This window comes from Kosakonia sp. 1610 (assembly GCF_050435845.1).
Taxonomy (GTDB): domain Bacteria; phylum Pseudomonadota; class Gammaproteobacteria; order Enterobacterales; family Enterobacteriaceae; genus Kosakonia; species Kosakonia cowanii.
Genome location: NZ_JBNDKZ010000011.1, coordinates 57,062 through 110,861 on the forward strand (window position 1 = coordinate 57,062; position 53,800 = coordinate 110,861).

At 48.1% G+C, this 53,800-nt stretch carries 52 protein-coding genes, 1 tRNA gene and 4 pseudogenes (1 of these 57 only partly in view); 38 read left to right on the forward strand and 19 right to left on the reverse strand.

Annotated features, from left to right (window positions below; all coding sequences use genetic code 11):
- The 6 genes in view from ABIC80_RS21245 to ABIC80_RS21270 are tightly spaced (at most 23 nt apart) and all read left to right on the forward strand, a layout consistent with a single transcriptional unit that may run on beyond the window.
- Positions 1–989 carry the 3' portion of an ABC transporter ATP-binding protein gene (locus tag ABIC80_RS21245; protein WP_023479460.1) on the forward strand. Its footprint begins 25 nt before the window's first position, so 989 of the gene's 1,014 nt are visible here — the last part of the coding sequence; the start codon falls outside the window, past its left edge; the stop codon is at positions 987–989.
- Entirely contained in the window at positions 986–2,053 is a 1,068-nt protein-coding gene (locus tag ABIC80_RS21250) for an ABC transporter ATP-binding protein (RefSeq protein WP_023479459.1), read from the forward strand. The genes ABIC80_RS21245 and ABIC80_RS21250 overlap by 4 nt, the downstream gene beginning before the upstream one ends.
- An 11-nt stretch (positions 2,054–2,064) precedes the next feature.
- On the forward strand, positions 2,065–3,579 hold the full coding sequence (locus tag ABIC80_RS21255; protein ID WP_429178483.1) for an ABC transporter substrate-binding protein: 1,515 nt from the start codon (positions 2,065–2,067) through the stop codon (positions 3,577–3,579).
- Positions 3,580–3,602: 23 nt separating this feature from the next.
- Positions 3,603–4,547, forward strand: coding sequence for an ABC transporter permease (locus ABIC80_RS21260; RefSeq protein ID WP_023479449.1), 945 nt, complete (start codon positions 3,603–3,605; stop codon positions 4,545–4,547).
- Entirely contained in the window at positions 4,547–5,422 is an 876-nt protein-coding gene (locus ABIC80_RS21265) for an ABC transporter permease (protein WP_200135565.1), read from the forward strand. The genes ABIC80_RS21260 and ABIC80_RS21265 overlap by 1 nt, the downstream gene beginning before the upstream one ends.
- Positions 5,423–5,431: 9 nt before the next feature.
- Entirely contained in the window at positions 5,432–7,033 is a 1,602-nt protein-coding gene (locus ABIC80_RS21270; RefSeq protein ID WP_429178484.1) for a gamma-glutamyltransferase family protein, read from the forward strand.
- Between the two features lie 622 nt (positions 7,034–7,655).
- On the opposite strand, the gene ABIC80_RS21275 is transcribed toward ABIC80_RS21270, so the two are convergent.
- On the reverse strand, positions 7,656–8,426 hold the full coding sequence (locus ABIC80_RS21275) for an amidohydrolase (protein WP_200580892.1): 771 nt from the start codon (positions 8,424–8,426) through the stop codon (positions 7,656–7,658).
- Between the two features lie 109 nt (positions 8,427–8,535).
- The gene (gene fadE, locus ABIC80_RS21280; protein WP_312605400.1) at positions 8,536–10,983 is read right to left on the reverse strand and encodes an acyl-CoA dehydrogenase FadE; all 2,448 of its coding nucleotides are present in this window, start codon (positions 10,981–10,983) and stop codon (positions 8,536–8,538) included.
- 237 nt (positions 10,984–11,220) lie between these two features.
- Between fadE and lpcA the strand changes: the two genes are divergently transcribed.
- Both lpcA and ABIC80_RS21290 read left to right on the forward strand, forming a co-directional pair.
- Positions 11,221–11,802: a D-sedoheptulose 7-phosphate isomerase gene (gene lpcA, locus ABIC80_RS21285; protein ID WP_023479022.1), complete on the forward strand. Its 582-nt coding sequence runs from the start codon at positions 11,221–11,223 to the stop codon at positions 11,800–11,802.
- A gap of 140 nt (positions 11,803–11,942) precedes the next feature.
- A complete protein-coding gene (locus ABIC80_RS21290) occupies positions 11,943–12,710 on the forward strand; it encodes a class II glutamine amidotransferase (RefSeq protein ID WP_023478998.1) in 768 nt (255 codons plus the stop codon).
- Here ABIC80_RS21290 and dpaA read toward each other — a convergent pair.
- The gene (gene dpaA / locus ABIC80_RS21295) at positions 12,681–13,418 is read right to left on the reverse strand and encodes a peptidoglycan meso-diaminopimelic acid protein amidase (RefSeq protein ID WP_023479016.1); all 738 of its coding nucleotides are present in this window, start codon (positions 13,416–13,418) and stop codon (positions 12,681–12,683) included. The two genes, ABIC80_RS21290 and dpaA, sit on opposite strands and share 30 nt — an antisense overlap.
- A 350-nt stretch (positions 13,419–13,768) precedes the next feature.
- Between dpaA and dinB the strand changes: the two genes are divergently transcribed.
- From dinB to prfH, 3 genes are all read left to right on the forward strand, one after another.
- Positions 13,769–14,824: a DNA polymerase IV gene (gene dinB / locus ABIC80_RS21300; protein WP_429178485.1), complete on the forward strand. Its 1,056-nt coding sequence runs from the start codon at positions 13,769–13,771 to the stop codon at positions 14,822–14,824.
- A gap of 207 nt (positions 14,825–15,031) precedes the next feature.
- Positions 15,032–16,171 (forward strand): RNA ligase RtcB family protein, encoded by a 1,140-nt coding sequence (locus ABIC80_RS21305; protein WP_429178486.1) that lies wholly within the window; start codon positions 15,032–15,034, stop codon positions 16,169–16,171.
- A complete protein-coding gene (gene prfH / locus ABIC80_RS21310; RefSeq protein WP_139965588.1) occupies positions 16,168–16,782 on the forward strand; it encodes a peptide chain release factor H in 615 nt (204 codons plus the stop codon). Before ABIC80_RS21305 ends, prfH begins: the two co-directional genes overlap by 4 nt.
- Before the next feature lie 41 nt (positions 16,783–16,823).
- Here prfH and pepD read toward each other — a convergent pair whose 3' ends face one another.
- Complete coding sequence (gene pepD, locus ABIC80_RS21315; RefSeq protein ID WP_263753190.1) at positions 16,824–18,281, reverse strand: cytosol nonspecific dipeptidase; 1,458 nt, start codon at positions 18,279–18,281, stop codon at positions 16,824–16,826.
- Between the two features lie 256 nt (positions 18,282–18,537).
- Here pepD and gpt point away from each other — a divergent pair, with 256 nt between their 5' ends.
- The 3 genes from gpt to crl all read left to right on the forward strand — a co-directional run bounded on the left by gpt (position 18,538) and on the right by crl (position 20,797).
- A complete protein-coding gene (gene gpt / locus ABIC80_RS21320; protein ID WP_023478997.1) occupies positions 18,538–18,996 on the forward strand; it encodes a xanthine phosphoribosyltransferase in 459 nt (152 codons plus the stop codon).
- Positions 18,997–19,096: 100 nt separating this feature from the next.
- The gene (gene frsA / locus ABIC80_RS21325; protein ID WP_242389984.1) at positions 19,097–20,341 is read left to right on the forward strand and encodes an esterase FrsA; all 1,245 of its coding nucleotides are present in this window, start codon (positions 19,097–19,099) and stop codon (positions 20,339–20,341) included.
- Positions 20,342–20,398: 57 nt separating this feature from the next.
- Positions 20,399–20,797: a sigma factor-binding protein Crl gene (gene crl, locus ABIC80_RS21330; protein ID WP_023479000.1), complete on the forward strand. Its 399-nt coding sequence runs from the start codon at positions 20,399–20,401 to the stop codon at positions 20,795–20,797.
- 134 nt (positions 20,798–20,931) lie between these two features.
- Here crl and phoE read toward each other — a convergent pair whose 3' ends face one another.
- On the reverse strand, positions 20,932–22,005 hold the full coding sequence (gene phoE, locus ABIC80_RS21335; protein WP_042715969.1) for a phosphoporin PhoE: 1,074 nt from the start codon (positions 22,003–22,005) through the stop codon (positions 20,932–20,934).
- Between the two features lie 294 nt (positions 22,006–22,299).
- Here phoE and proB point away from each other — a divergent pair, with 294 nt between their 5' ends.
- The 9 genes from proB to ABIC80_RS21380 all read left to right on the forward strand — a co-directional run bounded on the left by proB (position 22,300) and on the right by ABIC80_RS21380 (position 29,408).
- Positions 22,300–23,403: a glutamate 5-kinase gene (proB, locus tag ABIC80_RS21340; protein WP_023479003.1), complete on the forward strand. Its 1,104-nt coding sequence runs from the start codon at positions 22,300–22,302 to the stop codon at positions 23,401–23,403.
- Positions 23,404–23,414: 11 nt separating this feature from the next.
- Positions 23,415–24,668, forward strand: a complete 1,254-nt coding sequence (gene proA, locus ABIC80_RS21345) for a glutamate-5-semialdehyde dehydrogenase (protein ID WP_429178487.1) — start codon at positions 23,415–23,417, stop codon at positions 24,666–24,668.
- A 111-nt stretch (positions 24,669–24,779) separates the two neighbouring features.
- Positions 24,780–24,855 (forward strand) — tRNA-Thr (locus tag ABIC80_RS21350).
- A 175-nt stretch (positions 24,856–25,030) separates the two neighbouring features.
- Positions 25,031–26,245, forward strand: a complete 1,215-nt coding sequence (locus ABIC80_RS21355) for a tyrosine-type recombinase/integrase (protein ID WP_429178488.1) — start codon at positions 25,031–25,033, stop codon at positions 26,243–26,245.
- 326 nt (positions 26,246–26,571) lie between these two features.
- Entirely contained in the window at positions 26,572–26,772 is a 201-nt protein-coding gene (locus tag ABIC80_RS21360; protein WP_049594956.1) for a helix-turn-helix transcriptional regulator, read from the forward strand.
- A gap of 150 nt (positions 26,773–26,922) precedes the next feature.
- Positions 26,923–27,207: a hypothetical protein gene (locus tag ABIC80_RS21365; RefSeq protein ID WP_019105355.1), complete on the forward strand. Its 285-nt coding sequence runs from the start codon at positions 26,923–26,925 to the stop codon at positions 27,205–27,207.
- A gap of 71 nt (positions 27,208–27,278) precedes the next feature.
- Complete coding sequence (locus ABIC80_RS21370) at positions 27,279–27,581, forward strand: hypothetical protein (RefSeq protein ID WP_199977731.1); 303 nt, start codon at positions 27,279–27,281, stop codon at positions 27,579–27,581.
- Between the two features lie 69 nt (positions 27,582–27,650).
- Positions 27,651–27,890, forward strand: a complete 240-nt coding sequence (locus ABIC80_RS21375) for a DNA-binding protein (RefSeq protein WP_199977733.1) — start codon at positions 27,651–27,653, stop codon at positions 27,888–27,890.
- A gap of 750 nt (positions 27,891–28,640) precedes the next feature.
- A complete protein-coding gene (locus ABIC80_RS21380) occupies positions 28,641–29,408 on the forward strand; it encodes a hypothetical protein (protein ID WP_199977756.1) in 768 nt (255 codons plus the stop codon).
- 39 nt (positions 29,409–29,447) lie between these two features.
- On the opposite strand, the gene ABIC80_RS21385 is transcribed toward ABIC80_RS21380, so the two are convergent.
- From ABIC80_RS21385 to ABIC80_RS21395, 3 genes and pseudogenes are all read right to left on the reverse strand, one after another.
- Positions 29,448–30,401, reverse strand: a complete 954-nt coding sequence (locus tag ABIC80_RS21385; protein WP_199977735.1) for a retron St85 family RNA-directed DNA polymerase — start codon at positions 30,399–30,401, stop codon at positions 29,448–29,450.
- Between the two features lie 12 nt (positions 30,402–30,413).
- Positions 30,414–31,385, reverse strand: coding sequence for a retron St85 family effector protein (locus ABIC80_RS21390; protein ID WP_199977737.1), 972 nt, complete (start codon positions 31,383–31,385; stop codon positions 30,414–30,416).
- Between the two features lie 320 nt (positions 31,386–31,705).
- Positions 31,706–32,083: pseudogene (locus ABIC80_RS21395) on the reverse strand (hypothetical protein).
- A 631-nt stretch (positions 32,084–32,714) separates the two neighbouring features.
- Here ABIC80_RS21395 and ABIC80_RS21400 point away from each other — a divergent pair.
- The 3 genes from ABIC80_RS21400 (at position 32,715) to ABIC80_RS21410 (ending at position 34,368) form a co-directional block, all read left to right on the forward strand.
- Entirely contained in the window at positions 32,715–33,269 is a 555-nt protein-coding gene (locus ABIC80_RS21400) for a lipoprotein (RefSeq protein WP_429178489.1), read from the forward strand.
- 16 nt (positions 33,270–33,285) lie between these two features.
- Complete coding sequence (locus ABIC80_RS21405) at positions 33,286–33,936, forward strand: hypothetical protein (RefSeq protein WP_429178490.1); 651 nt, start codon at positions 33,286–33,288, stop codon at positions 33,934–33,936.
- Between the two features lie 171 nt (positions 33,937–34,107).
- On the forward strand, positions 34,108–34,368 hold the full coding sequence (locus ABIC80_RS21410) for a hypothetical protein (protein WP_047045501.1): 261 nt from the start codon (positions 34,108–34,110) through the stop codon (positions 34,366–34,368).
- A gap of 277 nt (positions 34,369–34,645) precedes the next feature.
- Here ABIC80_RS21410 and ABIC80_RS21415 read toward each other — a convergent pair whose 3' ends face one another.
- Positions 34,646–35,530 carry a TIR domain-containing protein gene (locus ABIC80_RS21415; protein ID WP_429178491.1) on the reverse strand — a complete coding sequence of 295 codons (885 nt, stop codon included), beginning with the start codon at positions 35,528–35,530 and terminating at the stop codon, positions 34,646–34,648.
- 540 nt (positions 35,531–36,070) lie between these two features.
- Between ABIC80_RS21415 and ABIC80_RS21420 the strand changes: the two genes are divergently transcribed.
- From ABIC80_RS21420 to ABIC80_RS21435, 4 genes are all read left to right on the forward strand, one after another.
- Entirely contained in the window at positions 36,071–36,286 is a 216-nt protein-coding gene (locus ABIC80_RS21420; RefSeq protein WP_000655890.1) for a hypothetical protein, read from the forward strand.
- Positions 36,287–36,375: 89 nt separating this feature from the next.
- Positions 36,376–36,657 carry a helix-turn-helix domain-containing protein gene (locus ABIC80_RS21425; protein ID WP_110294420.1) on the forward strand — a complete coding sequence of 94 codons (282 nt, stop codon included), beginning with the start codon at positions 36,376–36,378 and terminating at the stop codon, positions 36,655–36,657.
- Positions 36,650–37,756: a reverse transcriptase family protein gene (locus tag ABIC80_RS21430; RefSeq protein ID WP_429178492.1), complete on the forward strand. Its 1,107-nt coding sequence runs from the start codon at positions 36,650–36,652 to the stop codon at positions 37,754–37,756. Before ABIC80_RS21425 ends, ABIC80_RS21430 begins: the two co-directional genes overlap by 8 nt.
- Positions 37,757–38,116: 360 nt before the next feature.
- Entirely contained in the window at positions 38,117–39,043 is a 927-nt protein-coding gene (locus ABIC80_RS21435; protein WP_429178493.1) for a protein NO VEIN domain-containing protein, read from the forward strand.
- A gap of 58 nt (positions 39,044–39,101) precedes the next feature.
- On the opposite strand, the gene mobQ is transcribed toward ABIC80_RS21435, so the two are convergent.
- A complete protein-coding gene (gene mobQ / locus ABIC80_RS21440) occupies positions 39,102–40,547 on the reverse strand; it encodes a MobQ family relaxase (RefSeq protein ID WP_429178494.1) in 1,446 nt (481 codons plus the stop codon).
- Positions 40,548–41,310: 763 nt separating this feature from the next.
- Between mobQ and ABIC80_RS21445 the strand changes: the two genes are divergently transcribed.
- The 4 genes from ABIC80_RS21445 to ABIC80_RS21460 all read left to right on the forward strand — a co-directional run bounded on the left by ABIC80_RS21445 (position 41,311) and on the right by ABIC80_RS21460 (position 42,961).
- Positions 41,311–41,616 (forward strand): hypothetical protein, encoded by a 306-nt coding sequence (locus ABIC80_RS21445; protein WP_429178495.1) that lies wholly within the window; start codon positions 41,311–41,313, stop codon positions 41,614–41,616.
- A 321-nt stretch (positions 41,617–41,937) separates the two neighbouring features.
- Positions 41,938–42,195, forward strand: coding sequence for a hypothetical protein (locus ABIC80_RS21450; protein ID WP_429178496.1), 258 nt, complete (start codon positions 41,938–41,940; stop codon positions 42,193–42,195).
- Complete coding sequence (locus ABIC80_RS21455) at positions 42,192–42,476, forward strand: conjugal transfer protein TraD (protein WP_143839987.1); 285 nt, start codon at positions 42,192–42,194, stop codon at positions 42,474–42,476. Before ABIC80_RS21450 ends, ABIC80_RS21455 begins: the two co-directional genes overlap by 4 nt.
- Positions 42,477–42,595: 119 nt before the next feature.
- Positions 42,596–42,961 (forward strand): hypothetical protein, encoded by a 366-nt coding sequence (locus ABIC80_RS21460; protein WP_429178497.1) that lies wholly within the window; start codon positions 42,596–42,598, stop codon positions 42,959–42,961.
- Here ABIC80_RS21460 and ABIC80_RS21465 read toward each other — a convergent pair.
- The gene (locus ABIC80_RS21465; protein WP_429178498.1) at positions 42,956–43,504 is read right to left on the reverse strand and encodes a hypothetical protein; all 549 of its coding nucleotides are present in this window, start codon (positions 43,502–43,504) and stop codon (positions 42,956–42,958) included. The genes ABIC80_RS21460 and ABIC80_RS21465 overlap by 6 nt on opposite strands.
- A gap of 81 nt (positions 43,505–43,585) precedes the next feature.
- Complete coding sequence (locus ABIC80_RS21470; RefSeq protein WP_429178499.1) at positions 43,586–43,987, reverse strand: H-NS family nucleoid-associated regulatory protein; 402 nt, start codon at positions 43,985–43,987, stop codon at positions 43,586–43,588.
- Between the two features lie 224 nt (positions 43,988–44,211).
- Here ABIC80_RS21470 and ABIC80_RS21475 point away from each other — a divergent pair, with 224 nt between their 5' ends.
- Positions 44,212–44,481 carry a hypothetical protein gene (locus ABIC80_RS21475; RefSeq protein WP_429178500.1) on the forward strand — a complete coding sequence of 90 codons (270 nt, stop codon included), beginning with the start codon at positions 44,212–44,214 and terminating at the stop codon, positions 44,479–44,481.
- Positions 44,482–44,862: 381 nt separating this feature from the next.
- On the opposite strand, the gene ABIC80_RS21480 is transcribed toward ABIC80_RS21475, so the two are convergent.
- From ABIC80_RS21480 to ABIC80_RS21490, 3 genes are all read right to left on the reverse strand, one after another.
- Complete coding sequence (locus ABIC80_RS21480) at positions 44,863–45,465, reverse strand: hypothetical protein (protein ID WP_429178501.1); 603 nt, start codon at positions 45,463–45,465, stop codon at positions 44,863–44,865.
- A 197-nt stretch (positions 45,466–45,662) separates the two neighbouring features.
- Entirely contained in the window at positions 45,663–46,079 is a 417-nt protein-coding gene (locus tag ABIC80_RS21485; RefSeq protein ID WP_429178502.1) for a hypothetical protein, read from the reverse strand.
- Positions 46,076–46,900 (reverse strand): hypothetical protein, encoded by an 825-nt coding sequence (locus ABIC80_RS21490; protein WP_429178503.1) that lies wholly within the window; start codon positions 46,898–46,900, stop codon positions 46,076–46,078. Before ABIC80_RS21490 ends, ABIC80_RS21485 begins: the two co-directional genes overlap by 4 nt.
- Positions 46,901–47,248: 348 nt before the next feature.
- On the opposite strand from ABIC80_RS21490, the pseudogene ABIC80_RS21495 reads away from it, so the two are divergent.
- Together ABIC80_RS21495 and ABIC80_RS21500 are read left to right on the forward strand one after the other, a co-directional pair.
- Positions 47,249–47,474, forward strand: a pseudogene (locus ABIC80_RS21495) (type II toxin-antitoxin system YafO family toxin); the annotation flags it as partial.
- A gap of 289 nt (positions 47,475–47,763) precedes the next feature.
- A pseudogene (locus ABIC80_RS21500) lies at positions 47,764–48,971 on the forward strand (tyrosine-type recombinase/integrase).
- A 185-nt stretch (positions 48,972–49,156) separates the two neighbouring features.
- On the opposite strand, the gene ABIC80_RS21505 reads toward ABIC80_RS21500, so the two are convergent.
- Genes ABIC80_RS21505 through ABIC80_RS21520 form a run of 4 tightly spaced genes read right to left on the reverse strand, consistent with a single transcriptional unit; the run spans position 49,157 to position 53,100 of the window.
- Positions 49,157–49,429, reverse strand: a complete 273-nt coding sequence (locus ABIC80_RS21505) for a YkgJ family cysteine cluster protein (RefSeq protein WP_061353835.1) — start codon at positions 49,427–49,429, stop codon at positions 49,157–49,159.
- Positions 49,426–50,997 carry a cobalamin adenosyltransferase gene (locus ABIC80_RS21510; protein WP_429178504.1) on the reverse strand — a complete coding sequence of 524 codons (1,572 nt, stop codon included), beginning with the start codon at positions 50,995–50,997 and terminating at the stop codon, positions 49,426–49,428. The genes ABIC80_RS21505 and ABIC80_RS21510 overlap by 4 nt, the downstream gene beginning before the upstream one ends.
- A 46-nt stretch (positions 50,998–51,043) precedes the next feature.
- A complete protein-coding gene (locus tag ABIC80_RS21515; protein ID WP_429178505.1) occupies positions 51,044–52,141 on the reverse strand; it encodes a chemotaxis protein in 1,098 nt (365 codons plus the stop codon).
- 38 nt (positions 52,142–52,179) lie between these two features.
- Entirely contained in the window at positions 52,180–53,100 is a 921-nt protein-coding gene (locus ABIC80_RS21520; protein WP_429178506.1) for a helix-turn-helix transcriptional regulator, read from the reverse strand.
- A gap of 507 nt (positions 53,101–53,607) precedes the next feature.
- On the opposite strand from ABIC80_RS21520, the pseudogene ABIC80_RS21525 reads away from it, so the two are divergent.
- A pseudogene (locus tag ABIC80_RS21525) lies at positions 53,608–53,800 on the forward strand (transposase); the annotation flags it as partial.

A 53,800-nucleotide genomic window follows, 5' to 3' on the forward strand; every position in this document is an offset into this window, starting at 1 on the left:
CCGCGCCGGTGCTGCGGATAACCAACCTGAAGGTGCAGTTTGCCGGATCGCCGGTCAGCGTATTAGATGGCATTTCTCTGAGCGTAAAACGCGGTGAGACGCTGGCGCTGGTGGGTGAATCGGGCTGCGGGAAAAGTATTACCTCGCTGGCGTTAATGGGGCTGCTGCCCACCAGCGCGCAGATTGTCAGCGGCGAGATGCACTTTCGCGACCAGGATCTGCGCCAGCTCGCCCCGCGTGACTATGCCGACCTGCGCGGCAACGCGCTGGCGATGATTTTTCAGGAGCCGATGACCTCCCTTAACCCGGCATTCACGTTAGGCGATCAGCTCAGTGAAGCGGTGATGCGCCACCAGAACGTCTCGCGCAGCGAGGCGATGGCGGCGGCGCTACAAATACTCGAAAAAGTGCAGATCCCCGCCCCGGAGATGCGCCTTAAAGCCTATCCGCACCAGCTCTCCGGCGGTATGCGCCAGCGCGTGATGATCGCCATGGCGCTGATTAATAACCCCCGGCTGCTGATTGCCGACGAACCGACCACTGCGCTCGATGTCACCATTCAGGCGCAGATCCTCGCCCTGCTCAACACCCTGAAGGCCGAGACCGGCACGGCAGTGTTGATGATCACCCACGATCTTGGCGTGGTGGCAGAAGTGGCGCAGCAGGTGGCGGTGATGTACGCCGGTCAGGTGGTGGAGCAGGGGAGCGTCGAGGCGATTTTTGCCGATCCGCAGCACCCTTACACCATCGGCCTGATGGGCTCGATTCCGTCCCTCGGCGCACGCAAAGGCCCGCTCTCCACCATTCCAGGTGCGGTGCCGCTGCCGGAAGCGATGCCGAAAGGGTGCCGCTTCGCCACCCGTTGTCCCTTTGCGCAGACGCGCTGCCATCAGGAAAAACCGACCTTACAGCCGCAGGGGCATGGTCACCTGGTGGCCTGTTTCCGCGCGCCCCTTGAACAGCATATCGCGCTGGGAGAAACCGCATGAGCACACCGATTCTTGAAGCCCACGATCTCAGCAAACGCTTTGCCGGGCCGTCGCGCCTCTTTGCGCCAAAACGGTATGTCACCGCCGTCGATCGCGTCTCGCTGACGGTTTACCCCGGCGAAACGCTGGCGATTGTCGGCGAGTCCGGCTCCGGTAAATCGACCCTCGGCCGCCTGTTGCTGCGCCTGCTCGCCGCCTCCGAAGGCGAGGTGTATTACCAGGGCGAGGCGATCACCCATGCCAGCGGCGCGCGCGTTAACCAGCTGCGCCGCGAACTGCAAATTATCTTTCAGGACCCCTTTGCCTCCCTCAACCCGCGCATGACCGTTGAGCAGATCGTCGGCGAGCCGCTGTGGCTGCACCAGAAGATGGGCAAAAGCGATCGCCAGCTACGCGTAGCGGAACTGCTCTCTACCGTCGGGCTGCCCGCCGCCTGGGCGCGCCGTTACCCCCACGAGTTCTCCGGCGGCCAGCGCCAGCGTATCGGCATTGCCCGCGCGCTGGCCTCGGGGCCGAAACTGCTGCTCGGCGATGAGCCGGTGTCGGCGCTCGATGTCTCGGTGCAGGCGCAGGTGGTCAACCTGCTGGAGAACCTCAAGCAGCAGTTTGGCCTGACGATGATTATTGTCGCCCACGGTCTGGCGGTGATCCGCCATATGAGCGACCGGGTGGCGGTGATGTATCTCGGGCAGATTGTCGAGATGGCAACGGTCGAAGAGATTTTCGATGCCCCGCTGCACCCCTACACCCAGGCGCTGATCGCCTCCGCGCCGCAGACGCAGCCAGGCCTTGAGCGGCAAACGCCGCTGTTGCAGGGCGATCTGCCTAACCCGGCCAATCCGCCGCAGGGTTGCCGTTTTCACACCCGCTGCCCCTATGTCAGCGATGAGTGCCGCCAGCTTGAGCCGATTAACCAGCTGCTCGACGGCGGTCGCCAGGTGGCCTGCCATCGCTGGCAGGAGATTAACCGCGATCGCAGCGTTATCCAGATTGCTCCACCTTCCGCCGCCTTCCTGCGCCGCCGCGCGCTGTTTGAACAGGCAGCCTCTCACTCGTCCCGTTAAAGGAAACAATAATGATTGTGCGAAATTCTCTGTTGACCATTCTGGGAAGCGTTATGTTGCTGGGCGCGGCGCTGCCGACCCACGCTGAAAGTGTGCTGAAAGTGGGCCTCGGCGCCGATCCCGATATGCTCGATCCGCATCTGGCGCGCACCTACTACGGGCGTTTTGTCTTTGCCTCGCTCTGCGATCGGCTGGTGGATGTCGACGCCAACCTGAAGGTGGTGCCGGGCCTCGCCACGGCGTGGACATGGAGCGAAGATGGCAAAACCCTGACCATGACTCTGCGCGAAGGGGTCACCTTCCACGATGGCGAGAAGTTTGACGCCGCGGCGGCAAAATATAGCCTCGATCGCGCCCTGACGCTGCCAGGCTCACTGCGCAAAAGCGAACTCTCCTCGGTGGAGTCTGTTGAAGTGACCGGACCGATGCAGATCGCTCTGCACCTGAAAACGCCGGACTCCGCGCTGCTGATGCAGCTCACCGACCGCGCCGGGGCGATGCTGGCACCGGAAGCGGCGAAGAAAGCCAATTTCGCCGCGCACCCGGTCTGCTCTGGCCCCTATAAATTCGACAGCCGCGTCGCGCAGGATCGCATTGTGCTGACCCGCTTCGATAACTACTGGAACAAAGGCGCGTACCACTTCGACAAAGTGGTCTATCTGCCAATCCCGGATGCCTCCGTGCGGCTGGCGAACCTGCGTGCGGGCGATCTCGATCTGACGGAAGGCGTTGCCGCCAGCGACGTGAAAACCGTGCAGAGCGACAGCAAGCTGCAACTGGCGAAGGTGACCGGCCTCGGTTATCAGGGCATTACGTTTAATATCAATAACGGCAAAGTACCGGCCAACGATCCGTTTAAAGATGCGCGTGTGCGCGAAGCCTTCTCGCTGGCTATCGACCGCGAGGCGCTCAACCAGGTGGTATTCGAGGGGCTTTATACCCCGGCAAACCAGGCCTTCTCGCCGGTCAGCCCGTATCACGTCAAGCTACCGGTTGCGCCGCGCGATGTGGAGAAAGCAAAAGCGCTGTTGCAGGCCGCCGGGGTGAAAACGCCGCTGACCGTCTCGCTGCTGGTGCCGAATAACCCAACCTCGCAGCAGGTGGGCCAGGTGCTGCAAGCGATGACCGCCGAAGCGGGCTTTAACATTAACCTGCAGATGACGGAATTCGCCACCCTGCTCGACAGACAGCAGAGCGGTGATTATCAGCTCAGCTTCTCCGGCTGGTCCGGCCGCCCGGATCCTGATGGCAGCATCTTTGGCTTTGTACACAGCAAAGGCGCACTCAACGATGGCCGCTACAGCAATGCTCAGGTCGATACATGGCTGACCGAGGCGCGGACGCAGAACGATCCCGCCACCCGCCAGGCGCTGTATGAAAAAGTGGTGAAACAGCTGCAAACGGATATGCCGATTGCCTACCTCTACTTTGAGCCGCGCCTGTTCGGGCTGAACAAAAAAGTGCAGGGCTTTACCCCTTACCCGGACGGCATTGTGCGTCTGGCGGGTCTGAGCTTCGCCAAATAACCCGTCAGCCGTAAGGAGAGACCATGCTGGAACTGATTTGCAAACGCCTGATGCTCGCGGTGCCAACCCTGCTGTTGGTGAGCATGATGGTGTTCGGGTTGCAGAAGCTGCTGCCCGGCGATCCGATCACCGCCATGCTCGGCGAGGAGCGCGATCCGGCGGTGATCGCTCATCTGCGCGCGGAGCTGAACCTGGATGCGCCGATTCCGGTGCAGTATTTCCACTGGTTGACCCGCGCGTTGCAGGGGGATCTGGGCGTCTCCTTACGTACGCAGGAGCCGGTGACCCATCTGATTGCCGCCAAGCTGCCGGTGACGCTGGAGATGTCGCTGCTGGCGATGATCATCGCGCTGCTGGTCGGCATCAGCATGGGCATCCTCGCGGCGGTGAATAAGAACAGCTGGATCGATCACGGCACCAACTTCGTCGCCATCTCGGGGATCTCGGTGCCGCACTTCTGGCTGGGGATTTTGTTAATCCTTATCTTCTCGGTCAATTTGCAGTGGCTGCCCGCTTCCGGCTTTGTGCCCTTTGCGGAAGATCCGCTGCAAAACCTGCGCACGCTGCTGCTGCCGTCGCTGGTGCTCGGCACTGGCCTTGCGGCGACGCTGATGCGCCACACTCGCGCGTCGATGATTGCGGTGCTGAAAGCCGATTACATCCGCACCGCCCGCGCCAAAGGGCTGTTACCGAAAGCGGTGATTATGAAGCACGCTTTTCGTAACGCGCTGGTGCCGGTGATCACCCTGACAACGCTGCTGTTCGGCGAATTACTCGGCGGCGCAGTGCTTACCGAGCAGGTGTTTACCATTCCCGGCTTCGGCAAGATGATTGTCGATTCCGTCTTCAACCGCGACTACGCGGTGGTGCAGGGCGTGGTGCTGGTGGTGGCAATCGGTTTTCTCGCCCTCAACCTGCTGGCCGACGTGCTGTATGTGTTGATCAACCCGAAAATGCGGAGCGAATAATGGCGGAACTCACCTCTGTCGGTGCGGCGGCTACGCTGCCGCGCAATGAAAACCGGGTGCTGAAGAAATTTCTCGCCAACAAAAGCGCGGTGCTTGGCGCAGTGATTGTCGGCATCTTTGTGCTTATCGCGCTGCTGGCACCGTGGATCGCACCCTTTGATCCGGTCAAAGCCGATTTTATGGCGGTGCGTAAAGCCCCCTCGGTGCTCCACTGGTTCGGCACCGATGAGCTGGGGCGCGATATTCTTTCGCGCATGGTATGGGGCGCGCGCACCTCGCTGCTGGCGGGCTGTGTCTCGGTGGTGATCGCCGTAGTGATTGGCGTGCCGCTCGGCCTGCTGGCCGGGTATTTTCAGGGCATGTGGGATGGGGTGATTTCGCGCTTTATTGAAGCGCTGCTCGCCTGCCCGTTTCTGATTATGGCGATTGCCCTCGGCGCGTTTCTCGGCCCAAGCCTGACCAACGCGATGATCGCCATTGGCCTCTCGGCGATGCCGATCTTTGCCCGCCTGACGCGCGGCCAGGTGATCGCCATTCGTAATGAAGAGTATATCGACGGCGCGCGGGCCATCGGCCTGCCGGACCGCTGGATCATCGTGCGCTATGTGCTGCCCAACGTGATGTCGCCGATTCTGGTGCAGGCCACGCTTGCCATCGCCTCGGCGATCATTACCGAAGCGAGCCTCTCGTTTCTCGGCCTCGGGCAGCAGCCGCCATACCCCTCCTGGGGCGCCATGCTTAACACGGCAAAAGGGTTCCTCGAGCAGGCGCCGTGGATGTCGATTTTTCCCGGTGTGGCGATCTTCCTCACCGTGCAGGGATTCAATTTACTCGGCGACGGGCTGCGCGACGCGCTCGATCCGCGCCACGACTAAGGAGTTTGCATGACTAAAGCGATTGATTTTAGCGTCGGTTACGCCTCACGCCGCGCACCGATGATTGGCCAAAACGCGGTGGCAACGTCGCAGCCGCTGGCGGCGCAGGCCGGAATGCGTATGTTGCAGCAGGGCGGTAACGCGGTGGATGCGGCGATTGCCGCGGCAATGGCGCTGACGGTGGTCGAGCCGACCGGCTGCGGTATCGGCAGCGATGCGTTTGCCATCGTCTGGGATGGCAAAGAGCTGCACGGGCTGAACGCCTCTGGCCGCTCGCCTGCCAGCTGGCATGCGGATCTCTTTGCCGGGCTTGAGGCGGTACCGGAGATTGGCTGGGATGCGGTGACGGTGCCCGGCGCGGTCTCCGGCTGGGTGGCGCTGGCAGAGCGCTTCGGCACGCTGCCACTCACCACGCTCGCGCAACCAGCAATTGAGTATGCCCGTAATGGTTTTCCCGTCTCGCCGCTGATTGGCCACCTCTGGCAGCGCGGCTATAACAAGTTGAAAGATCAGCCGGGCTTCAGCGAGTGCTTTGCCCCTGAAGGCCGTGCGCCGAAAATCGGCGAGATCTTCCGTAACCCGGCGCAGGCGCGCACGCTGGAGCTGATTGCCGAGACTAATGGTGAAGCCTTCTATCGCGGCGAGCTGGCGCAGAAGATCGCCGCCTTTGCAAAGCAGCACGGCGCGCACCTGAGCGAAGCGGATCTGGCGAATCATGAAGCCAACTGGGTTTCGCTGCTGTCGCGCGATTTTGCCGGTGGATCGGTGCAGGAGCTGCCGCCGAACGGGCAGGGGATTGCGACGCTGATTGCCCTCGGCATTCTCGAACAGTGCGATATTGGCCGTTACGATCCCGATTCGGTGCAGTCGCTGCACCTGTCGATCGAGGCAATGAAGCTGGCGCTGGCGGATCTCGATCGCTATATCGCCGATGAAGATCACCTTGAGTTCGCCGCTGATCTGCTGCTCAGCGACAGCTACCTGAAAACCCGCGCGGCGCTGATCGACCCCGATAAAGCCTCTGACTTTGTCTACGGTTCGCCGACGCAGAGCGGCACGGTTTATCTCTCCACGGCGGATGCCAGCGGCATGATGGTGTCGTTTATTCAGTCCAACTTTATGGGCTTTGGCTCGGGCGTGGTGGTGCCGGAGACCGGAATCAGCCTGCAAAACCGTGGCTGCGGCTTTGTGCTCGATCCGAAACACCCGAATGCGCTGGCGGGCAGTAAGCGTCCGTTCCACACCATTATTCCCGGCTTTGCGATGGGGGCAGACGGTAAGCCGCTGATGTCCTTTGGCGTGATGGGCGGGCCGATGCAGGCGCAGGGGCATATGCAGATGGCGCTGCGCATTATGCAGCACGGGCAGAACCCACAGGCGGCGATTGACGCCCCGCGCTGGCGCGTGGTGCGCGGGCGGGAGGTGATTGTTGAGTCGACCTTCTCACACAATGTGATCGCTGCGCTGCGCGATCGCGGGCATCAGATTACCGTTGAGGATCCGCAGGCGGGGTACAATTTCGGCGGCGCGCAGGTGATTTACCGGATGCCGGAGGGGCAGTATGTTGCTGCCACCGAGAGCCGCAAAGATGGGCAGGCATTGGTGAGTTAATGGGGCTCCGCTCCCGGGCATTAATACCGCGGCACCGACTGCCGGATGGCGGCATACAAACCAGCGCCGTTCCCGTAGGCCGGATAAGCGTGTAACGCGCCATCCGGCAATGGGCCTGGCATATGGCATGGGTGGAAGGGTTCCGTTCACCATGCGTGGCGGAGTTTCATTAACCTCTTATGCGGTGAACGGGACAAGGGAAGCGGCCGCGCTCCCCTTGTCAATCCCCGCGGCCCCGCGAGGAAATCGGTGCTGCGCACTGCGCTCACCTCCCGCGTGCCTGACTGCGGCCGGCTCGACTCGACTTACTCGTCCCATCCATGGGACTCGCCCCTCCGGGGCCAGCGCAAGCGCTGTTCAAAATTGCTCCCGGCAATTTTGTCCCTGTCTCGGTTCGCCTCTGTCCGCCATCCATGGCGTCCAGACCTTGTCATTCACGCTTCGGTTCGCCGATTTCAGCGGGGGTCAACACCGCCGCTGTAATACCGCAGGTAAAAGCAACGTTGGTGTCGCTTTAGGCTCGTTTTGGTAGGCCGGATAAGGCGTAGCCGCCATCCGGCAATCGGTGCCGCGGAGATATTGCCGGATGGCGCGTAAACGCTTATCCGGCCTACGGGAGGCATCACTCTAAGGTAAAGGGATCGGCGTCCTGCCAGGCGGGGAACTGGGTGCGGTACTCTTTCAGCGCGGTGAGTGACATCTCGGCGTCAATGCGCGTTGCAAGATGCGCGTCGGCGCTGGCGACGATCTCCCCTTGCGGGCTAATCACCCGGCTGTCGCCGCGATAGTGGTGACCATTCCCGTCGCTGCCAACCCGGTTACAGCCTGCTACCCAGGCCTGATTCTCAATCGCGCGGGCCAGCAGCAGCGACTGCCAGTGCAGGGAGCGCGGCGCAGGCCAGTTAGCGACATAGAGCAGCAGATCGTACTCATCGCGGTTACGTGACCAGACCGGAAAACGCAGGTCGTAGCAGACCAGCGGCATAATGCGCCAGCCGCGCCACTCGAATATCACGCGCGCTTCACCCGGCTGATAGTGGTGATGCTCATCCGCCATGCGGAAAAGATGGCGCTTATCGTAAAAATGCACCTCGCCCTGCGGCTCGACCAGCAAAAAGCGGTTCACCGCCCCGCGATCCGTTTGCAGCGCCGCGCTGCCAGCGATCAGCGCATTAGTCTGCCGCGCCTTGTCGCGCATCCAGCTAATCACTTCTTCCTGCGATAACGACCGCGTGGCGGCTTCCATCGCAAAGCCGGTGGTGAACATCTCCGGCAGGACAATCACATCGCGCCCGCTAATCCCTTCCAGTTGCACATCAAAATGGCGCAGGTTCGCCGGGCCATCCATCCACGCCAGCGGTTGTTGTAACAGCGTAATTTTTAATCCAGGCACAATTGCGACTCCCCTTCAGACAGCATCGGCACACTGTAGCACGCTAAAAAACGAAAAAAACCCGCAGGGTTGCGGGTTTTGTCGACGGAGGAGGGGAGCCGTCAGGCGCTTAGGCGGCTTCGGGCTTGCGCAGCTTTTCCGGCGTGTGGATCACCGGTTGTGTCGCCAGCGCATCCGGCTCAAAGTCATCAACGTTGATGGTGCGCAGACGGCTCGCTTCCGCTTTAATCAGCAGCGCCGCTTCATCCTGGTTAATCAGCCCGCTTGCCAGCGCCTGGTTAGCCAGATCGTCCAGGCGGGTAAACGGCAGGTTTTTACCCAGCGATTTACAGATGCGCTGATGAATCGGGTCGGCGGCCATTACATCAACCAGCGCCTCTTCCAGCAGCCCGACCGGGTTGTGCTCGCTCGGAGTCAGGTATTGACCGCGACCGATGCGCGAACGGGTAGCGTTTGGCGTTTGCAGGATCTTCGCCACTTTATGGTCAAGCCTGTCGGACGGCGCACGGTAGTGGCGGCCGGTCGGGAAGATGACAAAGCTCAGCATGCCCGCCACGAGACGGTTCGGGAAGTTCTCCAGCAGGTCGACCATCGCTTGCTCAGCCTGATAGAGCGCATCCTGCACGCCCCAATGCACCAGCGGCAGATCCGCTTCCTGGCGACCTTCATCGTCGTAGCGCTTCAGCACCGCTGAGGCGAGGAACAGCTGGCTTAACACATCACCCAGACGGGCGGAGATGCGTTCGCGGCGTTTCAGGCTGCCGCCGAGCACCGCCATTGAGATATCCGACAGCAGCGCCAGGTTGGCACTCAGGCGGTTCAGGTGCTGGTAGTAACGCTTAGTGGCATCCCCGGTCGGTGAGGCGCTGGTTAAACCGCGCGTCAGGCCGAGCCACAGGCTGCGCATCTCATTACTGCCGACATGGCCGATATGTTTAAACAGCAGCTTATCGAACGCATCCACGTCGTTATTCTGCGCGGCGGCCATCTCTTCCAGCACATACGGATGGCAGCGAATTGCCCCCTGGCCGAAGATCATCATCGTACGGGTGAGGATGTTAGCGCCCTCAACGGTGATGGCGATCGGCGCGCCCTGGTAAGCACGGGCGAGGAAGTTACCTTCGCCGAGCATAATGCCTTTACCGCCGGCAATATCCATCGCATCAATGATTGCCTGCTGACCACGGTGGGTACAGTGATATTTCACAATCGCCGACAGCACCGCCGGTTTTTCGCCGAGCATAATGCCGTAGGTGATCAGCGACGCCGCGGCGTCCATCACATAGGCGTTACCGGCAATACGCGCCAACGGCTCTTCGATACCTTCCATCTTGCCAATCGCCACTTTGAACTGACGGCGAATGTGGGCGTAAGCACCAATGCCCAGCGCGACCGATTTCACGCCGCCCGTTGAATTGGAGGGCAGGGTAATGCCGCGACCAACGGAGAGACACTCCACCAGCATACGCCAGCCCTGACCGGCCATTTTCGGGCCGCCGATGATGTAATCAATCGGTACAAAGATATCTTTCCCGCGCGTCGGGCCGTTCTGGAACGGAACGTTAAGCGGGAAGTGACGACGACCAATCTCCACGCCCGGCGTCGAGGTCGGGATCAGCGCACAGGTAATGCCCAGCTCTTCCGCACCGCCCAGCAGTTTGTCCGGGTCGGAGAGTTTAAACGCCAGGCCAAGCACCGTGGCAATTGGGGCCAGCGTAATGTAGCGCTTGTTCCAGGTGAGACGCATGCCGAGCACCTGCTCGCCCTGCCACTCGCCCATGCAGACCACGCCGGTATCGGGAATGGCACCCGCATCGGAACCCGCTTCCGGGCTGGTCAGCGCAAAGCAGGGGATCTCTTGCCCACGCGCCAGGCGTGGCAGGTAGTGATCTTTCTGCTCCTGCGTGCCGTAGTGTTGCAGCAGTTCGCCCGGGCCTAAGGAGTTAGGCACGCCGACGGTGATCGACAGAATGCCGGAGACGCCGGAGAGTTTTTGCAGCACGCGGGATTGCGCATAAGCAGAGAACTCCAGCCCGCCGTACTCTTTTTTGATGATCATCGCGAAGAAGCGGTGCTCTTTAAGATAAGCCCACAGCTCCGGCGGCAGATCGGCCATCTCATGGGTGATCTGGAAGTCGTTCGCCATGCGGCACGCTTCTTCAACCGGGCCGTCGATAAAGGCCTGCTCTTCTGCGGTCAGGCGCGGCTGCGGGTAGTTGTGCAGCTTTTTCCAGTCCGGGTTACCGCGAAACAGATCGCCTTCCCACCAGGTGGTACCTGCGTCGATGGCCTCTTTTTCCGTGCGCGACATCGGCGGCATCACTTTGCGGAAACCGCGGAAAACCGGCGCGGAAATAAAGGATTTACGCATCGGCGTGAAGTTGAGCGGCAGGAGAATAAGCGCCACCGGCACCAGCATCCAGAGAGACCAGAGGCCCGCCAGCCCAAGGGCTGTGGTCCATGCCAGCAGGATCACGCTGCTGAGCAGCAGATTAACGCGGTGATAGAAGAGCACACCGAGCAGAACGAGCGTTGCGACAATACTCAAAATCATCATAACGAAAAGCTCCCTTCTTGTAGGAGGTCTGACCACTTGTGATGTATTGTTTGTAGTGGATGTCATTTCTTTTAGCAATGTGTTTACAAAATAATTACAACCTGGTTCACATTGTTGAGGCCGTTTTGCGCACGGAAAATGAAAACGGCGGCGGGAGCGGCGGCTTTAGCTTCTCGGCTGAAAGCCTATCCGGTACACTGCGCAGTGTTATTTACATTTATGCTGAAGGATATCCTCATGTACCAGGATCTTATTCGTAACGAACTGAACGAAGCGGCGGAAACGCTGGCGAATTTCTTGAAAGATGAAGCCAATATTCACGCTATTCAGCGCGCGGCGGTGCTGCTGGCCGACAGCTTTAAAGCGGGTGGCAAAGTGTTGTCCTGCGGTAACGGCGGCTCGCACTGCGACGCGATGCACTTTGCGGAGGAGTTAACCGGGCGCTACCGTGAAAACCGTCCTGGCTACCCGGCGATCGCCATCTCTGACGTCAGCCATATCTCCTGCGTCAGCAACGACTTCGGTTACGACTATGTATTCTCCCGCTATGTGGAAGCCGTTGGCCGTGAGGGCGACGTGCTGCTGGGGATCTCCACCTCCGGTAACTCTGGCAACGTGATCAAAGCGATTGCCGCGGCGCGTGAGAAGGGGATGAAAGTGATCACCCTGACCGGTAAAGATGGCGGCAAAATGGCCGGCACCGCGGATATCGAAATTCGCGTTCCGCACTTTGGCTATGCCGATCGCATTCAGGAGATCCATATCAAAGTGATCCATATCCTGATTCAGCTGATCGAAAAAGAGATGGTTAAGGCGTAAAGCAGGCTTTTTATTTGCCCTGTTCAGCCTGGGCAGTGCTCAACGTTCCTGCGTCTGGCGCAGGTCATCGCTGCGCTGCCCGTGTCTGACGGGCGGCAACAATAACGCCTTCTCAGATTGAGGCGGTTGTGGAGGTGACTATGTGCGAACTGCTCGGGATGAGCGCTAATGTGCCGACCGATATCTGCTTTAGTTTTACCGGTCTCGTCCAGCGCGGCGGGGGAACCGGACCGCATAAAGATGGCTGGGGTATCACCTTCTACGAAGGCAAAGGCTGTCGCACCTTCAAAGATCCGCAACCAAGCTACAACTCGCCCGTCGCCAAACTGGTGCAGGAGTACCCGATTAAATCCTGCTCGGTGATTGCCCATATTCGCCAGGCGAACCGCGGCGAAGTGGCGCTGGAGAATACGCATCCCTTTACCCGTGAACTCTGGGGTCGCAACTGGACCTACGCCCACAACGGCCAATTAACGGGGTATAAATCTTTGCAGACCGGCAACTTCCGCCCGGTCGGTGAAACGGACAGCGAAAAAGCGTTCTGCTGGATGCTGCATAAGCTGACGCAGCGCTACCCGCGCACGCCGGGCAATATGGGGGCGGTGTTTAAGTACATTGCGACACTGGCGCTGGAACTGCGTGAGAAGGGCGTGTTCAATATGCTGCTGTCGGACGGGCGCTATGTGATGGCGTTCTGCTCCACCAATCTCTTCTGCATTACCCGGCGCGCGCCGTTTGGCGTCGCGAAGCTGCTGGATCAGGATGTGGAGATCGATTTTCAGCGTGAGACCACACCAAACGATGTGGTCACCGTGATTGCGACGCAGCCGTTAACGGCGAACGAAACCTGGCACAAGATTATGCCAGGCGAGTGGGCGTTATTTTGCCTCGGTGAGCGTATAGTTTGACGCCAGCTGCGGCTGCACGGAGGTCGCCAGCGGCTTGCTGACCACGTAGCGTCCATCCACGACCGCAACAATCGGCGGCTGGTGGGTGGCCGCGAAGTAGTCATACCCTGGCTTCAACTGCTTCCAGAAATCCGCGTAGGTCGAATATTTGTGACGCTGCATATTCGCATCGGTCATGCGGAACGGATAGATATTCACCTGCACGCTCGGCTGGCCAAAAATCAGCGCTGCGGTAACAAACTGGAAGATCTCATCAATGCCGGTATCCGTCATGGCGTAGCAGCCGATGGAGACGCAGGCACCGTGAATCATCAGGTATTTACCTTCATAACCGTGGGCGCGGTCAAAGTTGTTCGGAAAGCCAATATTGATAGCCTTATAGAAACGGCTGTCCGGCTTGAGCTGGCTGCGCTGTACCGAATAGAACCCCTCCGGGCTTTTAAAATCGCCCTGACGGCGTTTAGGCCCAAGGCCGCCGGAGTAGTTGCAGATTTTATAGCTGTCGAGCAGCTGATACTGTTCGCCCATCTTGACGTAGAGATCAAGGGTGCGCTCTTCTTTGAAGATCTGAATATAGACCGGTGACCCCATCAACTGCTGTTTAAAATCTTTGCTTACCGGCTTAGTGGCACTGTTGCTGCCAACCAGGCCAGCAAAGGAGACGCACGGGATCAGAAGCATCGCAATGAACAATGCGATTTTGCGCATACAACGTGTTTCCTTGATAAAACGGATACGACTTTGCCAGAACGGCAAAAGATGCCCAGAATTCGGACAATTCTGTTTTGAGCGCTAACCTTAGCACTCCGACATTTTTTCGCAAGCCCCGAATAGCGGTGATTCCGCGCCCGTCGATCCTGTTGATTGTCTTTTCGCCATCGCACAAAAAGTGTTCTGTTTTGCCTTTCAACCACCTGCGCAATTTGGCGACGGCTATTATGAAAGTAAACGCTGAGAATTAAACAGCAGATTGCCCTCTTTTCGGCGGTTTCTCGGGTGGCTTCTCATTTGCCTGAAACGTGCTGTATACTTATCCAGTGTTCTGTGAGGGTGTACGCATGCGCAAAATCATACATGTCGATATGGACTGCTTTTTCGCGGCGGTAGAGATGCGCGACAACCCGGCCCTGCGCGACATTCCGATTGCCATTGGCGGCAGCCGCGTGCAGCGCGGCGTCATCAGCACCGCCAACTACCCGGCGCGTAAATATGGCGTGCGCAGCGCGATGCCGACCGGGATGGCGCTAAAACTCTGCCCGCACCTCACACTGTTACCCGGCCGTTTCGACGCCTATAAAGAAGCCTCCCGCCAGATCCGCGACATCTTCTCGCGCTACACCTCACTGATTGAACCCCTGTCGCTGGATGAAGCCTATCTTGATGTTACCGACAGTCCGCACTGCCACGGCTCTGCAACGCTGATGGCGCAAGAGATCCGCCAGACCATCTTTAATGAGACGCAGCTTACCGCCTCGGCGGGCATCGCGCCGGTGAAGTTCCTCGCTAAAATCGCCTCCGATCTCAACAAGCCCGACGGGCAATATGTGATCACCCCGGCGGAGGTGCCGACCTTTCTGCGCACGCTGCCGCTGAGCAAAATCCCCGGCGTCGGTAAAGTCTCAGCGGCCAAGCTGGAGACCCTGGGGCTGCGCACCTGCGAAGATGTGCAGAAGAGCGATCTCGCCATGCTGCTTAAGCGGTTTGGCAAGTTTGGCCGCGTGTTGTGGGAGCGCAGCCAGGGGATCGATGAGCGGGAGATCAGCAGCGAGCGGCTGCGAAAATCGGTCGGCGTCGAGCGCACGCTGGTTGAGGATATTCATCAGTGGGAGGAGTGCGAGGCGATTATCGAGCGGCTCTACCCGGAGCTTGAGCGGCGGCTTTCGGTGGTAAAACCGGATCTGCGCATCGCCCGCCAGGGGGTGAAACTGAAGTTCAACGACTTTCAGCAGACCACCCAGGAGCATGTCTGGCCGTGCCTGAATAAAGAAGATCTGCTCGCCACCGCGCGTCAGGCGTGGAATGAGCGACGCGGCGGGCGCGGCGTCCGTCTTGTCGGCCTGCATGTCACGCTGCTCGACCCGCAGCTTGAGCGGCAACTGGTGCTCGGGCTGTAACCCTACCAGAATTTGCGGTGGTAATTTCCCGCCCGCTTCTCTATCATCCCCGGCGTTTATTCATTCCCTGTTAACTGCAAAGGAGGTTCACCATGACACACCATGCCCTGATTTCTCTTTGCAGACCTCTCCAGGCTTAATTTCTCCAAAACTTGCCCCTGGTTTCGTCTGCCAATTCCTTTTATTTCTCTACATATGGATTGGTATATGGGCAACTCTGTTTGTCATATCTCAGACGCGATCTCCTATATTGCGTCGGAAAACCTGTGGATCGAAGGTTCAGCGATCCAACAATTACACACCACTGCGGCACTGCCGGGTATGACGCGCGTCGTCGGCATGCCGGATCTTCACCCCGGCCGCGGCTACCCGATTGGCGCGGCGTTTTTCTCCACCGGGCGTTTCTACCCGGCGCTGGTCGGGAACGATATCGGCTGCGGCATGGCGCTGTGGCAAACCGACCTGGTACGGCGCAAATATAACGCCGATAAGGTCGAAAAACGTCTCAGCGCGCTGGGCGATAGCGCCTCTGCCGACTGGCTGGATGAGGCGGTGCCGGATGCGTGGCAAAACCACCCCTGGCGCGCCGCGCTGGGATCGATTGGCGGCGGCAACCACTTTGCCGAGCTGCAACAGGTCGATAGCGTGACCGATGCGGCGCTGTTTGCGCAAAGCGGCCTCGATGAGCAGCGCCTGCTGTTACTGGCCCACAGCGGTTCACGTGGGCTGGGGCAGCAGATTTTGCGCCGCCACGTCGATGCCTTCTCGCACGCCGGGCTGGTGGAGGGGAGCGACGCGGCTCGCCACTATCTTGCCGAGCACGATGACGCGCTCAACTTTGCCCGCATCAACCGGGCGCTGATTGCGCGGCGCATTCTCGATCATCTCAACGCCGATGGCGAAGCGCTGCTCGATGTGGCGCACAACATCGTCGAAGCCTGCACCGTGGGCGGTGAAGCCGGTTGGCTGCATCGCAAAGGGGCGACGCCGGACGGGCAGGGCCTGGTGGTGATCCCAGGTTCACGCGGCGATCACAGCTGGCTGGTGATGCCGAAAGTGAGCGAGGTGAGCCTCTATTCGCTGGCGCACGGCGCGGGACGCAAATGGATGCGCACCGAGTGCAAAGGGCGCTTGTCCGGGAAGTTCACCCCGGCACAGCTGGCACGCACGCCGCTCGGCAGCCGGGTGATTTGCCGCGATCGTCAGCTGATCTATGAAGAAGCGCCGCAGGCGTATAAGTCGGTTGAGAGCGTGCTTGAGTGCCTGGTCGACGCCGATCTGGTGACACCGGTTGCGCGGTTGCGCCCGGTGTTAACACTGAAAGTGAGCGGAGGGGCGGGCGAATGAGACTGTTGCAACTCTCCTCCGCGCAGGGGCCTGATGAGTGCTGCCTGGCAGTGGGTAAAGCGTTAGCGCGGCTGATGGAAGAGGCTGAGGCGCAAAAGGTGTCGCTGGCGGTGATCGAAACGGAAGCGGCGCGCCAGCCGGGCGCCTACCGCTCGGTGTTGGTCTCACTCGATGGCGAAAATGCGCAGGCGTTGAGTGCGCGCTGGTGCGGCACGGTGCAGTGGATCTGCCCGAGCCCCTATCGCGCCAATCATGCACGGAAGAACTGGTTTATCGGTGTGGCGGAGTTTATTCCGCAGGCGGCCTTGCAGGATAGCGCCATCCGCTTTGAGACGCTGCGCTCATCCGGGCCGGGCGGCCAGCACGTGAATAAAACCGATTCCGCCGTGCGCGCCACGCATATTGCCACCGGTATTAGCGTAAAAGTGCAGTCGGAGCGCAGCCAGCACGCGAATAAGCGGCTGGCGATGCTGCTGATTTCACACCGTCTGGAGCAGGTGCAGGATGACGAGCGCGCGGCGCTTAAGTCGGAACGCAGGCTGTTTCATCATCAGATAGAACGCGGCAACCCGGTGCGCACCTTTAAGGGGCCAGGGTTTAAAGCGCAATAAAAGAAGGAAAATGTCCGCGCCGGGCGGCGCGGACAGCAGGCTTATTTAGCCGGGATAGATTTCAGCAGTTCGGTCAGCAGGGTCCAGTAGTGGCCCACGCTTTCGATATGCACTTGCTCATCCGGCGAGTGCGGGCCGGTAATGGTCGGCCCAATCGACACCATATCCATCTCCGGATAGGGCTTTTTGAACAGACCACACTCCAGACCGGCGTGGATAATCTGAATGTTCGGCATCTTGTTGAACAGACGCTGATAGGTTTCACGCACCAGCGCCATCACCGGCGACTGGGCATCCGGCTGCCAGCCCGGGTAGCCGCCCTTCGGCGCAGTTTTCGCACCGGCCAGCGCACCCAGCGATTCCAGCATGCTTACCACGTAATCTTTACCGCTATCGATCAGCGAGCGGATCAGGCAGATGATCTCAGCGCTGTCATCCTGCAACGTGACCACGCCGACGTTCAGCGAGGTTTCCACCACGCCTTTGGCGACGTCGGAGTTGCGAATCACGCCGTTCGGCGTGGCGTTCAGCAGGCGAACAAAGGCATCGCGCGACTGCGCGGTCAGCGCCGCTTTGTCGCTGCTTACGCTATCGACCAGCACCACCAGATTCTTCTCTTTCGCTTCCAGCTCGTTTTTCAGGATCGCCTGGTACTCATCCGCCAGGGTTTTCAGCTGTGCGGCTTTATCCGCCGGCAGGGCGATCACGGCGAACGCTTCGCGCGGAATGGCGTTACGCAGCGTACCGCCGGTGAAGTCGAGCAGACGCAGATCCAGCCCGGCGGCGTGCGCGGCGAGGAAGCGCGCCAGCAGTTTGTTGGCGTTGCCCAGACCTAAATGGATATCGGCGCCGGAGTGGCCGCCTTTCAGCCCTTTCAGCGTCAGTTTGACGGTTTCAAAACCGGCAGGTACCGCTTCGCGGGTCAGGGGCAGGGTAGTGATGAAATCGATACCGCCCGCGCAGCCCATATAGATCTCACCCTCTTCTTCAGAGTCGGTGTTGATCAGGATATCCGCCTGCAACCAGTTGGGTTGCAGACCGAATGCGCCATCCATGCCCGCTTCTTCAGTCATGGTCAGCAGCACTTCCAGCGGGCCGTGTTGCACGGTGGAGTCTGCCAGCACCGCCAGCGCAGAGGCCATACCGATGCCGTTATCCGCGCCAAGCGTGGTGCCGCGCGCTTTTACCCATTCGCCGTCAACATAGGGGCGAATCGGGTCTTTGGTGAAGTCGTGTTCTGTGTCGTTGTTTTTCTGCGGCACCATATCGAGGTGCGCCTGCAGCACGACCGGCTTGCGGTTTTCCATCCCGGCGGTGGCCGGTTTGCGGATCAGGATATTGCCCACCTGGTCGCGCTCTGCGTGCAGGCCTTGCTCTTTCGCCCAGCCCATAATGTGTTCGGCGAGCTGTTCTTCATGGTAAGACGGGTGCGGAATAGAGCAGATTTTGGCAAAAATATCCCACAGCGGCTGCGGAGATAGTTGAGACAGTTCAGACACGATGAGTCTCCTTAAAAGCGCCTGCGAACAGGTTGCGTGCAGGTCGCGGGTTAGATAAACGAATCGCAAGACCCTCTTGCGAGATGCGGTTGAGAATACCACTTTATGGCGACAGCGCGAGCACGGGATTGGGGAAAAAGCGGCGGCGATGCCGGGTAACACTGGTTTTTAGCGCGTCAGATCTCTATAATCTCGCGCAACCTATTTCCCCCTCGAACACTTTTTAAGCCGTAAAACACAGGCTGGGACACTTCACATGAGCGAAAAATACGTCGTCACCTGGGACATGTTGCAGATTCACGCCCGCAAACTTGCTGCCCGTTTAATGCCTTCAGAACAGTGGAAAGGCATTATCGCCGTAAGCCGTGGCGGTCTGGTTCCAGGCGCGCTGCTGGCGCGTGAACTGGGTATTCGTCATGTCGATACCGTTTGTATCTCCAGCTATGACCACGACAACCAGCGCGAACTGAAAGTACTGAAGCGCGCGGAAGGCGACGGCGAAGGCTTTATCGTGATTGACGATCTGGTGGACACCGGCGGTACCGCCGTGGCGATCCGCGAAATGTACCCGAAAGCACATTTTGTCACTATCTTCGCCAAGCCGGCCGGTCGCCCGCTGGTGAATGATTATGTGATTGATATCCCGCAGGATACCTGGATTGAGCAGCCTTGGGATATGGGCGTAGCCTTCGTTCCGCCAATCAGCGGCCGTTAATCCCCCCTGTTGTACACACGCCCGGTTCTGCCGGGCGTTGTTCTTTTTGGCGCGTCACGGGTTACAATGCCCTCCGGTGAATTTTAAGGAGCTGCGCGCCATGCCCCAGTCAAATCTTAGCGAAACGCTGTTCAAACCCCGCTTTAAATACCCTGAGACCTCGACGCTGGTGCGCCGCTTTAACCCTGGCGTGCAGCCGCCCGTGCAGTCCGCGCTGGATGGCAAAAACGTGCCGCAGTGGTACCGGATGATCAACCGGCTGATGTGGATCTGGCGCGGCATCGACGCGCGCGAGATCCTCGAAGTGCAGGCGCGCATTGTGATGAGCCAGGCCGAGCGCACCGACGCTGAGCTGCTCGATACGGTGGTCGGCTACCGCAACGGCAACTGGATCTACGAATGGTCCGCGCAGGCGATGAGCTGGCAGCAAAAAGCGATGCAGGAGACCGACAGCACGCTGAGCGGCCGCCACTGGTTGCACGCCTCTAACTTATATAGCATCGCGGCCTATCCGCACATCAAGGGCGATAGCCTGGCCGAGCAGGCGCAGGCGCTGGCCAACCGCGCCTATGAAGAGGCCGCGCAGCGCCTGCCGGGCAGCATTAAAGAGCTGGAGTTCGCTATTCCCGGCGGTGCGCCGGTCACCGGCTTTCTGCATATGCCGGAAGGCGAAGGTCCCTTTCCGACGGTGCTGATGTGCGGCGGGCTGGATGGCCTGCAGATCGATTACTACACCCTCTATGAGCGCTATCTGGCCCCGAAAGGCATTGCCATGCTGACGCTCGATATGCCCTCGGTGGGCTTCTCCAGCAAATGGAAGCTGACCCAGGACTCGAGCCTGCTGCATCAGCATGCGCTCCAGGCATTGCCGAACATTCCGTGGATTGACCATACCCGCGTGGCGGCCTTTGGTTTCCGTTTTGGTGCCAACGTGGCGGTGCGGCTGGCCTATCTTGAGGCGTCGCGCCTGAAAGCGGTGGCCTGCCTCGGGCCGGTGGTGCATTCCCTGCTCAGCGAGCCGCTGCGCCAGGGCGATGTGCCGGAGATGTATCTGGACGTGCTCGCCAGCCGCTTAGGCATGCATGACGCTTCCGATGAGGCGCTACGCGTCGAACTTAACCGCTATTCATTAAAAACGCAGGGGTTACTCGGCCGCCGCTGTCCGACGCCGATGCTCTCCGGTTTCTGGCAAAACGATCCCTTCAGCCCGGAGGCAGAGTCGCGTTTAATCACCTCTTCATCAAGCAATGGAAAGCTGCTCGATATCCCGTTTAACCCGGTTTATCGCAATTTTGACGCTGCGCTCAGGAAGATTGTTGACTGGATCAACCATCAGCTCGGTTAATACTTTGAGAAATTCCATTGATTTGGTAAAACAGTTGCATCACAAAAGGAGATCGCAATGACGTTACCAAGTGGACATCCGAGAAGCAGGTTGATTAAAAAGTTTACTGCGCTAGGACCTTATATCCGCGAAGAGCAGTGCGAAGAAAACCGTTTTTTCTTTGATTGCCTGGCAGTTTGCGTGAATGTGAAACCCGCGCCGGAAAAACGCGAGTTTTGGGGATGGTGGATGGAAATGGAAGCGCAGGAGAAGCGCTTTACCTATCGCTACCACTTTGGGCTCTTCGACAAAGAGGGGCACTGGAAACCCACCGCTATCAAAGACCAGGAAGTGGTCGACCGTCTGGAAAAAACGCTGCGCGACTTCCACGAGCGCGCGCGTACGCTCTTAGCCTCCCTTGAGCTGAAGCTTGAACCTGCCGATGACTTCAAAGAGAAGTTAAAACTCCCCGCATAACACCCCCGATAAAAAATGCCCGGCTGCTCTTCGCACGCCGGGCATGAACAGGTATTAACCTGCTTTCTCCCATCAGACGGGAAAAAAATGCCCTCAACCGAGGGCATTTCATATAACGAGGGTCACTACAGAGTTTAGAACTGGTAGGTCACGCCAACGGCAACGATGTCGTCGTCAGCAATGCCCAGTTTGTTGTCGTCTTTGATCTGGTTGATTTTGTAATCGACCATCGCCGAGAAGTTTTTGTTGAAGTAGTAAGTGGCGCCAACGTCGATGTAGTTCACCAGATCTTCGTCGCCGATACCGTTTTCCATATCTTTGCCTTTGGTCAGCACGTAGCCCACGGACGGACGCAGGCCGAAGTCGAACTGGTACTGCGCGACGGCTTCAAAGTTCTGCGCTTTGTTGGCAAAGCCCAGCGAAGAGGAGACCGGCGTCATGTTGTATGAGACGGAGTAGAAGGTCGCCAGGTAAACGTTATTGGCGTCATATTTCACGCCGGTCGCCCAGGCTTCGGCATTCTGACCACGGCCCAGCGCCAGCGCGGTGTTCTGCGCGTTGGTACGGTCAGAGTTGGCGTAAGCACCAATAATCGTGACCGGGCTGCCGCCGAAATCGTAGGCCAGAGAGGTGCCCCAGCCGTCGCCGTTCTGCTTGATGATGCTGTTACGGCCGTTTTCGTTTTTACCCTGGTATTGCAGGGTCATGTCCAGGCCATCCACCATGCCGAAGAAGTCGGTGTTGCGGTAGGTCGCCACGCCAGTGGTGCGCTTGGTCATAAAGTTATCGGTACGGGCCAGCGAGTCGCCGCCGAACTCCGGGAACATATCGGTCACGGAAGCCACGTCGTAGAGCACGCCGAGGTTACGACCGTAATCGATAGAACCAAAATCTTTGATTTTCAGACCGGCAAAGGCCAGACGGGTTTTCTGGCCCGAGGTAGTTTCGTCGTTGTTACCGGCGAATTCAGATTCCCAACGGCCGAAACCGGTCAGCTGGTCGTTAATCTGGGTTTCACCTTTGAAGCCGAAACGCACGTAGGTTTTGTCACCGTCGTTGTTGTTGTCATCACTGAAGTAGTGCATGGCTTTCACTTTGCCGTACACGTCCAGTTTGTTGCCATTCTTGTTATAGACTTCCGCCGCGTGAACAGAAGAAGCCGATGCAACAACGCCCAGTACCATTAATGCCAGAGTGCTCTTTTTCATTTTGAATTCCTGATTGAACTAACGCGCCACTATTCGCTGGGCTCTCGCCCCGTGAAAAACAGGAAGGGTTGTAACGCTCTGAAATGAAACATTTATGACAAAGTAAGAGTAATTTGAAAAAGTTATGTTTTTTTGTGTTTGCCATAAAATTGTCAAACTCTGCCGCTACGCTTGCTGATCCCGCGCAACAAAAAAGTGGTCGATTCACGCTGGCGGTTGGCAAGCGCGCTCACTCCTGTTACAACGTTTGATTACTAATAAACTTCTTATTTTTTCTAAAAACGGCAGAGAATCATGAGTGACAGCCAGACGCTGGTGGTAAAACTCGGCACCAGTGTTTTAACAGGCGGTTCCCGTCGCCTGAACCGCGCCCATATTGTGGAGCTGGTGCGCCAGTGCGCGCAGCAGCACGCCGCCGGGCATCGCATTGTAATCGTTACCTCCGGCGCTATCGCCGCCGGGCGTGAGCACCTGGGCTACCCGGAACTGCCCGCCACCATCGCCTCAAAACAGCTGCTGGCAGCTGTCGGCCAGAGCCGTTTGATTCAGCTCTGGGAGCAGCTCTTCTCCATTTACGGTATTCATATTGGTCAGATGTTGCTGACCCGTGCCGATATGGAAGACCGCGAGCGCTTCCTCAACGCCCGCGACACGCTGCGCGCGCTGCTTGATAACAACATCGTGCCGGTGATTAACGAGAACGACGCCGTGGCGACCACGGAGATTAAAGTTGGCGATAACGATAACCTCTCTGCGCTGGCGGCGATTCTGGCCGGAGCCGATAAGCTGCTTTTGCTGACCGACCAGCAGGGGTTGTTTACCGCCGATCCGCGCAACAACCCGCAGGCCGAGCTGATTAAAGATGTTTACGGCATTGATGACGCGCTGCGCGCTATTGCGGGCGACAGCGTTTCCGGCCTCGGCACCGGCGGCATGGGCACCAAGTTACAGGCTGCCGACGTTGCCTGCCGCGCCGGTATCGAGACGATTATTGCCGCAGGCGGCAAGCCCGGTGTGATTGCCGATGTGGTAAGCGGCACGCCGGTCGGCACACGTTTTCATGCCCAGACTTCGCCGCTGGAGAACCGTAAACGCTGGATCTTCGGCGCACCGCCTGCCGGTGAGATCTCCGTTGATGAAGGGGCGACCGCCGCTATTCTTGAGCGCGGCAGTTCGCTGCTGCCGAAAGGGATTAAAAGCGTGACAGGCAACTTCTCCCGTGGGGAAGTGATCCGCATTTGTAATCTGCAGGGGCGCGATATTGCCCACGGCGTAAGCCGTTATAACAGCGATGCGCTGCGCCGGATTGCCGGCCACCACTCGCAGCAGATTGATGAGATTCTGGGCTATGAGTATGGCCCTGTCGCGGTGCACCGCGACGATATGATCACCCGTTAAGGAGCAGAAGTATGCTGGAACAGATGGGCATCGCGGCGAAAGCTGCGTCGTACAAGCTGGCGTTGCTCACAAGCCAGGAAAAAAACCGCGTGCTGGAGAAGATTGCCGACTATTTAGAGGCGCACTCCGAGGCGATTTTGCTGGCTAACGAGCAGGATCTGCAGGAAGCGCGCGTCAATGGTCTTAGCGAGGCGCTGCTCGACCGCCTGGCACTCAACCCGGCGCGCTTAAAAAGCATTGCAGACGATGTGCGCCAGGTGTGCAAACTTGCCGATCCGGTCGGCCAGGTAATCGATGGCGGCGTGCTGGACAGCGGGCTGCGCATCGAGCGCCGTCGCGTGCCGCTCGGCGTAATCGGCGTGATTTATGAAGCGCGCCCGAACGTTACCGTGGATGTCGCCTCCTTGTGCCTGAAAACCGGCAACGCCGCGATCCTGCGCGGCGGGAAAGAGACCTGGCGCACCAACGCCGCGACGGTAAAAGTGATCCAGCAGGCGCTGGAGGAGTGCGGTTTACCGGCGGGTGCGGTACAGGCGATTGAGAGCCCGGATCGCGCGCTGGTCAACGAGATGCTGCGCATGGATAAGTATATCGACATGCTGATCCCGCGCGGCGGGGCAGGGCTGCATAAGCTCTGCCGCGAGCAGTCGACGATCCCGGTTATCACCGGCGGTATCGGCGTCTGCCATATTCTGGTCGACGAGACGGCAGAGATCGCCCCGGCACTGAAGATTATCGTCAACGCCAAAACCCAGCGCCCGAGCACCTGCAACACTGTCGAGACGCTGCTGGTGCATCAGGGCATTGCCAGCACCTTTTTACCGGCGCTCAGCCAGCAGATGGCGGAGAGCGGCGTAACGCTGCATGCGGACGAGCAGTCGCTCGCCCTGTTGCAAAGCGGCCCGGCGAAGGTTGAAGCGGTAAAGGCGGAGCAGTATGACGATGAGTTTCTGTCGCTGGATCTGAATGTGAAGATCGTCGCCGATCTCGATGATGCGATCGATCATATTCGCCAGCACGGTACGCAGCACTCCGATGCGATCCTTACCCGCACCCTGCGCAACGCCAACCGCTTTATCAACGAGGTCGACTCTTCCGCGGTGTATGTGAACGCCTCAACGCGCTTTACCGACGGCGGCCAGTTTGGCCTCGGCGCGGAAGTAGCGGTCAGCACGCAGAAGCTGCACGCGCGCGGCCCGATGGGTCTCGAAGCACTGACCACCTATAAGTGGATCGGTTTCGGCGACGATACCATTCGTGCGTAAATAAAGTCGGGTGATGCAAAAGTAGCCGTTTGATTCACAGGGGCATTGACGCATCACCCGCTTAGTTTTAACCTTCTAACCCGTGATTCACGCTCGTGAACACCTCGCAGGGCCGATATAGCTCAGTTGGTAGAGCAGCGCATTCGTAATGCGAAGGTCGTAGGTTCGACTCCTATTATCGGCACCATCCTACCTATTTTAACGTCTCCTTAAGTCTACTCAAACACCCTTTAAACCTCTATAATACGTGGTGTTACGGCCCTTATTGTCTCTGCTCGTCTACTCACGTTCACGGAAATCTACGGTAAGTTGGGGGTATCAATGGGGGTATTCGCTGTTCGGTCTAAAGGAGATACCCCCAGATGAAGCTCAATGCCAGACAGGTCGAGACTGCCAAGCCCAAAGAGAAACCCTACAAGATGGCTGATGGTGGTGGCCTCTACTTATTGGTGAAAACCAACGGGTCACGCTATTGGCGTTTAAAGTATCGTATCGATGGAAAGGAAAAGTTATTGGCGCTGGGGGTATATCCCGATGTGTCATTGGCTGATGCCAGAGCAAAACGTGATGAAGCTCGAAAGGGTATCGCTGGGGGTATCGATCCTTTGGAGGCTAAAAAAGAACAAAAAGTTGAGCGTGAAGCGCAGGTCAAAAACACCTTTCAAGAAATTGCGCTCGAATGGCACAGCATGAAAGTGAAGAAATGGTCTGCGGGATATGCCTCTGACATTCTTGAAGCCTTCAAAAAAGACGTCTTCCCGTTCATTGGTCAACGCCCAATCGCAGACATTAAGCCGCTGGAATTGCTGAACGTGCTGAAAAAGATGGAAGACAGGGGAGCGACCGAGAAAGCCAAGAAAGTACGTCAACGCTGCGGCGAAGTGTTTCGCTATGCCATTGTGACAGGCAGGGCTGAGTATAATCCCGCGCCAGATCTCACCAGTGCCATGCAGGGGCATGAATCTACACATTACCCATTCCTGACCACCGAAGAGCTTCCTGCCTTCTTTAAAGCCCTTACGGGCTACTCTGGTAGTGAATTGATGGTGCTGGCAGCAAGATTGCTGATCATTACCGGCCTGAGAACAGGGGAATTGCGCGGTGCGTTATGGTCAGAAATCGATACCAAGAAAGCGCTATGGGAAATTTCTGCTGAACGCATGAAAATGCGTCGTCCCCATATCATCCCGCTCTCTACCCAAGCGTTAGCCATTATCGAACAGATCAGAGCAATGACGGGGCAATTTCCTTTACTGTTTCCGGGACGCAATGATCCAAGTAAGACCATGAGTGAAGCCAGTATCAATCAGGTGTTTAAGCGAATTGGCTATACAGGCCGGGTTACGGGTCATGGTTTCCGTCATACCATGAGCACCGTTCTTCATGAACAGGGCTATAACACCGCATGGATTGAAACCCAACTGGCGCATGTGGATAAGAATGCTATCCGTGGCACCTACAACCATGCGCAATATCTCGATGGCAGACGTGAGATGCTGCAATGGTATGCCGACTACATGGCAAGCCTTGAGAAAGGCGGCAATGTGGTGCAGGGAGCGTTTAATCGACGTGGGTAAGGATAACTGCTGATGAAAGAATGGCTATGTCTTAACGGGCATAGCCCTTTTTTTTGGCTAAAGCAGATAAGAATTAAGTCAGAATTTAAACTGATATTGATTAACTAATTGATTATTATGTAAATTATAAAATACCTTAAAACAGCAAAGTAAATAGCACTTATTGCTAAATCGCTCTACACCCCGCCCAGTGACAGCTCTCCCGCCATTTCATCTGTTATTGTATGAAAAACACTCAATTCAAGTTCAATTCTGATTTTCCGAGGCTTGAACGTCATAAGCGATCTGCAGATACTACATTCATCAAAACAACAACGGAGAAATATATGACAACAAGAAGACTTATTCGCCTGCCGGAAGTGATGAATAAAACAGGATATAGCAAAGCATGGATTTATCGACTTATTAGCAGAGGCGTATTCCCAGAACCGATAAAGATTGGAATAAGAGCCAGAGCTTTTGTTGAAAGTGAAATCGATGAATGGATTGAAAATATTATTCAGTTTTCACGTAAACACGCTGATTAATGAACAATACACTATTAATGCGATGAGGAGGTTTTATGTAAAACGTTAAACGCTGTGTTTTTTACAATATTAAAAAATAAGAAACTAAAATATTTTATGCATTAATAATGCAGGGTATTTTACACTATAAACAAAGAAAAGGAAAAATATATGAATAAGAAAAATAATGGTTTTGATAGGATCGCTACTGAGATGTTTCTACTATCAGCTATGAAAGAGTATTACCGTATCTATTGGGATATAGTCAAAAAAGGGCCCAAAGAAGCATTTAATTTACTTACTGATAATCATCATATGGAAACAGTCTATGACCAAGTAATCGAACGAGCTAAAAAGGGGGTAGCCAAAAATAAGCGCTATCTTATCGATTTCGAAGGGGTGAGAATGGAGGTAATGACGCTGCATACCAAAGCATTAGTGTTAGCCTATATGTAAATCTATTTGGCCCCTTCTTGGGGCTGAAAAAAACTAAATATTAAATAATCATATAAAAGTGAGGGTTGATTATGTCTAAAAATAATAAAGTTAAAAACAAATCTACAAAACTGTTCCTTGATCTTGCTAAAAAATCGTTTGAGGCAAGTTGGATCAGTTTACAAAATGATCACGATGGGGATATAAGAGAGTATATTAGTGATCATGATTTTATGAGTGCAACTATCATGTGCGTGATTATGCATATTAAAGATAACTTTGAGAGTTTAACACAGAAAGAAGGAAATAATGGAAATGTTGACGAGGTTGATCTTAAGGGAATCGCTAATCTGCTGGTGAGGCATTCGTATTTATTTGTTCACAAATCTTTGTAGTTTTCTTTGAATATATATTTGCCTCGTAAGGGGCAGATAAACAACGTTTATTATAACAGGAGAAATCTGATGATTGATGAGTTCCACGTTATGTTTATGTATAAAAAAATCCAAGCTGAAGCCGCTACTACTGATATCAAAACACTGAATCAGCTTTTGAAGAAGTTCCGAAAAGTGGTAGAGGAGCGGCGTGAGGAGTATTATCAGGAGATTGGTGAAAAGAAGGTGCGTAATCTGAGGATGAAAAGGCTCCTCAAGTTGATGGCGCGAGATGGTATTTCACCACAGGAACTATGTGACTGGCAGTAGCCAGTCTACAAGAAATATACTCATTAAGTTCTATCGAAAAATTAGTAAAGTTGGTGTTTGCGAAAGTTTGGTGGCTATTAATATTTAAATTTTACATTTTGTTATTAGCGGCTATCGCCACGATCATTAATGAATAAATCCATCATTAACAGGGGCAAGCCCTGTCCAGCAAAGTGATTGTTGGCGACAATCACCAAGTGCTGCTTTGATAAATGGCTTTTGATCCAATAGGAAAAATATTTGTATATCAGCATTAGGGCGTAGCCGTGCGTCAGCACATGAGCGTTAGCTCATAGATGGTGGGGATTTTCAAAAAAAATTTTTTAGTTAAATAGAAAGGGATACTTAGCAATAAATAATTAGAAACCCCAGATGGCGATCATAAAAATCGCCCGGTTTCTTTTAATCCTCTTAAGTATTATCTCTTACTTCTTGCAAAATTAAGTTAAGACAAAAACGGCCTGCAGCCCTTGGGGAATAAGGCTTGTATTAGAAAACCACGACTGACTATACGGTCAGTATTACTGACTCTATTGTCAGCATCACTGACTGCACGGTGAGCTTTCCTGACTCTGTAGTCAGTTCTGATATCATTTTTACGCTAAAAAATGACAGTGATTTAAATCATCGTCACTGGAAAACTTGCTATTTATAAAATATTTTCGCAAAAAAACATGCAAAAAACTTGATATCTTTTTCATGTATGGTATTTACTTTAATATAAATAAAATAATAAAAGGTGATAATATGATTAAAGAAATGGAAGTTGACTTGGATTTAGGCTTAAACCCTTTTTGCTTTGAGACAGAACTAAAGATTGAGACAAGAAAGAAAAATCTGACTGTTTCAAGGGGAACGGAACTTATCGAAAGAAAAGATGCCAGTCGAAGCTATTTTGCTAATATTGTGCATACACAAGAGGTTGATAAAGAAGAGTTCATCAAACTCTATACCTCACAAATAAAATCCTACTTTGATCTCACGAAAACAGCATACAAAGTATTTTTTATCTTTTTACGTATTTATCAGGATGCGATAGGTAAAGATCATTTCTACCTGAGCTGTAAAAAGGCAATGTCCCTTGCGGAAAAGATAGATCATTTTGTCTTATCGGAATCTATTTTTTACCGGGGGATAAAGGAACTCATCGAGAAACGCATTATTGCTAAAACTAATGAGAAAAACTGGTATTTCATAAATCCTGCGATTGTTTTCAACGGTGATCGTGCTCGCTTTGTTTCAGAGATCAGAAAAAAGAAAGAGAAAATTGACATTGAACAGGTTGAAAGCATTATTGATAGCGGAGGAGACTATACTAAAAATGAAGATAAGCGTAGGTCTATTGAGTCAGTCATTGAAAATGTAAACAACAAAGAAGATATCGATGTATTAATCGCCAGATTACAAGCTAAAAAGTCGCAGGGATTCGCAAAGTGCGAAAGTATAAAAGTAAGCACCTCTTATGAAAACATAAGCTTAGTGCCACCAGAAGAACCACTAGATTGGGATAACATCTAAGGTAAGGCGAGTGACCAGAATTAACTAAAAGATAATCAGTCATTGTTTTTTTTGTAAAACAGAAAAGGAATCTTTACCAAGTTGTTTTAGTTTGTCTTCGCCATTAATTTTTATCAAACTGTAATAATAATCTGGTTCGATGCTTTTAATATGAGACAGCATACCCAATAGATAAGGTATGTCTTTATGATTGATTTTATTATTTGAATATAAATGAAATAATGCTCTTATTTTTTTTCGTAAAAACCTTCCTACTCCTAGATCACCAGTATTCGAAATAACAACACCTGTTATGCGACGAGACCTTCCTTTACCTATGAACTTTGTTTTACTTGTGTTGATTATTAGCTCTGGTTTTTTTTGAATAGACACTAAATTAATAACAAAATTCTTTACATCATTAAGTTTATCAAAACTGTCAGATGAAAAAGATAAATCATCTGCATATCGCGTATAAATAACATCATTGTCCTTACAGTGGTTGAACAATTTTTCATCAAAATCATACATGACAATATTTGATATCATGGGTGATGAAGGAGCACCAATGCATAATCGTAGTTTTTTTTCTCCTTTTTTTCTTCGGAAAAGATAATGACTAATAACTTCATATTCAAACTGGTTAAGTTTTATATCGTTTTTTGAGATAAAATAATTAAGGTCTTGCGGTTTAATAGAATAAAAGAAATTCTCAAAATCCATCTTAAGGATGTATTCGTTTTTTTTATGCGGTTCCGCATTGTCAAAAATTGATTTTTCTTCGATATAAGCAGTGGCGCATTCATGCACTGGTAATAATGAAAGTAAGGAATCTACTATTGCACGTTGAACATTTTTAACATCAGGAGATGGTTGTGCTATTTCCCTTAAGCCTTTACCATTTTTTTTCTTTATAAAGAAGACTTTGTATTTTTTTGGCGCTTTAATATAGCCAGAAATTATGGTCTTAGGGGTGCAATTTAATGTTTTAGACAACTCATCTATGTAACTCATTCCTTCCTCCTGTTATCTATTCAAAGCATCGTTTCTAGAAATATCACCTTCTCTATAGAAGAGAATAACTTTGGTTTTAGCATCATCAGCATCTACAAAGGATGATACCTGTTTTTTATTATTGTTGTATCTATATTTTACAAAACCATAGTTGTTATGAGATGCGACATAGAATACATCTCCAGAATTGACCTTTATTATTAATTCTAGATTCTCGAGAATATAAAGGTATTCTTTTATCTTTTTAACACTAAGGTCAATGGAAAAACCAATGGATAAATATATTTTAATCTCACCAACCTTCAATGCTGAAAAAATATAAATAAGATCAGCGATTACTAGGCAGATATGACCTTTTCGGTCTTTTTCAAATTTTACTGTTGATTGTGTCTTTTGTTCAATTTCTTGTTTTAATTTATCTAATATAATATCAGCTTTGTTATAAATTACTTGATTAGTGTCAGAAAAGCGAAGGTTGACCTTTTTTCTATCTCCTGATGGTATATATTCCACGTTCCATTCGTATCTTAAAATAACTTGCTTATTATCTTCAAGATACTTAATCACACCTAGATTTATGAAGGATTTTTCAATTATTGTATTTGTGTTTAAAATAGTGATTAATTTTTTTGATATTGATTCAATGATGCTAAATGCGCCAAGTTCTGCATACGCACCTAATCCTTCGACTATTAAAATTACAGCACTTGCTAAATCAGCTAGAACAATTTCAAGATCAATTAAGTTATCTATTTTTGAATGCTCAAGCCAATCTTGAAACTCTTCTGCTTCACGTATACGAGAACTTAGCTTGCTATCAGTGTGCTCAAGGCGGCGTAATAAAGCATCCCGCATCGAGCCGGGATTATCGACATCAACTGAGTTACGTACACCGCCACAAATGAACACAAAATTAGGTAGGTTTTCTAACCTTAGTTCTTCTGCATCGATGCAGAGTATGAAATCGTCTCTGATATCGTCCATTGAGCAGCCGCTTATGTTATAAAAAACCCCGGTTTACCGGGGTTCTGCTCTTTACCTAGAAGGGCACGGCCTGAGTAAAAATCGAAGATTTTTGGGAAGGCCGTGGCATAAATGACCACAATAAACAAGTTCCGGTGATACACCAGATGAAGCAGATACGCCTCTATCGCGTAAAGAGTGTTTTATACACTAACTTAATGATTTGCATCAATCAAGCTGCTTGTCTCAAGATTATGGAAGGCATTGATAATGGCGAAAAAATTGTTGAGCGCATAGTTAGCTTTGAATAATCATATCGTTTAACTTAAATGCTAGTAATATCAATCAAGTAACCCACGCGAAACCTTACTCGCCGTTTGGCTGAAATTATATCGGTCAACAACATTTCCCTTGAACCAGATCTCAAGGGAGTTCATATGCGTTGTGTTGCTGTTTTTCAGCAGGGCCAGACCGGGGATGTAGTTCGAGATCTTGCTTTCGCCTGACATGCTGGAGTAAGACCAGATTTCCTGACCGTCATTGGTAGCTCGTGTTTGTGGTTACCCGAATGCGTTAATAACATCTTGCTGGGTAGTTTTTCCTTTAACTATTTTGGTTTTTACGGTTTGTTGCGATTCGTCTTTAAGGGATTTGTTGCCATAGGTGGTGCAAGCGACAAGAGGTAGGATCACCAACGCAGCAATAAACAGTTTTCTCATGTTAACTCCATATAAATAGTAAACGTAAAAATAGGCGCAAAGAATCCGGGTCCAGTGTTGTACCGCATCTATCTATTAAACTTTATGTTAATTAATAGCGAACAAAGCCGCTTATCAAAAGCGTGTGAGTTTTTATCTAATCAGCTAACGGCATCCTTCATGGTTGTTTTCCCTGATGTTGCATTAATCAAAGCTATCTAAAGGCCATAAATCGACATTAACCGCTTATCTCATGGTCCAGCGCTCTATCCACTTGAATCAGCTCGTAAACTGTCTGGTAGTCCTTTGGTTTACTCTACTCATTAACGATTCCTCTAGCAAGAAAATGATCGATATTGCAGATCGATAACTAGATATTGATAGGTTACAGCGATTGAAGATGGTTTATCGATCGGTCTTTTAATTGATTTAATCGATCGAATAACCAAATATGATAGTTATTTCCTATCATTATATTGATTTTGATCGTTACAAACGATATGACGTCCCACAAAAATAATTGAATCCTATCAATTGGTTAATCAGGTGGTTTTGCTGTGTTATGCCAGTAAGAACAAGCTTTAACGACTATAGATTTGCAGCAGACTACCTCTACATAACAGCATTTTTGATTATCAGGATGGATAGGAAGATGAAGAAGATTTTACTCGCTGCCTCTGCAGCTCTTGTTCTGGCGGGATGCGGTGAAAAAGGCGATTTTGAGAAAGCGATCAACGCGAAAATATCACAATCAAAGCTGTGCTACTCCCTGCAGGACAACGACATTGTATTCAACAAAGGTTTTCCGATTAAGGTCAACCGTGGCTACCGTTCTGCCGGATACAGTGCCAGTGATGAAATCTTAAAAGGTCTGGCTAATCAGGGACTGCTTGATGTTTCTCAACAAGCTAATAGTTTCAGTAATGTCGATGTTCTGGAAGTAACAGACAAAGGACAAGAGGTTGAGTTTTGGGATCGTAAAGATGGTGCCTGTGTTGGTCACCGTGCCGTAGCTGAGGTTAAAAGCAGGACTGAACCGAGTGAGGGTAATGGCGTTAAAATGACGCAAGTGACCTATACGTGGAAACTGGATGGCGTGCCGGGCTGGGTTGATAAAAATGCCTTCTCTGGCGTGAAAGGGATGTCTGAACCAGAAGAAGCCAAAATTGTTCTGGTGAAAACCAATAACGGTTGGCAAGCCCGGTAATTACAGGAAGAACGCTATGAACTCTATCTATTGGTTGCTTATCATCGGTCTGCTGATGAACATACCATCACTGGCTCCAGTGCTGTTTCTCCGTAAGACGCAAAAGAACGTGAAGGTATCGATGGCGGTCAGACTGTTTCTGCTTAACGCTTTCTTGATGCTGTCCCTTGTGACGCTATCGCGGAACATTACGCAAGAATATGGCTTGTTCCCGGTATGGCTGCTCGTTGTTGTCATAGGATTGTTTGCGGTCACGCTAGTACCAACGGTAAAATTTATGCGTAGGCATTTAACCGTCGGGAAAAGTCGGGCTGTAATGCTCTCATCATTCCTGATTGTCTATGCTGTCAGGTTTCATGGCGTGTTTTCAGATTTGAATGGAAGTGGATATACGATTAACTGCTATAACACAGTATGGACATTCATCTTCCTGTTTGCCTGCCTATTGGCTTATCTCGGTTGTTCCGGGAACAGAGAAAACTATGGTACATATATACCTCCAGCCACTGCGCAGCCTAATGGTAATAAAGCCTATGCTTCCCAATCAGAGATTGATACCGATATTGCTGTGAAAGGATCAAGTGTGTTATTCGACCCAAATCTGGATATTGTGGAACAACAGCGTTATCGGGATGCTATTGAAAAGCGAAATAATGATAGCTTGTAAGCTGTTTTAATCTGCGATTTTTAATTCATATAGCCTTGTTTGATACAGGGCTTATTGTATTGAACAATATGTTAAATACATTCAAGGTTGATTATTTTTAAATGATCTTTAAATATTTTTGACATTTATTATTTATATAGTATTAAATATAAAATAACAAAGGAGATAATAATGAGAAATAAAAAAGATGATGTTTTATGTGAGATAGCTAAAGCTGCAAAGATCATTGAAGAAAAAACAGATATTAAGAGGGATGAATTCGATAAATATCCTTCAGAAGATCTAATAAAGATACTTATTGGGATGCTGACGCCATCACAAATATCTTTTTTCAAAGAGAATATTAACGGATATGAATATCCATCTGACGATAAAAATATCAAATGGTTTTGTGATGCTTGGTTATTTTACTTTTACGACAGGGCTGAATAAGATGAGTCCTTATCTGATTAAAGGATTCTTGTATAGATAAAAAATAAATGCTTACCAATGACAGGGCATGAATGATAATTTCTGATATTGTTATGACTCTTGTTAAAACCAGCAATGGCTGGGCTGCTATAAGCTTGCCGATCATTTCTATTGTGGGTGTTATAGTAGTAAGGCGATTTTCTCTGATAATGTTGTATTCAGAAGAAGGATGCAATACTGGAAAGTTTTGAGGCAAAACAAGTCTTGCATCTAAGTTTGTTTTGCCTATTAAATTATTTTATGACGTTGCGATACTTCTACGTTTGTATGCAATTTTAGATAGTTCTTTTGCTATTTCATCAATACTATGTATCGTTGTTTGTAAAGCAAGTTTATCTGCTAAGTAATGGCTATACTCTGCAACCTCTGTTGCATCAATATTATGCCAGATTGGTAGCAGAACTTTATTTTCGTCATTTACTGCTCGGTTAATCAAGCTATCTAACTCATACTGAGTCCATTTTTTACTAAAAAAAGCATGAGACAACACGACAATTCCATAAGATGCTTTTTTTAAGCCCGTATCTATATTCCTTCTTAAGCTATCACCAATTTCCAATGTTTGTTCATCGAACCAAACATTAATACCAAGTTGCGATAATTCATTTACCAATGGTCTAACGAAATTATCTTTATCTTCACTAGCATGAGATATAAAGAAATCGAAATATATTTCAGGATTTTCTTTCATTTTTGTGCTCTGCAGTTCATATGATTGATGGAAAACAGCTTGAAGTTTTGCCCATTCAATTTCAGCATTATCTTCCTTTAGTTGATAGTATATTTTATGCACAGGGAACTCGATGTTTGATATGTAGATGTAAAAAGTGTTCTCAATCTTTTTTCCATCAAGTTCTTTCCATTTCCATTCATAATTATGTATATATGATATTGATTCTTGGAAGTGCCTATGATCGATTAAACTCCCGGCGCGAAAAGATGCCTTTTTAATATTAAATGCTATGTAAGTGTTGCCCTCTCCAGAAAATATAATATCATATCCATCTTCGGCAAGTAGTGCATAAAGTTCTTTCGATCTTTTATGCTGCTTAACTGCTAAATATACAAATAATGGCATAACTAAAATTATTACAACGATTAGAAATACAGGGGAAAGATCCATAAATTAAATCTCAATGTTGTAAAATAAGAATCATGTTGATGACTATCATCCTATCATAAAAAAATAATAAAAGTATTTTTATGTAGGATACAACCTGCATGGATAGTGGTAATCCAGAATATATAATAATGCAAATAATGAATAAAAATTGTATTTTTTATAAGAAAATAGAATATCGAATGAAGTTGCCTCACAGTCAACATTAAGCTATCTTTAAATCATGGACGAACGAACTCGTTTGTCTTTGCTCTTTAAAAACCTCTAGGATCGGTAAAGGACTGAGTGAAACTTTCAGTCAACCATTTCTCCAATACGAGACGTGGCCCATGTCCCTCTTCATTGTGATCGTAACTTAATGCGAAATGTATATTGCAATCGTCTATCTACGATACGGCATTGTTTAATGCTGAAATGGCGGGGTATCCAATCAGTTGTGTTGGATGGGTGTTGGCTGGCTTTGTCTACGGTGTGCAACACGATCCACAGGACATTTTGGCGGGGGATGCAAGTTGCATCGTGTTGTTAAAATGAGAGGTTTTTATGAAAGATGTTTTGGACACTTTGCGCCAAGTGCGTGAAAAGAGCAAACACACTGTAGACAATAGCTCTTTGAAAGAACTGGATGATGCGATTCTGACCCTTGAAAAGAGAATCGAGGAGAATTCTAAAGGCCACACAGCCTTAGATTATCTTTCTTATATCGCAAAGATCTTTGCTTTAATTAAACTTCTGAGCGGTGATTCTGATTTTCATTGATATCTACCTATTTAGGAGATTTGTTATGTGTCCATCTTCATTTTTGAACGAGCAGCCAGCCATGTCAATCCCATTATTTGAGGTGTACTATGCTAGATATTGGTTCAACCATTAAGCTATGCCGTGAAGCGCGTAAGCTCACCCTACAAGATCTTTCAGATAGAACGGACTTAACTAAATCTTATTTATCTCGTATAGAGAACAATCAAAGAGATCCTACTATTACAGCGTTAGAAAAAATATCATTAGCGCTAAATGTTCCTTTAAATATCATCATCCTTCTTTCAGAAAATGAAGAGAAAAATGATGAATTCTCTGGCATCAATCATATGCTTAAAAAAACTATAATGGATACATTAGTTAATGCATAGAAATTGGACTTATTCAGATAGACCACTTGCTAATTTAGAGTCTCTATTCAAACTGCTGGAAACAAAACAAGAGAGGCTCACTTATATTCTAAAAAATAAAAAAAATTATTTCAAAAAGGTTCCTGTTATTAGAAAAGGGAAAAAGAGAACGACCTATAAAGTGATTGGTGAATTATCAAGAATTCATGAACTTATCAAGCAGCGTATTTTTTCAAAGATAACTTTCCCTGAGTATATTACTGGCGGCCGGCGAGGGATTAGTTATATAGATGACTGTATATCTCATTGTGACAAATCAATCATTATCCAAGAGGATGTTAAAGATTTTTTTCCTTCTATAACAGAAGGCCTGATAGCTAAGGCATTCCAATATTATTTGAACTTTTCTCCAGAGGTTTCATCGTTAATAGCTAATTTATCAACACTTGAAGGATCACTTGTTCAGGGGACTAAGTTAAGTACCGATATTGCTAATTTAATATTTTTAGAAGAAGAGGTTTTTATAAGCGAGGAGGTTACTAAGTTAGGTGGTAATTACACGAGATATGTCGATGATATAACAATTAGTTTCGAGTCGGAGGTTAATAATAAAGATATTTCGAAAATAAAAACTATGATTTTTTCGATGGCTATCAAAAGCGGGGTTCGATTAAATAAAAAGAAATCAAGAATTTTGAGAAATGGTCAGTCCAAAGTCGTACATGGCGTAAAAGTGATCAAAGAACTTAGGCCTACTCAAAAAAGAAAAAGTGATATTAGAATGTGTCTGTTTAATTTAAGGAAAAAAATTCTTGATAAGGAAAATGTAATGGGTATTCTTTCTTTTTATTTTAAGATTAGAGGATTAATAAACACATTAAAGCAGCAAGGTGATGCAAAACATACTGAGTATTTAAATGAGGTTAATCATATTTTGACTGGCATTGACAAAAAAGATGCAATAAAGTCTATTAGAGCAATGCGGAAACTTAGAGAGTTGAAAAAATTAAGAGTTTTTTATTCAAAATTAAAACCATTAGGAAGAGTTTCTGAGAATGTGTCTACAATTCTTGATGTGGAATATAGAGCCTGTAAAAGTAAGCTTAATAAAATAAACTGATTCGGATAAGTAAGTATACTACACTGTGAATTTTTTCAGCATTTATATCTGAATTAAATTATTAGCATATGTGCATTTATCGTTATACATTATGTTTTCTGTCTGTTTAATAGTCTCATTGGTGGGGGGGGTATTACTATTTAGGAGATTGTTATAGTGGTGATTAATAATCCTGATGAACTGTTCATCGGAAAAACGCTTCTTCATGGTGATGTCCTCATGTAACTAATAAAGACATTACTAACATCTGTGTGTATTAATCAACGGGGAGCAGGTCACTTTATTAGCCAGTTTTTTGTATCTCATTATAGATGAGATATATATTGAAGAATTAAATTTTCTGGTGTGTTAGGAGGGATTATGGATAAAATTGCGTTTGTTAAAACAGGTTGGGCTACTTCTTATGATGGGGATCAGGTAGTAGGAAGGCATGAGCATATAGAATCATATGATGAGGCTCATGAAAAATTTAACTTCAAACCATCAAAGGACGGACGATTTTATGCTTATATCCCACCTATGGGTGAGTACAAAGTACCGCCTAAACCTGATGTTAGTTCAAAGTGGCTAATAATATTTGTTGCAGCAAAAAACGGTAATGGACCATTAACCGTTGTTGGATGGTACCGGAATGCATTATTTCACAATGATTACATTAGTCGGCCTGAATATGTTCTGGATGAACTTGAATTAGATGTTCATGGTGGGAAATATAGTTATTGTATATCTACATGTGAAGCATTTTTGATACCTGATTATCTCCGGGATATAACTATATCAGGTAAGCACTTCAAACGTTCACCAATTATTTATGTTAGAGGTGGTAAAAAAAATGATGTATGGAGACTTGAGTTTGCTAGATTAGCAGAGTCAATTGTTTCAAAAAAAATTGACTATTCCGAGTTTAATTCACCCAATATTTCGTTTCCTGACAAAGAGCATAGGAAAAAGGTTGAAAAAGCTGCTATCGAAAAAGCGTTTGAGGTTCTCAGTAAAAAATACGATGTTGTTGATAGGCAGAAAGATGCTTGTGGTTATGACCTTTTAATTACTCATAAAATAACTAATGAACAACTTCTTGTAGAAGTTAAAGGAACTAGTAATGATAGGATGCATTTTTTTATGACAAGAAAAGAACTAGAGTTGAGCAATGATCCACGCTGGAGGTTATTTATGGTTAGCGATGCTTTGAATAGCAAAAAATACTCATTAATGAATAAATATGAGGTTAATGAAATTTTCGATCTATCTCCCTTGGCGTGGGAAGGAACAACAAAAATTCAATAATTTATAGTAACGTTGTGATTGTATATGTCATTTTTTTAAGTATATTAATATAAGTTACTTAATCTACTTTATAACCCGGCGGTTTCAACTGTAGTGCAGGCGGTTTCCTGTCAGTCGCTAGCGTTGGTATGTAGTCAAGGTTACTATCAGGCTGTGATGCCTTAACCGGACGACTTGGAAAACGCCTTATCTCATCCTTGGTAGGCTGGTAATCATCACTGTTAAATCTGGCACGCTTCTCATACTCTGCGCTAAAAACATAGATGCCTTGAACCTCATCAAACACATAGTTTTCGGCAATACGCTTATCGTGATCAGTATCAATGGAAGCTGGGGCTGGTTTCTTTCTGGCCCAGACAAATTTTTCTCTTATATACTCCACTACCAGCAAAGTGAAACGTTTGAAGACACCGTCCTGATGAGGTTTAACCTGCTTCCTCTTCCTCTTCCTCTTCCTCTTCCTCTTACTTTTAACTGGAGCGCGTTTAACCGCACTGGCAGTTGAAGAGGATGGGGTTTTCGATTTCGTGTGTGTATGAGGCGTAGGGGCAACCAGAACAGGCTTTTGGTCTTCTGATGAAGCTGACTGTGAACCTATCTCAGAGAACTCTGTTCGAGGTTGTATTTCAGGTAAGACGATTTCAACAGGTTCAGGAAGCTGCGACACGGTAAAGCTTCTGAGGTCAACAACGATCTGAAGATCCAAATCTTTGAAGGTGTTGTATGTAGCCTGTGCTTCCTGTCTCATCTCATCACGTACAGCCTGTTCAGCGGCACGTTTTTCCTGAACGCTTCGACTGTTCCACTTGGCACGATGAACACGTTGCATAGCTGGACGGCTGGTTGCTGTTGCCTTGGCAAGCCATAGTGCTTTTTCTTCAACATCCAATGTAATAGCAGCATTTTCCAGTGCTTCAGTATGTTGGGCTTCAATAGAACGATGATCAATACGTTCTGATACCCCTGAAGCTTCAAGGTAGCGATTGGCAAGGGCAGACCATGATTCACGCCACAGGATTACGTTTTTCTTATCGTTCCAGCTTCTTTCTTTTTTACCAAAGCCATCAGCGGTGATCGGTTTTAATGTCAACATCACATGTGCATGGGGATTATTGCCATCCAAATCGTGGAATGCGATATCGGCAATCATTCCTTTATCGACGAAATTTTTCTGGCAGTATTCAACAACCAGTTTTATCTTGTCTTCATTATTCAGTTCACAGGGAATAGCCACATCAAAATAACGGGCTGTTTGACCGTCTTTCTGACGTTCAACCCTTTCAACTTCATTCCACAATGCTGTTGAGCTTTCAACAATATGAGCAGGTGCTGAAACAGGTGTTAATATAAGATGATGGAATAAATCTGTTCTGTGGCTGAAATCATAAGTATTGCCAGTGCGATCATCTGTTATTCTGCAACGTGCATGATAAGCTGCCTTCCTGCAGGAAGACATACCCTCAGAACGTTTGACAATTTTAAACTCCAGATGAAATATCGCCATTAACTTATACAACCTCAATATAAAATAAATCCAAAATATAAAACGCAACGATAACTATGCTGCCGTTAGTTTTTCGCAAGAAAAACTTTGGGGTTGACGTTGTTTCCGAAGGAAACGGTGTTAGCCTGCGGCAGGCAACCGTCGGTAGACCCCACACACTGCGTAGCAGTGTATAAGTGGGCATTGTCTTATTAAAAATAGAGACAATGTAAAAGCCTCCCTACTTAATTAATACGAAATATATGAATATCTGTAAAACAAAACGCCGAATTAAGCGGCGCAATCTGGATAAACGGGCGAAGTATTCCCTCGATATTATAACGATGGGTTTTAGATAGCGTCCGAAGGACAAAGAGAGTGTTAATTTATCCCGCCGTAAGGCGGGAAAGCTCTAAAACAAGAAAATAGGTAAGTTTATCGGTAGTTTTCCCTGTTGTACAATTCACAGGTTAACTATGGAAATGAGATTTAAAATTTAACAGGTGGAATGAAAAGCACTGATGAGAGAAATTAAGTAACGCGGTGAGTATTAGAGATAACAGTTAGTGATCATTGTCGGGTGGTGTTGCTACTCTTCGTAAACAGCTTTTTGTGAAAAATATGTAACCGCTGTATTCCATATAAATTTATCAAGAGATGTAAATTTTCTTAAATTTAGTAATGATAATAATAATACGTCCGATAAAGTAGGGTGATTATAGCATTGCTGGAGCTAAAAATGATAAGCTACATATTCGAGTTGTTAGGTGCTAGGAGACTAATTATGATTATATTCTTTGCGCTGGGTATTCCTACAAGTTTTTATGCATTAGAGTTGAAAATGGCAAAAAATTTGGTTCAGGAGATAAAATGTGGTGTGACAGCCTCTGGGGATTTATTAGAAATCACAGACAACATTATAACTCAAGGTAGCAATGATAGTAAAAATGAAGCCATTTTTGATTCAGAAGTAAATAAAATAAATGGATGTCTGAAAAAGATTAATCCTAACATTGGGAGCTATAAATTCATTACAGAAGTATTGCCAGAGACAAATAAACAATTAAATAGATTGAAAGATATTAATTAAAATTTACATGATTTTTAAATGGCACCGCTACCATATAAGGCATGAATATTGTGGTGGTTGTTAACGTTATTTTAATTGAATGTTTTAATGTTAGAGAACATTCTAATCTCTCTCTTTAATGAAAATAAATCAACACAGGGTGTGAAGTGGAATGGTTTTGAAATCTGAATGCCGAATGAAATGGTGCTAGTGATTATTAAGTGCTATTGTGGGCTTGGGATTTCAATATTAACTAATTATTTTATTAGTGGCACTCAAATTATATTGATAATTATCAAAGATGTGGTAAGTGATAATATATAAAAAACACAAGGAGGTTTAATGTATAAAAATAACGATGAAGCCATTGATTGGGAAGCCAGGCGACTTTTAGATGATGGTATCTATACCGATACAGAACAAGCTTATTTAGAAGCAGAGAAAATAGTAAACCAGATAAGGGAAAAAGCAAAGCAGCACCAGATAAAGCAACAATTTAAATTGAAGATTAAGTCAATTAAGAAAAGAATTGGTCATGGTTATGATTATGCGGATGTCCCTTATGTCAACAAGAAAAAACATTGGGGAGAGCATAAATGACCAGAAAAGATATCAAACAACAAATTGCTTCAGCACAGGAACGCTTATACTTCTTGGAAGCTAAAAAGAAACAGCAAACGAAAAAAGAAAACACCCGCCAGAAAATTATTTTCGGTGCAGAGGTTGCCAAAGTCTTAGGATGTGATATTGGTTATGTAGATAAAGAATTAGTCTTTGGGGTTCTGCTTAACATATCTAATCTATCTGAGCGTGATATTGAATGGTATAGAGCACAGGGCCAAGTCTATATCGAAAATGTTATAAATAAATCCAAATGTTAATTATTTTTTTCACATCCGAACGGTGAACCGACCTAAAACTTGCTTTTAGGTCGGTGAGCTGTTGAGCAAGCCCTAGAGGGCGCGGTAGTAAATTCTGATAAAATAAAAATAAGGAAAATATGTATTCTAAAAAAGTATTCTCTACAGGAACACCTGAAGATATATATGGGGTGATTTTTGAACAATTACCATCAATTGAACGTGATTATATTTGGCACGGTAGAGGTTGTAGATTGTTGTTCACTATCATAGAAATATTGGTCTATTTGAGAGAGGCAAAATTCGTTATCATTGATTATGGAAAAATAATCCGATTGATTGAACTTAAAAATCTAAAGGCTTTAACCGATTCGGATATACCAGAGCATTGCCGAGATAGTTTGAAGGAATATATCAGCGGTATTCTCCCCGTTGGAAATGAATATCCTGTACACGAGTTCATCACGTTCCGTTTCCTGAAGATAGATACTTCTGATTTTTCATGACCAAAATTTCCACCATGCTTTTTTGCTTTGAGCCCTTGATATATCTTTGGGTGGTGAAAATGATTCCAATGTTGTATTAACAGAGGGCGAATTATTTTTTAGGTAATCGATTAGTGATATCCATTCTCCCTGTCTCATTGTTTCTATGTGCTCTAAAGAAATACCCGTGGATGAGAATTTAGTGTTACTTTGGTTCAGTACTTCCTGACACCAAAATAAATAAGCCTCTCCAACAGGAAAACCATCATCCCAACTTTCGCTAAAACCAGCATCTAATACAGCTTTTTTACGACAACGTGAAATCTGACAATCCCCGAAATAGGAGAAATCATTTTTCAATGATATTTCGGCTTTTTGCTGGCTTGAATAGAAGCACATTAAGTAAACCCCCTCGGCTGGCGCGAGTTCTGCGTAGCGGTCTTTTAGAAGCTTATGGGGATAGTCTATCCCATTTCTGTTTTCCCATCTTTTAGCGCGAAATAAGCTATCCTGTATTTTTTTAAGTTTTACAGCGGTATCGATGCGGTAAATGTAATCATCCATATAACAATCCCTTCGCGTAATATAATAAATCCGCTAACTATAGACTAACGGATTCGTTTTCGTGGATGCTGCGTTTCTTTATCAGATAGCAAAGTCTTCCAGCGTTTTACCACTTTCCAGCGCTGCGGCGATAGTTTTGGGTGTACGGCCCTGACCTGTCCACGTCTGTTCGTTGCCGTTTTCGTCGATATATTTGTACTTGGTAGGCCGGGGAGTGCGTTTAGCTTTTGCTGTTTTACTGGTACTACCTGCGTCGAGCAGTTCAGACGGATCAATACCATCTTCCAGCAGTCTGTCGCGTAAAGCTTCGATTTTAGCCTGACGGTCTGCGTTTTGTTGCTTTGCGCTGGATTCTTCTTCACGCCGGTCTTCAACAATGGCGGTCAGCTTTTCCAGCATTTCTTCCAGTGTTGCCAGATCGGTTTCACGAGCCTGAGCACGAAGGGTACGAATGTTGTTTAATATTTTTAGGGCTTCACTCATTATCATTTATCCTGAATGTTGAATGTCACACCCATCATACTATAAACGATAAAATAAGGCAGATGCTAAAAATGTGTTTGATGCCTTATTATTCGGTTTTTATAGATTTATATTTCCTGCTCTTGACCACTTTTTATTTTTTTGTTAATTGAGTAGTATATGAAAATAAAAAATCCGATGAAAATTATAAAAATAAAACCTTCTTATGGTTAGGGATTATTTTGATGCTGAGTGTTGGAGTGTTGGAGTGTTGGAGTGTTGGAGTGTTGGAGTGTTGGAGTGTTGGAGTGTTGGAGTGTTGGAGTGTTGGAGTGTTGGAGTGTTGGAGTGGTGGAGTGGTAGTGTATTTGATGAGTTTTCAGAATATAAAATCAGTAAAATATTTTGCAAAAGTTTCTGATGAAAAAATAAAGCAAATTGATGAAGTGGTAAACGGATGCATTAATATAATATATGGCAAGCTTCCTACACTGACATCAGGTAGCTATCAGTAAAGTAGTTCGGAGAGTAGTTGCGTAATTTATAACGGTTTTAATTATATTTAATGTCAATTTAACATGATGTTTAAGATGGTAATCAATAATGTTTTAATTAAACTGCGAGTGTGTATCTATGAGAAAAATTAGTAATGAAGTGCGACTGTATCTTCTATTTACTGCGGTGATGCTTTTTAGTTGGATAGCGGTAATCGCTCTATATCATCCTCTCTTTATATCCAATAAACCTTTGGATTATCATGATATGCCTGCCCTTGCTATTATAAGTTCTTGTATGACTGGCGAATGGTTTGTGTTAAGTGTTTTATTTCTTTTAACCTTCATTTCCAATAATAGAATGAAGTCATGAAGGGTGGGGGAAATAACCACCCTACATTTTTACTTTTTTCTTGAATAGCTAACTAAATCATCAAAAGCTATTAAGAATTTTATAGTTGCAGAAGCGGCGAATATCCAAATAATGAAGTATACAATTGAAAATATGATTAAGAAGGTTGATATTCCTAAAACTCCTTGATTTTTCAGGTTGTAAACTGCAGTTATGTAAGGATTATATGCATCAATCGTTTTGAATAGTAGTAAACATGCGGTCAAAGCCGATGATGAAAAAGTTATGCAATCAACGGATTTTTTTACATATAAAGGATCTGATGTCGGGCTATTAACAAATGCTTTATGTAAAAAATAACCAAAAGCCAAAGGAACAAAAAATAAAAGAAGATGAGAATTATAGTCAAACATCAAATCAATCAAGAAGGACATCATTATTAAGACTAAAGGTACACCGAAAAATATAAAATAATTTTTGTTGCTTATTTTTTTTGGAAGACCAAGCAGTTCATTATTTTCTGCTTTCTTCGGTGCTTGATATGTTAAATCAACATTACACTGGATTTCTATTCCTTCTATAATGCCTTTAAGATTTACATCTCCTATTTTTTTACTCTCGCTTTCTCGTATTTCTTTGCTTTCTTCTCTCATAACATTCACCTTTGCATGATAAGGGCGGAACCTTTGATAATATTCTAGTCTTTTAAAAAGAGAAAATAGCATGACTGGAATTTTTTGTCTTCTATGAGATTCACTTTTCTTTTCAGACCTAATGGAGGAAAAGCAAGGGAAACTAGAGAAGCTGGACTTCGGAGAGTTAGCCCTTGCTTATGATTATAAATCACGAGTTAGTTGTGATATACAAGTAATGAAATTGCACCAATAAATATTATTAAATGGAATGGCCAGAATGTCTTAGAAAAGAAAGCATTAATTAAAGATTTCTTTTCTAAACTTTTGTCATTCTTAATTATTGATAAGTCTAGGGATAACATACTTGTATCCTCTTTTAATGAGATTTTTACTGCATATAGTATTCTATATAATCTTTCCGTGTGAAGATAGTAAGCATTCAAAAACCAAAAAATAAAAACACAAATACATATTACGAGAGCTAAAGACTCATTGAATTTAGTCTTGTCGAGCATGATTCCTAAAACAGCAACAATGCTAAGGCTCCAGCCTTTGACTAAAAATGATTTTTGACTTAATCTGCTAACTATGTCCTGAATAAATTCTAGTACCAATTTTTTTTCTTCATTCATAATACTATGCCCTGAATTTTGTATAGCGCATCTAGATTTTTATGATTATTATTCTCTCCATTTTCATTACTTTTCCATTCATGGAGATTATTCAAAGTAATTAAAGGTATTTTGTTTAATATGCTGGTGATAGCATAGTTTACTTTAAGATTTGCATCCTCGGTAGCTACACTTTCTGATAATTGAAAATTCTCTAAGCCAGCATTTTTTTGGAAATAACTTTCATAATGCCTTACTGGGACCTTTATCCTTATAACATCAGATACTGTCAGTTCAGTATATATCCACGGTGAAAGAGTGTTTGTTTCTAGATCATTTTTAAATGATGAGGAACCCTCGCCATTTATGAAAATCAGGCATTCTGTTGAATCGATCATATCGACTAAGGATGAAGATAACATGACATGAGCATGCGATGTTGAAAAATTTCTTTTCTCATAATCATATGTTTTTTTAGTTTTATTTAAAGTGTATTCATCATCTATTTTTTTTAATAAATTATTTGTATATTTCCAAAGTTTAGAATCTATGAATGAAACAATATTAAATTCTTCATATAGCCAGCCAGATAAAGCTAATGCTTTTTGTTCGTCGATATGAGAATGTGAAATAAATACGTCGCATTTTATTTTAGGGAACCAATCATTTTTTATTCGTTCAGCGCTTAATTCTTTATTTTTATCTAGATACTCCTTGACATTGCCTTCAAAAGATCTATTGATTTCTTGGAAAAGATTTTCGCCAATTTCACAGTATTGACTGGACTTGTCTTCTGTTAAAGATTCAATGTCATTAATGTTTATTTTAAATCTTTTAAACATTCTAGCTCCTGTTTTAAATGATTGAATATGAAGCTAAATAGCTCATGAAGAATTTTATCCATAAAGCCACTTAACCCAAATTTTTGGTTGATTGATAGATTTCCTAGTTTTGATGTTTCTAAATATGGATTCTAATATCTATCACTTGTTGAATTCAGTCAATACTATAGTTTTTTATAATTAATATGTTGAATTCATGATTTTTTAGTAAGGTTATCATTATAATGATCATAATTGCGATTGGTAGTTATTAACATCCATATTTTTGCGGTTTGCGAATTATGAACCCTGTTATTGCAGTCGAAACGGGATTGGGTAAACTCTTTTTATAGACAAGTAATTTAGGAAGAGCAGGTGGTATACATTCATCTTGCCGATGCGGGTATCTCTTTCCTTAAGCCAGTTCAAACGAACCAGCGAACCAGCATGTTTGGCATATTGCCAAGGTGCGATTGATTTTGATGCCTAAACGCTGATTATCATCCTGAAACCCGAAGCGCATAAAATGGCACGCAGCAATAACCATATGCATAAAATCGGGATGATGGCCGAAGCGTTCAGGATGAAGCATTAAGTCGGTCAAGAAACACCCTGTCATTTGGGGCAGAAAAACATCTGGGGGCATCATTGGGGGCATTGAGTTAGTTGAAACATAATATTAATTAATATTATCAATGCTATGTGAGTCAGGTGTTGTTCCTATTATCGCACCACTTCAAACTCTTCCTAAGTCTACCGAAATCAACTTAAAGCCCGTATGCTGCGCTTTCTAGCCCGTATTTTATCTCCTGTTATCAACTGGACTCAACCGGAATCAAGTTACAGTGGGGGCATTCTGTGTTCGGTTTTGGGAGATGCCCCCAATGAAACTTAATGCTCGACAAGTCGATACCGCTAAACACAGAGAGAAAGCCTACAAGCTGTCGGATGGCGCTGGTTTGTATCTTGAGGTTGTTCCCTCTGGTTCCAGAAACTGGCGCATGAAATATCGCTTCAACGGGAAAGAGAAGCGTATGGCCTTTGGTGTGTACTCTACAGTGACCCTCGCACAGGCGAGGGCATTGCGTGATGAAGCCAAGAAAAAGTTGGTCGAAGGGATCGATCCATCAACAGCAAAGAAAGAAGAGAAACTGGTTCGCGATGTACTACTCAACAATACGTTCCAGACCGTGGCGCTTGAGTGGCATACGACGAGAGCTGGTCGATGGTCTGAAGGATATGCCGCTGACATCCTGGAGGCCTTCAATAAAGACATTTTCCCTTTCATAGGCCAACAACCAATTAACGAGATTAAGCCCCTCGTTCTATTAAATGTGCCGAAGAGAATGGAATTTCGTGGTGCGATAGAAAAGGCGAAGAAGGCCCGTCAGCGCTGCAGTGAAGCCTTTCGCTACGCTATTGTTACTGGTCGCGCGGAATATAATCCGGCAGCGTATCTTACCAGCGCGATGTCAGGGCATGAATCGAAGCATTATCCCTTCCTTACCGTTGAGGAGCTACCAGACTTCTTTAAAGCTCTCTCTGGTTATACAGGCAGCCCGCTGGTTGTTCTTGCCGCACGTTTGCTGATCCTTACGGGAGTTCGCACCGGCAAGCTTCAAGATGCTTTCTGGAGTGGATTTGATCTTGTGAAAGCGGTGTGGGAAATTCTTGCCGACCGAATGAAGATGAAATGGCCTCACCTTGTGCCCCTCTCTACCCAAGCTCTGGAAATCGTACAGCAGCTCAAAGTGATGTCAGGGCAATATCCTCTGGTGTTTCCAGGAAGAAATGATCCCAGCAAAACGATGAGCGAAGCGAGTATTAATCAGGTATTTAAGCGGATTGGATATACGGGGAAAGAACGGGGCATGGTTTCCGCCACACGATGAGTACGATTTTGCATGAGGAAGGGTTCAATACGGTATGGATTGAAACCCAAGTTGCGCATGTCGATAAGAACGCGATTCGTGGTACTTACAACCATGCGCGATATCTGGAAGGAAGAAGGGAAATGATGCAGTGGTATGGGGATTTTATTGATGAGCTAAGGATGAGAGAATCTGTAGTAAATAGGCGTGTTGCGGGGTAAATACAGCAATGCAATAGCCATCTGTAAATCTAGATGGCTATTATTTGGTGTTTTTTTGTCTCCAAAGTGATTTACTTTAGATTCTGCTCTTTGATTCGGGGTCAATTGGTCAAAACAACGGCAGCATCAGTCAAAAGGCCTTCAAACTGGCCTGGTCGTGACTACGGTCATGGGATCAGTCCATCCTACTGCTCAAGTTTTTCTAGAATTAAACAAGCTTCACGATTAAGAGTAATGAATTCCTGCCAGCTATATTGCTGTTGGTAGTTAAGTTGATACTGTTTTTCTACCTGGCAAATAAGCGGACGTGTTTCATAAATCGCGCACAGCTTTGTCTCCATCTGATAGTGACGACAAATGCCGTCACCACGATCGAGAAATTGCGTTTCACTGGCGCGATTGACGTGACGACAACAAGCGCCGCACTGGTTACAGGGAAACGCGGGCGTTAGCGTCATAGCTTACTTAACCAGCTACGCACAGAGTGGGTATTCCCTGCTTCAAACGGTAGCTCAATATTACGGCGCTCAACCTCTGCACGCAGCAACAAACCGCGCTCAATTTCACTATTCACCGCGTTAAGATGCAGCGAGAAACGCGATAACGCAGACGTATCAATAGCAAACTCTAACGCCGAAAGCTCCAGTAGATAACGATCGAGTTCAGCATTCACCTGCTGATAATACTCTAGTGCTTTCTGATACTTATCTTTAAACGTATCCAGAAACGCCCAGACCTTTTTCATCAATGCGCTGTGTTCAAGGAAGTAGTTCATCACCAGCGTCAGAAGACCGGTCGCCAGCGCGCCGCAGAAAGCCGCCAGTTCCGGACCAAAAGGAAAGACGAGCATCTTGGCTAAAGCTTCGTTAACCACCACACCAGCAGCCACGGCCACACCCGCAGCCACCAGCTTGCTCACCGCTTTAGCTAGCTGCCCCGGCGCTAACCCCTCAGGGTTAAAAACCATAACTTTAAAGGCCTGTACCAAATTGTTCCACATCTCACGAATCAGGCGCACCATCATCTTCTTAGTCGTAAAGAAGATGTTGAAGAGCGCCGTCGTAATGCTGGAGAGCACGCCACCGATGGCACCGTCTTTAAAGGACGTCAGGAAAGTGCTGAATTTACCCTGCACTCGCTGCCAGACTGCGCGTAATGCCTCTGCCGCATCTTGCAGGAAGTCTCCGGCATCGAATGAACGACGATGCTTCTCGAACATCACGGGAATGCGCTCGCGGAACTCAAACCAGGTCTCTGCCAGAACCAGCCCCAACATCTGCCGCGTTCCCATGCGAAATGCATTGTTCATTGTGGCAGTGGCGACATTCTTAGCAAACTTGCTCCTGGTGTAATATTCCTGATTGATCGTACTGTTGTATTTTTCCCGCGCCTTTTTGTCAGCCTCTTTCATCCGTTCAAAATCGGCGGCTGCTTTATTTTCCAGCTTATTCAGTTGTTTTTGCTCTTGCTCGGAAAGCGTTGGCTGGCTGCGCAAACGGGCAATTTCCTGCGTGGTCACAGCATGCTGTTCTTGTAGCGTTTGCACGAAGGCATCCATCGTTTTCGCCTTCTTCGCCTTATTCAGCGACTCATTCGTGAAGGTCAGATTTGATGAATTATTAGCCAGATCGGCACCATCGCATTCGGCAAGGATACGCCCTGGATCGTTGTGAATTTCATGGGCGGCAATAATATGGTCGAGATTCTTTTTATCATTAGCCGCAAATTTCTCACCAGTGTAGGTATCGGTCAACGTACCGGCCTCGTGCGCCTTTTTTCCCGCCCGGTTGGTGGCAATGTAGTTTTCGTGGCTATGGTAATGATGAGAATCATACCCTTCGCGTTGCTCGTACCGTTGACGCTCGGCATCGGAGGCATACACTCCCTCGCGAGCGTTATGAATGGTATTCACATCGCCGCCGTGTTTATCCTCCAGCAAGAGAAAATCCAACCCAAAAGAGGTAGTCAGACTCTTGACTACCGTCTGATGTAATTCTTCACCCCAGTCAAACCTGGCTGTGTTCATTGTGCTCGCCCATAGCAATACCGGGCAGATTCGCCCGGCGAGTCGATTAAATACGAGAAGAAAAGGCGTCAAACTCAGAATCAGAAGCCGCCAGTTTTTCGTCCAGAATCTCTTTGTTCAGCAGGTTCATACCGTTGCTGTCGGTCTGCAGTTGGATCACGCCATCTTCGATAACGGCTTCACCGTTTTCCTGCGTCACCGGCTTGAACAACGGCGTGGTGATCACGTCGGTCATTATGGCGGCTAATTCATAACCATGGTCGATAATCGCCATGATCTCTTCCGACTCACTAATCTCGGTAGTGATATTCTTCTCATGACGTTCAACAATGATGGCATGCATCGCTTTCAGCGGCTCAAAGTAGTGCTGAATAAAGACGCTATGCATACGGGTGATTGATTCATAAATGCTATTTACATACTGCTGCACCTTCGTCAGCTGCGCTTCAGCCGCATTCATTTTTTCCACCGCCGCGGTCACTTCACGGGAGCTTTGATAAGCATTGTTAAGCGCCTTTTCGGCATGGCTATCGTAAGCCCAGCCCGCAATAGCAATCAGCGGAGCCACCACTGCACCGCCAAGCACCATCGCGCCGCCCGCCATCCCCCAACCACCTGCGGCCAGGGAACCACCACCAATCGCCGCCATTGTGGCGTTATACGCCGCCGCACCAGACAGGGCGGCGATCGGCGTACCGGTAGAAGCTGCGGCAAACGCCATCACGCCGCTGTACACGGCAAAACCAGCGGCAGCACCAGAAACCCCGGCACCGACGACCGTCGTCAGGTATTCCGTGGCGGAAATCGCCAAGTTCTGAATTTTATTAATGTTATGCTGTGGTATCTTCAGCCGAAGATCTTTATGCCCATCTTTCGCCATACGCGCCAGCAGATCGTCGGCAATCGTTTTAAACTCATTGAAATCTTTACCGATTTCCAGCTCTTTTTCACCCAGTTCGGCCAGTTTTTTCGACGTTGTTTCATTTGCCAGATCAAAGCTCTCTTTATGCTTATCAAAGCGACGCTGCGCGCGATCTAATACATCATCAGCTTCCGATTTTTTCTGGTAGCCATCATAAGCTTTTTTACCGCCAAACGCCGTTGCCGCTGCCGCGACGCCCAGAATAATGAATGGTAATGCCATAGATAATAATCTCCTGTGCAATAAGTCGTTGTTAGCCGCTACGCATCACATTCCTGAACAGGAGCGGAGTCGCGATCGACAGTGATGTAGTTATGCAGTAAGTTGATGACCGTTTTTTTCAACCATTCTGGTTCCAGAATTTCTATATTCGGTAACCAGAATAGAATTAGTGGAATAATTTGATTCTGATGTGCTGCCTTGCAAAGCAAAGTCACGCCATCATTCTCTTCGCGAACCAATTCTTGCTGAGGCAGTAAGTCTCGTCTTGCGAAGTAGCCAGCAATACTGTGTTTAATACGTACCCGCACCTCAAACGTCTCTTCACTCACCCAAGGATCGCGATGCCCATCAATTAATGACAGTGTGGGTGTATCTACAGCAAAATGCTCTTTCCGGATATCTAACCACCGAATTTTACTTAACGAAAAAGACTTTAGTTTTCCGTCCTCAGTCGCCTGCAGATACCAAATATTTTTCTGGTTAACTAATTTATAAGGATGAACGGTGCGCGTTTTGTCTTTATATAAAATATGACAAATGCTGTTTTTCTGAATCGCTTTTTCTAATAAGTTAAAATACTTTCGCAAATCATTTCTGACTGAATGTTCAGGGCGACCAAACTGAACTCTAACATGCTGTTCTGCTGCTCTTTTCTCTAAGCTAAGCCAAAAACCCTCATCTCTGTCAGGAAAAACCGCGTCGGCGTCCAGCAACTTAGCCAGTGGGTAATGAAGAGCATCGTAGCGATTATTCTGAGCTCGAATAGGTATCAATCGATACTCTCCACCACCACACCCCTCTATAAATGAGGAAAGCATATTAAGATCACGATAAACTGTTCGTTCAGTAATATTAAATTTCCTCATCAACTGATAGCGATTCACAGAGCCACAAGTTTGTAGTTCTATCAGAATATCGACTAAACGACCCGCTGAGCAACTCCTTGCTGAATCGACCATAAGCACCTACTTTTCTGTTTTCCTGACATGGATTATATGTGAAATGCTGACATAAGCTGTCAGTTCATCGGCAGGTTTGCCAACTTTTTTAGGGATACTTGCAATTTTTTTGATCGTTCACATCATTAGATCGTTTTAGATATACAGGTGGTGTTAAGTGGACTGACTCCATGGCCGTGGACATGTCCTCTCCTCAGAGCTAACGCCATCAAGATGGCTGTGGCGTCGGGCCCGGTTGTAGAACACTTCAACGTAATCGAAGATACCCCCGGATTAATGCAGTCAGTAAAAGTATGGCACTAATATCTTGGGAAGGAGCGCCCATCACTTTGCCACCACACCGGCACTGATATGCGGGAATAAATCACCTGTCAGCCGATAGCCAATTTTTCATACTCCTCCAATAAAGGACTCATGACGGCTCCAGTTGTAAGTATCCCGCATAATCGTGCCATTCACGTTTAGAGATCCTCCGGCATAATGAATCTGCCAACGAAGGAGATCGCTATGCGTAAAGCCCGTTTTACTGAGCATCAGATCATCGCTGTGATTAAGTCGGTTGAAGCCGGACGAACCGTTAAAGATGTCTGCCGGGAGGCCGGTATCTTACTACAACTGGAAGTCCAGATACGGCGGCATGGAGGCTTCTGATATTAAAAAGATCAAGGATCTTGAGGACGAGAACCGGCGTCTCAAACAG

Excerpts from the sequence above, each read along its gene's own strand:
- ABIC80_RS21515 (WP_429178505.1), bottom strand. The coding sequence starts at position 52,141 with ATGGCATTACCATTCATTATTCTGGGCGTCGCGGCAGCGGCAACGGCG.
- prfH (WP_139965588.1), top strand. The coding sequence starts at position 16,168 with ATGAGACTGTTGCAACTCTCCTCCGCGCAGGGGCCTGATGAGTGCTGC.
- mobQ (WP_429178494.1), bottom strand. The coding sequence starts at position 40,547 with ATGGCGATATTTCATCTGGAGTTTAAAATTGTCAAACGTTCTGAGGGT.
- ABIC80_RS21390 (WP_199977737.1), bottom strand. The coding sequence starts at position 31,385 with ATGGACGATATCAGAGACGATTTCATACTCTGCATCGATGCAGAAGAA.
- proB (WP_023479003.1), top strand. The coding sequence starts at position 22,300 with ATGAGTGACAGCCAGACGCTGGTGGTAAAACTCGGCACCAGTGTTTTA.
- ABIC80_RS21415 (WP_429178491.1), bottom strand. The coding sequence starts at position 35,530 with ATGGATCTTTCCCCTGTATTTCTAATCGTTGTAATAATTTTAGTTATG.
- ABIC80_RS21260 (WP_023479449.1), top strand. The coding sequence starts at position 3,603 with ATGCTGGAACTGATTTGCAAACGCCTGATGCTCGCGGTGCCAACCCTG.
- ABIC80_RS21365 (WP_019105355.1), top strand. The coding sequence starts at position 26,923 with ATGAATAAGAAAAATAATGGTTTTGATAGGATCGCTACTGAGATGTTT.
- ABIC80_RS21455 (WP_143839987.1), top strand. The coding sequence starts at position 42,192 with ATGACCAGAAAAGATATCAAACAACAAATTGCTTCAGCACAGGAACGC.
- phoE (WP_042715969.1), bottom strand. The coding sequence starts at position 22,005 with ATGAAAAAGAGCACTCTGGCATTAATGGTACTGGGCGTTGTTGCATCG.
- ABIC80_RS21385 (WP_199977735.1), bottom strand. The coding sequence starts at position 30,401 with ATGAGTTACATAGATGAGTTGTCTAAAACATTAAATTGCACCCCTAAG.
- ABIC80_RS21485 (WP_429178502.1), bottom strand. The coding sequence starts at position 46,079 with ATGAATGAAGAAAAAAAATTGGTACTAGAATTTATTCAGGACATAGTT.
- ABIC80_RS21375 (WP_199977733.1), top strand. The coding sequence starts at position 27,651 with ATGATTGATGAGTTCCACGTTATGTTTATGTATAAAAAAATCCAAGCT.
- ABIC80_RS21360 (WP_049594956.1), top strand. The coding sequence starts at position 26,572 with ATGACAACAAGAAGACTTATTCGCCTGCCGGAAGTGATGAATAAAACA.
- ABIC80_RS21460 (WP_429178497.1), top strand. The coding sequence starts at position 42,596 with ATGTATTCTAAAAAAGTATTCTCTACAGGAACACCTGAAGATATATAT.
- ABIC80_RS21465 (WP_429178498.1), bottom strand. The coding sequence starts at position 43,504 with ATGGATGATTACATTTACCGCATCGATACCGCTGTAAAACTTAAAAAA.
- ABIC80_RS21250 (WP_023479459.1), top strand. The coding sequence starts at position 986 with ATGAGCACACCGATTCTTGAAGCCCACGATCTCAGCAAACGCTTTGCC.
- lpcA (WP_023479022.1), top strand. The coding sequence starts at position 11,221 with ATGTACCAGGATCTTATTCGTAACGAACTGAACGAAGCGGCGGAAACG.
- dinB (WP_429178485.1), top strand. The coding sequence starts at position 13,769 with ATGCGCAAAATCATACATGTCGATATGGACTGCTTTTTCGCGGCGGTA.
- ABIC80_RS21450 (WP_429178496.1), top strand. The coding sequence starts at position 41,938 with ATGTATAAAAATAACGATGAAGCCATTGATTGGGAAGCCAGGCGACTT.
- ABIC80_RS21430 (WP_429178492.1), top strand. The coding sequence starts at position 36,650 with ATGCATAGAAATTGGACTTATTCAGATAGACCACTTGCTAATTTAGAG.
- frsA (WP_242389984.1), top strand. The coding sequence starts at position 19,097 with ATGCCCCAGTCAAATCTTAGCGAAACGCTGTTCAAACCCCGCTTTAAA.
- ABIC80_RS21505 (WP_061353835.1), bottom strand. The coding sequence starts at position 49,429 with ATGACGCTAACGCCCGCGTTTCCCTGTAACCAGTGCGGCGCTTGTTGT.
- ABIC80_RS21370 (WP_199977731.1), top strand. The coding sequence starts at position 27,279 with ATGTCTAAAAATAATAAAGTTAAAAACAAATCTACAAAACTGTTCCTT.
- ABIC80_RS21255 (WP_429178483.1), top strand. The coding sequence starts at position 2,065 with ATGATTGTGCGAAATTCTCTGTTGACCATTCTGGGAAGCGTTATGTTG.
- ABIC80_RS21265 (WP_200135565.1), top strand. The coding sequence starts at position 4,547 with ATGGCGGAACTCACCTCTGTCGGTGCGGCGGCTACGCTGCCGCGCAAT.
- ABIC80_RS21400 (WP_429178489.1), top strand. The coding sequence starts at position 32,715 with ATGAAGAAGATTTTACTCGCTGCCTCTGCAGCTCTTGTTCTGGCGGGA.
- ABIC80_RS21480 (WP_429178501.1), bottom strand. The coding sequence starts at position 45,465 with ATGAGAGAAGAAAGCAAAGAAATACGAGAAAGCGAGAGTAAAAAAATA.
- ABIC80_RS21425 (WP_110294420.1), top strand. The coding sequence starts at position 36,376 with ATGCTAGATATTGGTTCAACCATTAAGCTATGCCGTGAAGCGCGTAAG.
- gpt (WP_023478997.1), top strand. The coding sequence starts at position 18,538 with ATGAGCGAAAAATACGTCGTCACCTGGGACATGTTGCAGATTCACGCC.
- ABIC80_RS21510 (WP_429178504.1), bottom strand. The coding sequence starts at position 50,997 with ATGAACACAGCCAGGTTTGACTGGGGTGAAGAATTACATCAGACGGTA.
- ABIC80_RS21305 (WP_429178486.1), top strand. The coding sequence starts at position 15,032 with ATGGGCAACTCTGTTTGTCATATCTCAGACGCGATCTCCTATATTGCG.
- ABIC80_RS21445 (WP_429178495.1), top strand. The coding sequence starts at position 41,311 with ATGATTATATTCTTTGCGCTGGGTATTCCTACAAGTTTTTATGCATTA.
- ABIC80_RS21270 (WP_429178484.1), top strand. The coding sequence starts at position 5,432 with ATGACTAAAGCGATTGATTTTAGCGTCGGTTACGCCTCACGCCGCGCA.
- fadE (WP_312605400.1), bottom strand. The coding sequence starts at position 10,983 with ATGATGATTTTGAGTATTGTCGCAACGCTCGTTCTGCTCGGTGTGCTC.
- ABIC80_RS21405 (WP_429178490.1), top strand. The coding sequence starts at position 33,286 with ATGAACTCTATCTATTGGTTGCTTATCATCGGTCTGCTGATGAACATA.
- crl (WP_023479000.1), top strand. The coding sequence starts at position 20,399 with ATGACGTTACCAAGTGGACATCCGAGAAGCAGGTTGATTAAAAAGTTT.
- ABIC80_RS21490 (WP_429178503.1), bottom strand. The coding sequence starts at position 46,900 with ATGTTTAAAAGATTTAAAATAAACATTAATGACATTGAATCTTTAACA.
- ABIC80_RS21520 (WP_429178506.1), bottom strand. The coding sequence starts at position 53,100 with ATGGTCGATTCAGCAAGGAGTTGCTCAGCGGGTCGTTTAGTCGATATT.
- proA (WP_429178487.1), top strand. The coding sequence starts at position 23,415 with ATGCTGGAACAGATGGGCATCGCGGCGAAAGCTGCGTCGTACAAGCTG.
- ABIC80_RS21475 (WP_429178500.1), top strand. The coding sequence starts at position 44,212 with ATGCTGAGTGTTGGAGTGTTGGAGTGTTGGAGTGTTGGAGTGTTGGAG.
- ABIC80_RS21470 (WP_429178499.1), bottom strand. The coding sequence starts at position 43,987 with ATGAGTGAAGCCCTAAAAATATTAAACAACATTCGTACCCTTCGTGCT.
- ABIC80_RS21435 (WP_429178493.1), top strand. The coding sequence starts at position 38,117 with ATGGATAAAATTGCGTTTGTTAAAACAGGTTGGGCTACTTCTTATGAT.
- ABIC80_RS21420 (WP_000655890.1), top strand. The coding sequence starts at position 36,071 with ATGAAAGATGTTTTGGACACTTTGCGCCAAGTGCGTGAAAAGAGCAAA.
- dpaA (WP_023479016.1), bottom strand. The coding sequence starts at position 13,418 with ATGCGCAAAATCGCATTGTTCATTGCGATGCTTCTGATCCCGTGCGTC.
- ABIC80_RS21410 (WP_047045501.1), top strand. The coding sequence starts at position 34,108 with ATGAGAAATAAAAAAGATGATGTTTTATGTGAGATAGCTAAAGCTGCA.
- ABIC80_RS21290 (WP_023478998.1), top strand. The coding sequence starts at position 11,943 with ATGTGCGAACTGCTCGGGATGAGCGCTAATGTGCCGACCGATATCTGC.
- ABIC80_RS21355 (WP_429178488.1), top strand. The coding sequence starts at position 25,031 with ATGAAGCTCAATGCCAGACAGGTCGAGACTGCCAAGCCCAAAGAGAAA.